This window comes from Pseudovibrio sp. FO-BEG1 (assembly GCF_000236645.1).
Taxonomy (GTDB): Bacteria; Pseudomonadota; Alphaproteobacteria; order Rhizobiales; family Stappiaceae; genus Pseudovibrio.
In genome coordinates this window covers 687,589-743,733 of sequence record NC_016642.1, presented here as the reverse complement: position 1 = coordinate 743,733, position 56,145 = coordinate 687,589, and the positions used below count along the sequence as shown (strand labels likewise).

Here is a 56,145-nt window from a genome sequence, read left to right as displayed (position 1 = left end):
CCATGCAGGCCTTCTCGCTTGCCTCCACGAGTAAAGCGATCAGCGATGGATCTTCTTGCGACTCGATAATGATGACGGTCTCGATACCTTTCGAGACACCAAGCATTTCCGAGCCCTCTTCAGCCGTCATTCCCGGAATTTTGGATTGGAACTTCATCTTCTGCTCCAGCTTGATGGAGGAGATGTTCAGCTTCCGGGACTGGGCCAGCCCATGCACATGGGTCAGCAAACAGAAGCCTATACCAGCTGCGAGATAAGATAGCGGAGCGGGAGCGGTGTCAGCTCCACCGATGGATGAGCCTTCGTCGCAGAGGAGTTCAAAAGCGCCGAAACCGGGAACGTTGGGCTGCACCACGCCACTCTTGACCAGGCCATCGCCTGTGAGCTCAGCGATGAAATCAACCTCAAGCTCCAGACCGTCTTTTGACTTTCTGACTTTGTTCAGGCTGATGTGCTGCGGCGTTGGCATGGCCTCGGCGCGAGTTACGATGGAATGTGCAACAGTGTTATTGTCAAGCATCTCTACCTCCATAAGTGTACGATACTGTATCGTACACTTATCAGATAAAAATCGCTTTCGTCAAGCTTCGCAAGTTTCGAGCTGCCTCCACGTGGGTGCAGCTAGGCCTTGTGAGCTTTCATGAAGTCGCGTACGCATTGGCGAACATGAGATGAAATTTCTTCATCACTCGGTGCTGACTGAACGCCCAATAGCAACGCAAGGTGCGTGTCTTCGCGCAGCATGCCCATGAAAATGCTTGCTGCTTTTTCGGCGTGTTCAACTGAGATAATTCCAAGCTCATTGGCGAGTTGCAGTTGCTGTGCGATGCTGGAGCTTGCGCGCTTGGGGCCCAGCTGGAAGAAGGACTTCGTGATATGCTGCGCGCGACTGCCCTCTCCAATGAGCATGCGCCAAAGTCCTAAGGTTCTGTCATCATAGATGAGAGTCAACACTGCTTTACCAAAGACAAAGAGGGTCTCTTCCAGCTCCTGAAGAGATCCGCCATCAGCATGAGAATCCAGAGGCTTGATCGAGAGGACTGGCCCTTCCGACAGGTTGCTGACAATCTCTGCCAGCATTGCTTCTTTGTTTTTGAAGTGTCTGTAGACCGTAGTTTTGGAGGCGCGGGCACGCCTGACGATCTCATCCATCGAGGTGTTGGCATAGCCAAGTTCGATAATCGTGTCAGTTGCTATTTCCAGAAGCTCATTTCTGCGCTTCTCGCCACGTGACACCTTTTTTTCCGTTTCCATGCAATGCTTCCAACTCTCAGACAAGTACGATACCGTACCTTACACTAGCTTCTGAGTGGATTGGCAAGAAGAAACGAAGTGGGCAGGTTGGGAACTCGTGAGTAGCTCAATCGATACTCTCAAGATCGGTTCCCAAAGTTCGGAGTGAACTCCAAACAAAAAAGAGAGCGTATTGCTACGCTCTCTTTTTGGAAACTGTGTCGCTCGAATTATACGGTTTCGAGGTTTACAGCGCTCTGGCGGCCGTCACGGCCTGTTTCCAGTTCAAAGGTCACTTCCTGGCCGTCTGCCAAAGTGGAAAGACCGGAGCGCTCTACAGCTGAGATGTGAACGAATACGTCTTTGCTTCCATCTTCAGGTGCGATGAAACCGAAACCTTTGGTGGTGTTGAACCATTTCACGGTGCCTTTAGCCATCGTGATATCTCCTGTTGGATATGCTGTTGCGACATGCAAGCAGCTTTAGCGTCAGGGCAAAATCGAGTGCACTGACGCCATAAGGAGACAGGGAGTCGATAGTCTTAACGTACAGAGGGCATTCCATATATTTACCCTCAAGTAAAGCCCGGCATTTCATAAAGAGCGAAGCTCACGCATTTTTCATACGCACAATGTGGGTGTGCTGAACTCTTTCCTAAGATTTTCTTTGGGGTTTTCACTAAGGTCTTGATCTTCACACACAAGGCCTGTAGGCGGTTTTTCTTCTTTGAGAGATGCAGGGATGCGCATCGGCATACTCAAATAATCCTCACTCAGTGAAAAAATTTCCAAAAACACGTTCTAAGTGCTTGCAATCGGGTTCTGTCCGAGATACTGACCGCCCCCAAGCTTTTAAAGTTCCTCTCGGATTTTGAAATCTCCAAGATACTGTTACCTGGCCGGTTTCCTTCAGTATGAAGCGAAGCGCAGGTGCTGATCACCTTCATGTTCCTGCTGGTTCTATGTGGATCAGGGAGATTGAAGATGGGTCTTGCTCATTCTGTACTGGCTGGCGCGACAGTTTATGCGTTCCGCGACTTTCAGCAGATGGCAGGATAAGGGTCTTGAGCAAGGTTGCGGCAACAGCCTTTTGCTCCCTCGTCCATCTGATTGATCATCCACCAGTTTTTTGGCTGCGTATCGCACTCAGAGATTTGAAATTCAGGAACTTGAAGCGTGGTTTGGATAGCACCGGCGCGTTGCAGGCATGTGGACTGACGGGCTTGACGCTATCTTCGTGTACTTGAACTAAGAGCGCCAGCAAAAATAAGCCAAGCGCTCCAAGAAGAATAAGAAGAGTTTGTCATGTTCCCGGAGTTGCAATCCGAGCGCTTGATCCTACGCGATTTTCGCGAGGGTGATTTTGATATTCATAACGAGTTTCTGAACGATTTCGACGTGAGCAAGATGCTGACCGTGGTTCCGCATCCTTACACCAAGGATGATGGCGACTGGTGGTTTGACCACTGCCGCACCACACCGCATAGCGAAGAAATCAACTGGGTCATCGACAACGGTGAAGGTCTGGTCGGCGTGATCGGCATTCGCAATGTTTCGACAGTGCCTCACCTCGGTTACTGGTTGGCGAAGTCTCACTGGGGCAAGGGCTATGCCAGTGAAGCAACCAATCTGGTTTGTGATTATGTGTTCAACCAGCTGAAAGCGGGTGCAATGAACACCGGTCTGTTCACCATCAACCCGAAGTCTCTGAATGTGCTTCAGAAGAACGGGTTTGAGGTTACCGGAGAGACCAAAGAAAAGAACCGCGCACGCGGCGACATCGAAATGGATTATACGACGGTCACACTGACCCGGGACAGATGGGCATCCATGCAGGCGATTGCAGCCTAAAACTCTCCCATCTCAGCTTATCTTCATTTCGAAAGGCTCGTGAATTGATGTTCGCGAGCCTTTTGGCTGTTTCAGCGCGTACTTTGAAACACCCAGCGTACAGTAACCCGGAAGCCGCGAAGCACTTTTCGGGAGTACGCTTTTTCAAGTTGCGTACTCTTGTCCGAAAACCGCAAGACACTTTTCGGGGGTACGCAGAGCAACAAAATTAGCCAGATTTGCTGTTCCACCCTTGGCGGGAGCGCAATAGGGCTTTATGACGTCCTCCAAAGAACGTCACAGGTGGACGAAAGAGAATAAAATGAAATTCCTCGATCAGGCAAAGATCTTTGTAAAGTCTGGCGATGGTGGCGCGGGTAGCGTCAGCTTCCGCCGAGAGAAATATGTTGCCGAAGGTGGACCCGACGGTGGTGATGGTGGCCGTGGTGGTGATGTGTGGGTTGAGTGCGTTGAAGGCCTCAACACGCTGATCGACTATCGCTATGCGCAGCACTACAAAGCGAAAATCGGCATGCACGGCATGGGCCGCAACAGAACCGGCGCTAAAGGCGACGATGTTGTGCTGCGCGTGCCAGTGGGCACCCAAATTCTGGAAGAAGACAACGAAACCGTTGTTGCTGATTTGACCGAGAAAGGTCAGCGCCTGCTGCTTATGCGCGGTGGTAACGGCGGTTTTGGTAACGCGCACTTCAAAACCTCTACCAACCAGGCACCGCGTCACGCGAACCCTGGTCAGGAAGGCGAAGAGAAGTGGATCTGGCTGCGCCTGAAGCTGATTGCGGATGCTGGCCTTGTTGGTCTACCGAACGCGGGTAAGTCTACCTTCCTTTCTGCTGTATCTGCGGCCCGTCCGAAGATTGCGGACTATCCGTTCACTACGCTGCATCCAAACCTTGGTGTTTGTGAGCTGGACGGTCGCGGCTTTGTGCTGGCTGACATTCCGGGTCTTATCCGTGGTGCTCATGAAGGGCATGGTCTGGGCGACCGCTTCCTTGGTCACGTGGAACGTACCCGCGTACTGCTGCATCTGGTGGACGGCTCTGGCGAGGAAGATCCGGGCGATGCATACCGCACCATTCGCGGTGAGCTGGAAGCTTATGGCCATGGCCTGGACGAGAAGCCTGAAATTGTTTGCCTTTCCAAAGCAGATGCGCTTACTGATGAGCTTCGTGAGGAGCGCTTTAAGTCACTGGAAGAGGCTTGCGGGCAGAAACCATTGATTATTTCTTCGGCCAGTGGTGAGAACATCGACACTGCGCAGCGAATGATCATTCGTGCCATTGACAAGGATAAGCAAGAAGAGGCTAATTCCGTTCCTTCTGATGGAATCGAGGAGTGGCGCCCATAATGGCCCGAAGTCTGAGCGACTATAAGCGCATCACCGTAAAAATCGGTTCTGCCCTACTGGTAGAAAATGGCCGGTTGAAGTGGGAGTGGCTGGAATCTTTGGCGGATGATCTGCAGGCTCTTTCCGAAGCTGGAAAAGAAGTTCTGGTGGTTTCCTCCGGTTCTATTGCTCTTGGTCGTGGTGTGCTTGGTTTGCCCGCTGGCCCCTTGAAGCTGGAGCAGGCGCAAGCCGCTGCTTCCGTGGGCCAGATTGCACTTGCTCAGGCTTACTCTGAAATCCTCGGTGCGCGTGGTTTGACGGCTGGTCAGATCCTGCTAACCCTTGGCGACACAGAAGAGCGCCGCCGTTATCTCAATGCACGTGAGACAATCAGCACTCTGCTCAAGATGGGTGCTGTGCCGATCATCAACGAGAACGACAGCGTCGCGACCTCTGAAATCCGGTATGGTGACAACGACCGTCTGGGCGCCCGTGTGGCGACCATGGCAAGTGCGGACCTGCTGGTGCTGCTTTCTGACGTGGACGGGCTTTACACTGCCGCTCCGCAGACTGATCCGAATGCTATTTTCCTGCCTGAGGTCCCTCAGGTGACGCAGGAGATTGAGGCGATGGCTGGTGCACCTGGCTCGGCGTTTTCATCCGGCGGCATGAAGACCAAGATCGACGCGGCCAAGATTGCGCAGAGCGCAGGCACCACGATGATCATTGCCAGCGGCAAGACGCTGAACCCGCTGGATGCGATTGAGAACGGCGCACGAGCCACATGGTTCCCTGCCCCATCTTCTCCATCCCGCGCTCGCAAGACGTGGATCAGCGGCCACCTGAAGCCGCATGGCACCATCCAACTGGATGCAGGTGCACTGAAGGCCGTGAAGGCTGGCAAGAGCTTGTTGCCAGCTGGTGTGACCAAGGTGGAAGGCACTTTCACCCGTGGTGATGCGGTGCGCATTGTTGATGCGGACGGCCATGATGTGGGGCGCGGCCTTGTTGCCTACGATTATGGTGAGGCCTCTCTCATCATTGGACGCAACAGCAAGGAAATTGAAGCCATTGTTGGCTACCCGGGACGCGCTGAGATGATCCATACGGACGACCTTGTGCTCTCTACATCTGATTTGGACAATTCATAGAAACTGTTTAGGTTGAGCAAGTTCAACCAGTGATGACTTAAGGGTTTTGCAGATGCTGAATACTTCTGAAGTGGCAAATGCGGACAACACCAATGTTCGCGACCTGATGGCAACCATTGGCAAGAAAGCGCGCGCTGCTGCACGTGTTCTTGCAATTGCCCCCACAAGCCAGAAGAACAAAGGCCTGGAAGCGATGGCTGCTGCCGTTCGCGCTGCAACCCCGGACATCCTGAAAGCGAATGCTGTTGATCTGGAGAGCATGAAGGCCAATGGCCAGCTGGCTTCGTTCATTGATCGCGGTACGCTGAATGAAGAGCGCATTGAGGCAATCGCCTGCGCGCTGGAAGACATTGTAAAGCTGGACGATCCTGTTGGCTCCACCATTGCTGAGTGGCAGCGTCCAAATGGTCTGGACATTTCCCGCGTGCGCACGCCTCTTGGTGTGATTGGCGTGATTTATGAAAGCCGCCCGAACGTGACTGCAGATGCTGGTGCTCTGTGCCTTAAAGCAGGTAATGCGGTTGTGCTGCGTGGCGGTTCTGACACCATCAACTCCAACCTCGCAATCTACAAAGCCTTGCAGGATGGCCTTGCGGATGCTGGATTGCCAGTTGATGCGATCCAGATTGTGCCGGTGAAAGACCGTGCGGCTGTTGGTGAGATGCTGAAGGGGCTGGATGGTAATCTGGACGTGATCATTCCACGTGGTGGCAAGAGCCTTGTTGCCCGCGTTCAGGATGAAGCCCGCGTGCCAGTGTTTGCGCACCTTGAGGGTCTGGTTCACATCTTCATCGACAAGAAGGCCGATCTGGATAAGGCGATCGACATTGTCGTCAATTCCAAGATGCGCCGAACAGGTATCTGCGGCGCTGCTGAGACCCTTCTCGTTGATGAAGCTGTCGCGGCAACCATTCTGCCGCCAATTCTTGCAGCCCTTCAGCAGATGGGCTGCCAGATCCGCGGTGATGAAGAAGTCATGATGCTGTGCCCGACCGCTTCTGAGGCGACAGAGGACGACTGGTCAACCGAGTATCTGGACGCAATCATCTCAGTGAAGATTGTTGGTGGTCTGGAAGAAGCGATCGAGCATATCGGTACCTATGGTTCCAACCACACCGACTGCATCATCACTGAAGATCAGATTGCAGCCCGCAAATTCTTCGCTCAGGTGGATTCAGCGATTGTTCTTCACAATGCATCCACACAGTTTGCCGATGGCGGTGAGTTTGGCATGGGTGCTGAAATTGGCATCGCAACAGGCCGCATGCATGCGCGTGGTCCGGTTGGTGTTGAGCAGCTGACCAGCTTCAAATACGTTGTTCGCGGGAACGGCCAAACACGTCCATGACGAACACCAAACCGCACGCGATAGAAAATCACGGTAAGCTTTGGGGCAAGTTGGGGAACGTGCAGCCGGACTGGATGCGCCTTCCCTATGCGGCTGATGGAAATCGCATTGGTTTGTTTGGAGGGTCGTTCAATCCCCCGCATCCCGGCCACTTGCTTGTGGCGGAAACTGCTCTGCGGCGCTTGAAGCTGCATCAGGTCTGGTGGCTGGTTACTCCGGGCAACCCGCTCAAATCTCATCGTGATTTAGCACCCTTAGAAGAGCGCGTTGCTGCGGTTAAAGACCTTGCGCGGCACCCACAGATGAAGGTGACCGCCTTTGAAAAAGTGCTGGGCACCTCCTACACTGCAAGCACTGTTCAGCAACTGCAGGTGCGGCGCCCGCATCTCAAGTTTGTCTGGCTGATGGGTGCGGACAATCTCTCCAATTTTCACCATTGGCAAAACTGGCAGAGCATTATAGAAGGGGTGCCGGTGGCAATTGTTGACCGGCCCAAAGCGACCCTTTCGTCGCTTTCCGCTCAAGTTTGCCAACGGTATGCCTTTGCTCAACTAAAAGAAAAAAGTGCAGACCAACTGCCTGAGTGCAAAGCCCCGTGCTGGACTATTTTACGCGGTCCGCTGGACGAAACCTCTTCCACTCTACTGAGGAATAGAGGACACACCCCAGGGTAACTTTGCGCTTTTTGCGGAAACTAGTGTCTTGAAAATGCCATAGGGACCTGAGTATTCTTCTTGACGGAAGGCTTGAGTTTGTGCATTTCAAGCTTTCTCTAACAGCAGACTACTGCTTTCTCTAACCATGGCGAGGGCTCTTAAGCTGACCATGACAACTCAACATGAAGGGACGGACACCATCGCTCCTCTTCAATCGCACGATCCCACCAAGGATGGGGATGTGCTTGCACTGATCCTCAACAGTCTGGAAGATTCCAAGGCTGAGGACATCGTATCACTCGATCTGGCTGGCAAGTCTGCATTGGCTGATCACATGGTTGTGGCTTCTGGCCGCTCTCACCGCCATGTGGGCGCTGTTGCTGACCACTTGCTCCGTGATCTGAAAAATGCTGGCTACGGTAACGCTCGCGTAGAGGGTATGCCGCATTGTGACTGGGTGCTCATCGATATCGGTGATGCAATCATTCACATTTTCCGCCCAGAAGTCCGCAGTTTCTACAATGTAGAAAAGATGTGGTCTGCGGATAGCTCTGCACCAACGCAGTTCATCGGATAGTATCAGTGCTTCTTTGAAGCACTGAGTATTGCAGTATCCAGTTTCTCTGCCCTTTCAGGGAATGAGGGAGTCTGGACAATTGCCGCTGATGCAGGTGTTGAACCATCTGCATGAGATCTTCTTGCGGGCAACTCTGAACTAAACCCGGAGACTTTATGAAAGTCACGATTGCCTGCGTTGGCAAAATGAAAGCTGGCGCGGAAAAGGACATGTACGAACGCTATCTGGACCGGGCTCGAAAAGCTGGCCGTTCCGTTGGCATCACCTCCGTGTCCGTGGTTGAATTTTCAGAGAGCCGGGCATCCCGCACGCAAGACAGAAAAGACGAAGAGGCGCAACTTCTGCTCAATGCGCTTCCTTCCGGCGCGATCCTTATTGCACTGGATGAGCACGGCAAGGCACTTTCCAGTGAGGCCTTTGCCAAAAAGGTTGGCGGCTGGGCTGATCAGGGCATCTCTGACGTGGTTCTCGCCATTGGCGGTGCAGACGGGCACGGACAGGCGCTGCTGCAACGCGCCGACCTGAAGCTGGCCCTCGGCTCCATGACATGGCCCCACCAGCTGGTCCGCATCATGTGCGGCGAGCAAATCTACCGCGCCATCACAATTTTAACTGGACATCCCTACCACCGCGCGTGATTGGCGTGGGGGTTGCCTTTCTTTTTCCAAGATCATCGACCAACTGTGTTTTCTGCTTGCCCATTCCGGGTGGCTGGGCTGTTTGCGCATCGTGGATATTGATGTTTTTACTGGAAGTCGCTAAGCCTGCAACGTGGTTGACACTTCCTTAACGCTGTGTGGAGCATTATCCTCGGCGTTAACTTTGAGGCCGTGTGCCTGTTTTTCTACAGGATTGGTCTGCGTCGACGTTTAGAGCAAGCTGCGTACGCGCATCATGCTCTAACACTTTGTTAAAGCGTATTCTTGCCCGAAAACCGGGACCACCTATCGGGAATACGCCATAGTATTGAAGAAAGTCAGCGTTTTGCTCAGCGCTGCACTTTGGGAGTTCAGTTGTTGCGTTTTAGGGGAAATCTGCTCCTCCAATTGCTGACAAGCTTTGCCTTGTTTTTTGTGGCTGCCTTTGCGTTGCCGCTGCAAAGTACTGCGCAAAAACTGACGAACGTCTCCTTTAAAATTGAGAAGGATGCGATTGATCCTGAAGATCCGGCTGCTGAGGCATTGCGCCAGAAGCAGGCACGAGAGAAAGAGCTTCGTGATCTGAACCAGAACATCTCGCTTTCCAAAGAGAAGCGGGAGGAAATTCAACGGTCTATTCGTGCGTTGGAGCGGGATGGTGAGAGCCTGAGCGGTGAGCTGATCCGCACCGGTGAGCGCATGAAGAAGCTGGAAAATCAGCTGGAAGCCACCGAAGCCCGGTTGGGTCGCCATAGAAAAAATGAACAATCTGTACGTGCGTCATTGAATGAACGTAAAGATGTTTTAGCTGAAGTTTTAAGTGCTTTGCAAAGGATCGGGCATCGCCCGCCGCCAGCCATGGTCGTTCGTCCTCAGGATGCTCTTGGCGCGGTGCGCAGTGCGATCCTGCTGAACTCAATCATGCCGGAAGTGCGGATTGAGGCGGAAGCACTGGCAAGTGATCTTGCTGAATTGTCTCGGCTTCGAGCAAAAATTGAAGCAGAGCGCAACAGGGTTCGAAGTGGTGCAATACAGATGGCGGAGGAGCGCCATCGTGTTGAATTGCTTTTAGAAAAGAAGAAGGCAGCACGGCAGGAAAGCCTTGCAGCGCTGGAAGCCGAGAAGGCTCGCGCCAGGGAACTTGCCGAAAAGGCAACCTCTTTGAAAGAGTTGCTTGCTAACCTTGAGCGAGAAGTGGAAAGCAGCCGCCGGGCAGCAGAAGCAGCGCGGCTTGCGGACATTGAGCGGCAGAACCGGATTGCTTCCGGAGATCCGTTTGCTGATCCGAGCCGGTTGAAACCGGCTGTTGCTTTTTCGGAGACCCTTGGGCTGTTGCCTGATCCGGTTTCCGGCACGCTCCTGCAAGACTTTGGGGTTGCAGATGGATTTGGTAACGTAACCACTGGCCAATCCATTGCGACACGCCCGAATGCCCAGGTCACCTCCCCCACTGATGGTTGGGTGGTGTATGCAGGGGATTTCCGCTCATACGGGCAGATGGTAATTGTTAATGCAGGCGGCGGATACCATGTGCTTTTGTCCGGTCTGGACAACGTCATGGTGGAGTTAGGGCAGTTTATTCTAGCTGGAGAGCCAATCGCTAAAATGGGAGAAACGCGCCTTGCGAGCGCTAATAACCTTAATTTTAGTTTGGACCAGCCGGTTTTATATGTAGAATTCAGGAAAGACGGCACTGCAATCGACCCCAACCCATGGTGGTCACGCGCCGAAAACGAAAAGGTTCGCGGATGATACGGAAAGCATCGCTTTTGCTGGTTGGCGTGGTCATGGGGGCTACGGCGGTCGTAACATACTCTCAGGCCCCATTCAGATTTACTGAACCAGCTTCAGCTGCGTCTGCTGATACGTACAATCAGCTTAATCTGTTTGGCGATGTATTTGAGCGTGTACGCTCTGATTATGTTGAGGAGCCAGCAGACTCCAAACTGATCGAAACCGCCATCAACGGCATGCTCACAAGCCTTGATCCGCATTCCAGCTATCTGCCACCAAAGAGCTTCCGCGATATGCAGGTACAGACCCGCGGTGAGTTTGGCGGGCTTGGCATTGAAGTGACCATGGAAGACGGCCTTGTGAAAGTTGTCGCTCCAATTGATGACACTCCGGCATTTAAAGCTGGCGTTCAGGCAGGTGACCTGATTACCCATCTTGATGGGGAACAGGTTATGGGCCTTACCTTGAACGAAGCTGTCGAGAAGATGCGCGGGCTGGTTAATACAGACATTACCATCACCGTTCGTCGTGAAGGCCTGAACGAGCCGACCGATATTACAATCACCCGTGATGTGATCCGCATTCGCTCTGTTCGCTGGAACAAAGAGGAAGACATCGGTTACATCCGCATCACCCAGTTCAACGAACAGACCTTTGACGGTCTGGAAACCGCTGTTGATGAGCTGACCGCTGAAATCGGCGAGGACAACCTGAAGGGCTTTGTGCTGGATCTGCGCAACAATCCGGGTGGTCTGCTGGATCAGGCAATTGCTGTTTCTGACGCGTTCCTGAACCGCGGTGAAATCGTTTCTACCCGTGGCCGTAATGCTGAGGAAACCCAGCGCTACAATGCTCGCAATGGTGACCTGACTGAAGGTGCGCCTGTGATCGTTCTGGTGAACGGCGGTTCTGCTTCAGCCTCCGAGATTGTGGCTGGTGCATTGCAGGATCATCGCCGTGCGACCATTCTTGGCACACGTTCCTTCGGTAAGGGTTCTGTTCAGACCATTATTCCACTGGGTGCGAATGGCGCTATCCGCCTGACAACTGCACGCTACTACACGCCTTCCGGCAACTCCATTCAGGCGAAGGGTATCCGCCCTGACATTGTCTCCTTGCAGGAACTGCCAGATGAGCTGAAGGGCCGTGCAGAAACCAAAGGCGAAGCTGGTCTTCGTGGCCACCTTCAGGCTGAAGAAGGCGATGAAGGTTCTGGTAGCCAGGCTTACGTGCCACAGGACAAAGACAAAGACGTGCAGCTGAATCTGGCGAAAGCCCTGCTCCGCGGTGAGAAGACTGATGCAGCCTTCCCACCAAGTGCAGATAGTGCAGCTAACACATCTAAATGATTTAGAGCCCCGGGCAGTTCATCTGAATTGCTCGGGGCCTAACTGTTTGATTTCAGGCATATGCCGCTCCGAAAACCGGTAGCTACATTTCAGGGATATGCTATAAAGTGATATTGTACGCCGCGCTGAACCTTCGTTTGGCGCGGCGGAATTTTATGACAGGGTGGGGGCACCAATGGTTAGGAGCGATTTGACAGCTCCGCTTGGAATGAACAAGCGTCGGAGCATCGGGCGATTGCCGCTCGGCCTGATTGGCGTCGCCATCATGACTGTCATTTTCACCACCGGCTTCATCTGGATTGGCATTGTTGATGACCCCAATGGCGGCGAGCCAATGGCAACCATCGAACTTTCCAGCGCACTTGACGGCGTTGCTCCCAGCGACATTGAAATTGTTGACCTTCCTGATGGTTCTCAGCTGGATCTGATTGAAGCGGAACAGTTTGACGCCAATGGTGTTGGCCCTGACGGCAGCTACCGCCCTTCCCGCCAGCTTGGATCTGCTCTGAAAGATCAGGCCAGTGGGCCGACATCGCTTGTCGACCTAGCACGCCGCGTTGATTATGAGGGGCTGGATGGCGGCTTCTCCAGCGAGTCGCTTTCTACCGAACCGATTGAACAGCTTCTTGAGCCGAACAAGTTCGGATCACTTCCTAAGATTTCTCCTGAAGGGGTGCGTCCGCTGGATGCTTATGCGCGGCGGCCTAATCCGGCGACGCTGACGCAGGCGCGGATTGCTATTCTGATCAACGGTATCGGTCTTAACTCCGATATGACGATCAAGGCCATTGAGGATCTTCCTGCTGACATCTCGCTGGGGCTCTCTCCTTATGGGGACGACGTCAACAGCTGGATGGAATCTGCACGCCTTTCCGGCCATGAAGTGCTGCTTCAGGCACCGATGGAGCCCTTTGATTACCCGGATAATGATGCCGGACCGCAGAGCCTGCTGACCAATCTGGATCAGAAGCAGAATGATGAGCGCCTTTCCTGGGTTCTTGGGCAAACCAGCAACTATGTTGGGCTTGTGAATTTCATGGGCGATCGCTTCACCTCGAATGAGACTCGCATGAACGAGTTTTTGAGCAAGGTGCGGGACCGAGGCCTCATGTATGTTGACGATGGCTCCTCCCCTCGTTCCAAAGCTGGCCAAGTGGCTGGAACGCAGAAAGTGCCGTTTGTGCAGGCTGATCTTGTGCTGGACCAAAACCTGAGCGCTGAAGCCATTGGCACTCAGCTGCTGGAGTTGGAAACCATCGCACGCCAGCGGGGCATTGCTGTTGCGACTGCGACGGCCTTTCCGGTGACATTGAATGCGTTGGAAGCGTGGTCTCAACGGCTGGAAGAGCGTGGACTGTCTCTCGTTCCAGTTAGCTCTGCCATCAATTCAACACGTTAAATCTGCAGCGTTGTTGCTCCTTCAAACACAGCTTTGAGTGAGCACAGCAAACCAAGATCACTTTTCGGGGATACATCATCGAGCAGGCCGCGCTGAGGCCTGAACGTGGTTTATGCTCATCCTTCATCAAGCAGTCTCTACTTGCGTGCACCGTCTGCACCTGGGGGCAGCCTAAAGATATTCGCACATTGGACCGGACATGACTGATTATAGTTCTCTTCCTTTTCGCCCTTGCGTTGGCATCATGCTTATCAATCGGGATGGGCTTGTCTGGGCCGGCAAACGTTATGGCGATAAGCAGCCTATTCCTGAAGAGTATGCTTGGCAGATGCCGCAGGGTGGACTGGATAAGGGTGAAGACCCATTAGAGGCTGCCAAACGCGAGCTTTTTGAAGAGACCTCCGTCAACTCCATCAGCCTGCTGGCGGAAGCGCCGGACTGGTTCTCCTATGATTTTCCCGATGAGATTCAACGCAAGGTGCGCAAGGCGAAGTATCGCGGCCAGACCCAACGCTGGTTTGCCTTCCGCTTTGATGGAGACGACAGTGAGATCAACATTCTCACTCCTCCGGATGGCCATGCGCAGGAGTTTTGTGAATGGCGCTGGGAGAAGGCAGAAAACTTGCCAGGACTGGTGATACCCTTCAAGCATCAGGTTTATGTTGATGTGGTTGAGGCGTTTTCTGAGTTTACGGCTTAACGCGGGTTTTAGCGGTTGCAGTCGTAGTCGCGATCAGGTGAAGAACCGTCTTCTGGCTTCTTGCTCAATGGCATGGCGGAGTTGCAGGTCTGCAAGCTTCGCCATTTCTTTTTTCCAGTTCGACGTACCTTCAGCTTCCTGAACCACCTTACGCTGAATGTCGATTTCCTTCTTCAGCTCAATCTCTTTCGGAACAGCGCCAGCGTCTGCCATGATCCGCATGCCGGCTGCCGTGTCATAGGCACCCGGAGCACGGGCTGGAAGTGGTTTGCCTTCCCCTTCCAGATTGCTCATCTGCCCCTCAGCTTGTGCTTTCAGGATCTGACGCTCAGCAAGACTTTTAAAACTCATTGTTCTCACCCTATTTTTCTGTCGGGCTGACTGAAAAAGTGTAGGTTAGGCCTAAATGATGACCTTTAATTTGTCAATATAATTGACAAATGTAGATATTAAGCAAGATAAATCATATGCTTAAGAAACCAGAATCAAAGACCGAGCTGCTCTATGCGGGCATTCAGATGACACGGCCGTTGCTGCGGACGATCAGTATGCGTGTAGAAGCAGATCTGGAAGGCACGGATCTTACACTCGGGCAACGCGCTGTGATGGAAGCAGCTTTGGTGCTTGAACAGGCAACAGCACCCGAATTGACCGACTTTCTGCAGTTGAAGCGGCAGTTTGTGGCCAAGATGCTCAAAGAATTGCTGGACAAGAAGATGGTGGAGCAGCTGAGCAACCCTCGGCACAAACGCTCCGTGTTTTATCGCCTGACACCTGGTGGCAAAACGCTGATCAAAAAAGTTCGCACCGCTGAGATGAACAAGGTAGAAGAGTTCGCGCAGTCATTTTCTGACGAAGAAGTTGAGACTTACTACCGTATGCAATGCGTGCTGAATGACGCATTGGCTAAACGGTCATAGGTTCGCTCTTTAGCGATTGCCGTTGTTTTTTGCATGAGATTGGATTGAGAAATGAGCAGGTTTTGGAGCCCTATTGTCCACGCGTTGGAGCCATACACACCGGGTGAGCAGCCAAAGCATCAATCCTTTATCAAGCTGAATACCAATGAGAACCCATGGGGGCCTTCTCCACGCGCGCTGGAAGCGATCAAGGATGCTTCGGGTGATGCCCTGCGGCTCTATCCGGACCCTATTGCTTCTGATCTTCGGGAAAGCATTGCCTCTACCTTCCAGCTGAGTGCGGACCACATCTTCGCAGGCAATGGCAGTGATGAAGTGCTGGCGCATGCGTTCAATGCCTTCTTCTGCGGCAAAGACCCGGTGCTGTTTCCCGAGATCACCTATGCGTTCTACCCAACCTACTGCAAGCTCTATTCTATTGAGCATCGGATGGTGGCGCTGACAGATGATTTCCGCATCAATCTTGATCAGCTTCAGGGGCCTTGCGGTGGTGTTATCATTGCCAACCCGAATGCGCCGACCGGCATCGCGCTGCCGCTTCAGGATATTGAGCGCGTTCTGAAAGCCAACCCCGATGTGGTGGTTCTGGTTGATGAGGCTTATGTCGATTTTGGTGCTGAGAGTGCCGTTGCACTGGTGCCGCAAAGTGACAACTTGCTGGTGGTGCAGACCTTTTCCAAATCCCGTAGTCTCGCAGGGATGCGTGTGGGCTTTGCTGTTGGGCAGCCGCATCTGATTGAGGGGCTGAACCGCGTCAAAGATAGTTTTAACTCCTATCCGCTTGGGCGCCTCTCTTTGGCTGGGGCTCTAGCCGCTTGGGACGATACAGCGTGGTTTGAGAAAACGCGTGAGCAGATTGTGGCTGATCGCGAGCGGCTTACTGAAAGGATGCAGGGACTTGGGTTTACGGTACTACCGTCCTCTACCAACTTCATCTTTGCCTCTCATGAGAGCGTTCCTGCAGAGCAACTGTTGGCTGGGCTTCGGGAGAAAGGCATTCTGGTTCGGCATTTCAAGAAAGAGCGTATCCGTAATTGGCTACGTATTTCCATCGGAACGACAGAAGAGTGCGATGCTTTGCTAAACACGCTAGAGGCGCTACTCTGACTGAAGTTCCGGCGTTTATCCGGTTGATTGGCTGGCCTGTCACGGCGATGTCGTGCCGGTGTCGGCTTGCTGTCGTGGTGTTTTATTTAAGAAACTTCCAGATTGCTTCCTATTGAAAAACAGGAATTTGTCCGTGATTGTCAGAAAACTACGCATTGAAAAAGGGCTTTCTCAGGAGCAGCTCGCGCATATGGCTGGGATTAGCACACGCACATTACAGCGCATTGAACGTGGTGCGAATGCAAGCCCTGAAACTCTGAAATGCATTGCCTCTGCTCTGGACACGGATTTTGGTGATCTCAGGAAGGACCAGGACATGCCATCAGGAACACACGGGATTTTGCCGCAACTCTCCCAGAAAGAGCAGGAGGCCATGGAGTACGTGCGGGACATCCGCTCGTTCTACATGCACCTGATCCAGTATGCCGTCATGATTTCAGCTTTGGCGGTACTGAACCTGTTCACCTCGCCGGGGTATCTCTGGTTTCTCTGGGTTGCCGCAGGTTGGGGTATTGGTGTCGTCGGCCATGGCCTGAGCGTGTTTGAGATATTCAATCCGTTTGGCGATGACTGGGAGAAACGTCAGATCGAAAAGCGGATGGGCAGGCGGCATTAATTGCTGCTGCTATTTCAGCTCAGGCACCCAGTTCTGCTCTTTTGCCAGAACACCCAGCAGGCAGAGCTCGATTGAGCCTGCCAGACTGTCTTCGAAGTTCACCTTCAGATGGCTGAGATCAGGATGTTCTAGAGCTGCCAGCGTGTTTTTTCTTTCCGCCTTCATCGGCCAAAGCCCAGCAACCACCGTGAATACGAACTGAACAGCTGTAAGCGCGCCAGCTTCGCTTAGCTTGGGTAACACAGCGCCCAATATCCCTGCCATTTTTCGGTGACGGCGTAAAAACTCCTGCTTGGCCTCAACAATGCGTTCGGTTGAGAGGTTATGTTCCAGAATAGGTGAGAGCTGACTGACCAAAAGGCAGAGGCGCGGATGATCGCAACAGACCTTTGCCCAGATGCCTGCAATAGTCTTCAAGTCTGTGTCGCCGTTCAGTGTGCCTAAAGCTTTCTGGAGGCTTGCGAGCATATGATCGGCATCTTCCAGCAGTAGAGCGACTAAGATTTGCTCCCGGCTTTCGTAGTATCGGTAGAGGCTGGATTTTGCGAGGCCAACTTCGCGCGCGACGGCGGAAAGACTCGTGTTTTCAATACCTTCCCTATCCATCAGTGTTCGCGTGGCGGTCAGGATCATCTTTTCGCGCTCCGCAAAATGTTCTGCGGTTCTCGCACGCTGATAAGCTTTTGTTTTTTCGCTCATATCTCTTCTCACCTTTCCGCGCATCACATAAACGACCGCTAGTCGGTTATTGACTCCCCAGAAACCTGCAAATAAACTACCGCCGTTCTGTTATTTTGACAATCTCAGGAGAGATGCTTTGCAACAGCAGCCAAATAATAAAAACAGTCAAGACCTTGCAGGAAAAACGGCTGTGGTTACAGGCGGAAACATCGGCCTTGGTTTCCAGTCTACGCTGGAACTGGCGCAGCGTGGCGCGCACGTGGTGATTGCCTGCCGAACCATCGAGAAGGGTGAAGCCGCGATGGCACGTATGCGTCAACAGGTTAACTCTGCATCGCTGGAGGTACTCCCGCTGGATCTGACTGACCGCGACAGCATTCACCGGTTTGCTCTGAGCTTTACGGCAAAGCATCAGCATCTGGATATTCTTCTCAACAATGCTGGTGTGGTGAACCTGAAGGAGCTGGCACGCACCAAAGAAGGTTGGGAAATGCATATGGCAACCAACCATCTGGGGCATTTTCTTTTGACCGGTCTCCTGTTTGAAACACTGGTGGCAACGCCAGATGCTCGAGTGGTGACAGTTTCCAGTGGCGCTTACAAAGCTGCAAAGATGAACTTTGATGACTTACATTGGGAAAAGCGCCCGTATGCCCGCGTCGGCAGCTATGCTGAGAGTAAGCTTGCAAACCTGCTGTTTATGTTCGCCTTGCAGCGCAGGTTTGATGATGCTGGCTCTTCCGCTAAGTCCATGTCAGCCCATCCCGGCCTTGCGGCGACGGAGCGGCAGCAGTCTATCGGCATTGGTGGCTGGCTGTCTCGCGCGATGGCACGACCGGTCGAGTTTGGTGCCCGCCCACAGATGATGGCAGCGACAGATACAAGCCTGCCGGCCTGCTCCTTCCTGGGGCCACGCTTTGGCATTTGGGGCAATCCAAGCCCGATCAAACTTTCCGGGTTGGCAGTTGATGAGGGCGTTCAAGAGAAGCTTTGGGCTATTTCTGAAGAGCTGACTGGCTTTCAGTATCCGCAAACAGAAAAAGCAGCCTGATTGGCGGGCACCTTAAGATGAGGTGCCCTGCTCCCATTCAGTGCGTACCACTTCGCTCTGCTCATTTTTGAACGCTGCTGATTTGTGCATTTCGAAGTCAGCTTCAGAGACGAGTTGAGCCAAGGCCCAAACAGCGGTGGCGCGGACGGTTTCGTCTTCATCTCGCAAGTGTTCGAGCACACAAGGAATGAGCTTTTCTTCTGCACTGTTGCCTGCTGCAATGAGGCAGTTGCGGATGAAGCGGTTGCGGCCAATGCGTTTTACCGGGGATCCTGAGAAGAATTTGCGGAAGGTCGGATCATCCATTTGCAACAGGTCTGCAAGGGCTGGTTCCATCAGCTCTTCTCGCGCCTGCAGCTTGGCTTCGCTGGCAGATTGGGCAAACTTGTTCCATGGGCATACAGAGAGACAGTCGTCGCAGCCATAGATGCGGTTGCCCATTGGCTTGCGGAACTCAAGCGGAATTGGGCCATGATGCTCAATGGTCAAGTAGGAGATGCAGCGATTTGCGTCCACCTGATAGGGAGCTGGAAACGCTTTGGTCGGGCAGACTGTGAGGCAACGTTTGCAGTTGCCACAATGATCTACTTCCGGCTCATCTAGCGGCAGGTCCAATGTAGAGAAGATTGCAGCAAGAAAGAACCAGGAGCCGAGTTCACGGGACACAAGATTGGAGTGTTTGCCCTGCCATCCCAGCCCAGCCGAGTAAGCCAATGGCTTTTCCATTACCGGGGCAGTGTCGACAAACACCTTTACATCACCGCCACCTTTAGACACCAGCAGACTGGCAAGTTCCTTCATCTTACCTTTCATGATGTCGTGATAATCGCGATTGCGGGCGTAGACAGAAATGTGCGCCTTGTCTGGCTTTTCACGCATCTCCATTGGGTCGATATCCGGCCCGTAGTTCATGGCCAGCATGACGACAGACCGGGCTTCCGGCCAGAGTTCCAACGGACTTGAGCGCCGGACTTCTGTTTCAGGCATCCACTCCATGGTGGCGTGGTAGCCTTGTTCGATGAAGTGGTGCAAGCGTTCTGGTGCCAGCGGGATTGCATCCGCTGTGGTGATGCGGATGTCATCAAACCCGATTGCACGCGCGCGTTTGATCAGATCTGCCTTAACGCGCGCAGCCTGTTTTTCCGTCAACTGTGTGTCAGAGTGAGGTTTTAGAAGTCGAGATCCGCGTAGGTCTTCGCCGCTGGCATGCCGAGCATCTTGTCCGTCAGAATTGGGCGGAAGCTCGGACGAGATTTCATCCGCGCGTACCAGCTCTTCACGTTTTCGTCCTCGGACCATGGAACTTCACCAAGATAGTCTGCACAGGAGAGAAGACTTGCCGCGGCCAGATCAGCGAATGTGAGCCGATCACCAGCCAGCCACTTTCGTGTGGCAGCAAGGTATCCGATGTAGCGCATGTGGTTCAGCATATTGGCACGAGCGACCCGAAGGATGCTTGAGTCTGGCTGTCCGCCACCCTGGCTATCCGGCATCTCCTGTTTGTAAATGCGTTCTTGCACGATGTAGCCAATAACCTCAGAGAGGAATTTTTGCAAAAACCAAGAGACGAGACGACGAGTTTCTGCACGTGCTTCGGGATGATCCGGTAGCAAACGGTTGTTGGGGATCGCATAGCCGCGAGTTTCGTCCAAGTATTCCATGATAACGGTGGCTCCGCACACAGCAGGGCCATCATTTTCCTTCAGAACGGGGAGTGTGCCCGCTGGGTTCATCATAAGGAAGTCATGGCGGCGTGCCCAAGGGTACTCCGTCTGGGTTTCAAACGGGGTTCCATATTCTCCGAGCGCCAAGCGAACGAAGCGCGATTCAGGAGAGAAAGGATGATGATAGAGCTTGAGCATTGTTCTGATTTATGAGCAAACCTGTAACCAAAAGGTTGCTATAGGAATGTAATTTGTCTCAAAAGAGTCTTGAGACCGTAAACCATACGAAAACACGGGGACAACCTCACCAATGACATCTGGGGAAAATTCGTGGAGACAACTGTTTAATGACAACTGATAGTATCGTCGGCGCTCTCGTGCTCGGCATCATTGAAGGCCTGACTGAATTTATTCCAGTTTCCTCAACGGGCCACCTGCTGCTAATCGGGCATTTCATCGGATTTAAGAGTGAGGGTCGCGCCTTTGAGGTGATGATCCAGCTTGGAGCTATTGCCGCGATCCTGAGTGTCTACTTCACACGGCTCACCAGAATTGCGGTCGCACTTCCCACAAGTGCAAAAGCGCGGCATTTCACGATTGGCGTTTTGCTTGCCTTCCTGCCTGCAGCAGCGATTGGCGCACTGGCCTATGATTTCATCAAGGCTGTGTTGTTTGAAACCCCAGCCCTCGTTTGTGTCACGCTCATCTTTGGCGGCATCATTATGCTGCTGGTTGACAAAATGCCTTTGCAAGCACGCTACACCAACGTGGAAGACTATCCGCTGTCGCTTTACATCAAGATTGGTTTTGCCCAGTGCATGGCCATGATCCCAGGCGTTTCCCGCAGCGGCGCAACGATCGTTGCTTCGTTGCTGATGGGAACAGACAAACGATCCGCGGCGGAGTTCTCATTCTTCCTCGCTATGCCAACCATGGTTGGGGCGTTTGTTTTTGACTTCCTGAAGAACAAAGACGCGTTGGGGCAGGATGACTGGACCCTGATCATCATCGGGTTGGTGTCTTCCTTCATTGCGGGCTTCTTTGTGGTGCGCAGCTTGCTGGATTACGTCTCCAAGCACGGCTTTGCCCTGTTCGGTTGGTGGCGCATCATTGTTGGTGGGCTCGGGCTGCTGGGCCTGATCCTGACACAGAGCTAATCAGCAAAGCGCACAGGTCATCTTTTAAGCGTCGCAGTCATGCGGCGCTTTTTTACTTTAGGTCAGAGGCTGGGGTGTGCTTGAAGCTGTACCCTTTGTTCAACCATTCCTGAAACTTGGTCTGTGTGTCGGGATCGCTGAGCTCGTAATGGGTAACAAGTCCAGATGTAGGAAGGGCCTGATCCTTACGCAGCAGGGCCATATCCAGTGTTTGACAGTTGGTGTGATAAAGCTCGACAGAGCCCTTATCTGTCTTTTGTAGATAAGCCGTATGAGAAATATGGCCAGTTTTATCATCCCAGAAATTGAGTATGCCAGATTCCTCGATCTTGGTGTGATCAAACTCTTTCTTGACCGTTTTGGAAGAGACACCCATCAACTCAGGGTAGCCTTCCGGATATCCATTGACTTTGGTTTCACCCATCAAGCTGGTGCGCATAAACTCGGGTAGGTTACCTTCGATAACACCAACTTTCATCGCTGCATTGTAGCAAACCTGCGGGCGCCAGCTTTCTTTCTTCTTCTCATAATCTGCAGTTAGGACACCTTGAAGCTTTTCATCGCCCATGCGTTTGCTTTGGGGTTTGCTGGCTTCAGATGAATCCAACCAATCCATTTCCTTGCGAAGTTTCTGAAGGCTCTTGGTGCTGGATTTTAGGGCTTTGTTCACATCATCGATATTACGTGCCTGCACGCTCGCCTCAGCCTGATTCAGTTCCTTGTCCACGTCCTCGCAGGCGGATGTGTACTTGTTGAGTTTCTTCGCGTTGGCTTTGCTGAAATACGCACGCTTCACAAACTCTGCTTTGCGGGCGGTATGCTCTTTGTACTCTTCCCGCAGTCCCCTAACGTCCTCTGAGAGCTCTGTAAGCGTTCTTTCGGCATCGTTGATGAGACCAGCATGCTCTGACGTGCACTTTTGCAAAGCGGAAACGGTTGAACCAACGGCTTGCTCATTCTTTTCATGGATCGCTGCAAGGGCTGCCTTGAGCGCTGATTGTGTCGCCTTTTCAATTTTTTTGAAGCTTGAGCTAAGAGTCTTGTAATTTCTCAGAATGTCACTTTTGGCATTGAGCTCTGAAATAGATTGCTCAAGATGCGTGAAATCCGCGGGCGTTCCAGCTGATGCAGTTCCGTTTTCAGCCCCCTCTTTCCCATCTGCACTGATGTGCAGGAGCTTGAGCATATCGTCTGCCCATTGGTGCTCTTCTTTGGTCAAGTCGGTCAGCGGCATGGTCTCATTCCAGTCTTGAAGGCTCAGCTTCCACGGGGACGCCTCATTATCGCGTATTATGCGTTACTCTGATGAAGGTAGGAGGGCTTTTAAAACTGGTGGTGAATATATGCTTATGCAAAGCAACGGAGCTTAGATCAAACTTGAACGAGCGTTTCCGACAATCCATTGCACTGGATTGCATAGGAGCTTTAGATACAAAAAACCCCGCCAGAAGCGGGGCTTTGTCTCTCAAAAACGCGAAGAGGTTATGACTTCGCTGACTTTTGAGAATCGTACTGTCCACGCGGGCGGAACTTATCGAGATAGGTCGGCAGGATCGCTTCCATTGAATGCGGCTCGATGCCCAGACCTTCGAATGTCCGCTTTTCAGCCTGAGCTTCCTTGCTCACGACGTTGTCGCTCTTGAGCAGGTTGACCTGGTCAACAGTCAGCATTGGCTTTGGCAGCATCTGCAGGAACTTAGCCTGAATACGAGCCATCAAGAATGGCAGGGAGACCAGCATGCGCCTGCGGAGAATGACATTCATCATCAGCTGCAAACATTCTTTGAAGGTCGCAACCTGAGGTCCGCCGAGCTCGTAGATTTTGCCGGTTTCAACTTTGTTTTCAGCAGCGTTTGCAATAGCAAGCGCAACATCACCGACATAAACAGGCTGGAACTTGGTGTGACCACCACCGATGAGTGGCAGAGCCGGGAAGAGCTGAGCCATGCTTCCGAAGCGGTTGAAGAAATCATCTTCAGGACCGAATACGATGGATGGGCGGAAGATCACTGCGTTTGGCATCGCGTCCAAAACAGCTTTTTCACCAGCAGCTTTGGTTTTCGCATAAACAGCCGGGCTGTTTGCATCTGCACCAATTGCAGAAACATGCACAAATGTGTCGATGCCCTTTTCTTTGCAGACTTCAGCAACAACACCGGGACCTTTTGCCTGCACACTGTCAAACTTCTGAGTGCCCGTTTCGTAAAGGATACCCACAAGGTTGATGACTGCACATGCGCCTTCTACGGCGCGCTCTACAGATTTTTTGTTTCGCACGCTTGCTGCCACGGGCATGATCTGGCCGACAGCCCCCAGCGGCTGCAAATGCTCCGCGAGTTCAGGACGACGTACAGCAGCGCGGATGCTGTATCCACGTTCTGCTAAGATCCTGATGACGTGACGACCAATAAATCCTGACCCGCCGAAAACGGTTATAAGTTTCCCGTTAAGCGCTTGCGCCATTTTCATCCACCTTTGCCAAATTTTTGCAGGTACGCGTATTAGTGCGCATAACCCTCAAAAAAGCTATAATTCATGGGACGTTAATACGCCCAAGGTTTGGGGTTGTGAAGGCGCTCTGTGGAGAAATTAAAACTCTTTGCAAATGTGTGATTGACAATCCCCGTCCAGATCACTAGAACCCCTCCTCACAGAGCAGCGCTGCCAAGCAGCAACCCTCTGAAAGAAAAAGATGAATATGTGCCCAGATGGCGGAATTGGTAGACGCGCTAGCTTCAGGTGCTAGTGCCCGCATGGGCGTGGAGGTTCGAGTCCTCTTCTGGGCACCATCTTTTCTTCACAAAGCTCTCCCTAAAAATTGCAGAGTAACTTGACCGGTTGGTGTAGACGCGACAAAACACGTCTCATATACCAAACCGCGCGTATACTTCTTCGAGAGCAACAATGACAATCAGATATCACAAAAACGATCTTCCGGACCTTTCCAACTACTCTTCTGCTGATGCAGTTGCGGTGGACACTGAAACTTTAGGTCTGAACCCACACCGTGATCGGTTGTGCGTTGTACAGCTTTCTTCCGGTGATGGTTCTGCTGATGTTGTGCAGATTGAGCGCGGCCAGCTGGCTGCACCTAACCTGCAAGCGCTGTTTGAAGACGCAAGCAAGCCAAAGATTTTTCACTTTGCCCGCTTTGATGTTGCCATATTGAAAGAGTATCTGGACATCTCCGTTTCGCCGGTCTGGTGCACTAAAATTGCGTCCAAGCTTGTGCGCACCTATACGGATCGTCACGGACTTAAAGATATTTGCCGCGAGTTGATTGGTGTTGACCTTTCCAAACAGCAGCAAAGCTCTGATTGGGCAGCTGAAAAACTGACAGATGCACAGCTTGCCTACGCTGCATCAGATGTTCTTCATCTTCATAAGCTTAAAGAGCGTCTTGAATTTATGCTTGAGCGCGAAGAGCGTACCGAGATTGCGCAGAAGTGCTTCGATTTTCTGCCTACACGTGCGCAGCTTGACCTTGCAGGATGGCCTGAAACTGACATTTTCGCACATTCTTAAGCGAAAACTCGAGTTTTCTACCAGTATTTGCGGTTTATTGTGCTTCAACATTTGTAATTTGTTGAAGCACCCCCATTTAGGCAGCTAGTGTGTGCTTACCGCTTCCTTTTCAGGTTTTACCTGAAAATTTGCGTATCAACGGAAGCGGTTTGTGCCTTTAAGATACTGGTTACTCACTGTGAGACAGACCGGAAAATGGCAACCGGATTGCGATCCCCCATGTGTATCGCTTCCAGAATGTTCCAGGACTACGAATGACAACAATGGAGAACATGCCAAAAGAGTTTGCGAGTGAAGCGCAAACACGGCTGGAGAAAGCGCGTAAAGCTGCGCGTCGACATTCCATTCTTGTTCGTTTGCTACGGTTTGCACTTCCAGCCGGCGGACTGCTGATCGCCGCCGGCGTGATTGCCATGGTTGTTTTCCAGAATATTCTTGCCGGCCTGAGCATCGGGGATATCAGCCTGACCACCGAAGGACTTGTGATGTCCAACCCGCACCTGTCGGGTAACGATGGTGATCGTTCATACAACGTTCAGGCAGACCGGGCTATTCAGCGCATTACGAACCCGCAAGTGATTGATTTGGAGAATATTGTGGCCGAAATCACAATAGCTCCCGGGGAAACTGTTAGTATCACCTCCCGAAACGGGACGTTCGATACAGAAATGGAAACCCTGAATTTGACCAACGGGATCACGGTCGCATACAGCAAAGGTTATTCCGCAGAATTTGAGTATCTCGATATCGATATGAAGACAGGTACAATCCAGACCAACGATACAGTTGATGTCACATCTGAAGGTGGCTATATCGATGCTGGATCTATGGAATTTGATCAGAAAAACAATGTTTTGAATTTTCGCCGGGGCGTAAAGATGAAGCTTCTGCCCTGGGCACTGGAGAACGGTCAATGATTAACCGGATGAGGATATTCTCTCTATCTTGTATTATGGCACTCGGGCTGGCTGGTATGGCCCATGCGCAAACGTTCTCCGATTCATTTGCAGGTTTCGGTTCTGATAATAAAGAACCTATCGAGATTGAAGCTACTAACCTTCAGGTTCGTGACAAAGACAAAAGCGCTATTTTCAGCGGCAATGTTGTCGTCACCCAGGGTGAAGCGAAGTTGGAAGCTCAGCGTTTGATCGTGTTTTACAGCGGCTCCATGGCTAATGGCAACGCAGACGGACAGCCTGTTCAGCAGTCGATCTCCCGCCTTGAAGCTAAAGGCGATGTGCTTGTTTCCTCCAAGGATCAGGTTGCCACTGGCGATGATGCCAGCTTTGACATGGAAAAGCAGGTCGTTGTGATGACCGGTAAACGCGTGACCCTGAGCCAGGGACCAAACGTGATTGTAGGTAAGCGCCTTGTGATCAACTTGGAAACCGGCAAAGCAAATCTGGATTCCAGTGGAACCGGCGGCAACACTGGTCGTGTGCGGATGCTTTTGCAGCCAAACAGCCTTGAAAATAAGAACTAAAGCAAAATAGGCCACGCCCTTGAGTGCACACCCAATTGATCCTCAGATCCCAACGCATCAACCAGAAGGCATCAAGTATGCTGATCCTTCCGAAGCGGTGCTGGAAGTTGATGGCATCGGCAAAAGTTATGGACGTCGTCAGGTTGTAAAACACGTCAGCCTGAATGTGCGTCGCGGCGAAGCTGTTGGACTGCTGGGACCAAACGGTGCTGGTAAGACCACCTGCTTTTACATGATCACGGGCCTCATCCGTCCGGATCATGGCGCTATTCGTCTCGATAACTTCGATATGACACAGCTGCCAATGTATCGCCGTGCACGTTTGGGCGTTGGCTATCTTCCTCAGGAAGCTTCCATTTTCCGCGGCCTGTCTGTTGAAGACAACATTCGTGCCGTGCTGGAGGTGGTGGAGCCAAACAAGAAGCGTCGTGAAGAGGATCTGGATTCTCTGCTGACAGAGTTTGGTGTTACGCACCTGCGCAAATCACCAAGTATCGCGCTCAGTGGTGGTGAACGTCGCCGCGTGGAGATTGCGCGTGCGCTTGCGTCTCGTCCTTCCTTTATGCTGCTCGATGAACCATTTGCGGGTATTGACCCGATTGCTGTGGGTGACATTCAGCAGCTTGTGCGTCACCTGACACAGCGTGGCATTGGTGTCCTCATCACGGACCATAACGTGCGCGAAACACTAGGCCTGATTGACCGCGCGTACATTATCGCGGCGGGTGAAGTTCTGACGGAAGGCAAACCGCATCAGATCGTTGCAGATCCGGATGTAAGGCGTTTGTATCTCGGGGAACAGTTCACTCTTTGATTTCCAACCTATGCCGAATTGCGTAGAAGAGTGTTGCAAGTTAGCTTGCGGCACTTGGAGGATGAAATAACTCTATGGCAATCGGTCCAAAATTAGAATTCAGACAAAGCCAACAGCTTGTCATGACGCCGCAACTGATGCAGGCGATCAAGCTGTTGCAGCTGTCGAATGTGGACCTCATTGCACATATCAATAGTGAGTTGGAAAGTAACCCGTTTTTGGAACGGGATGACAGCCCGGATGGAGCTGGCCCAACCGCTGAAGCCTCCACTCCTGACAACTCCTCTGATAACGAGAGTGGTTCTGCTGAGATGCAGGAAGGTGATTGGCTCAACAATGAGCTTGAGACAACACCTGAAGCCATTTCAAGCAATCTGGACTCTGAGCTCTCCAATGTCTTTCCTGATGACAATGGCGAGAGCCAGTCCGTTGACCCTGTTCAGCAGAAGGCCGACAACTGGCAAGCGCCTAGCCACAATGCGTCTTCAGGCGCTTCTGACTACAATCTGGAAGCCTTTGTTGCAGCAGAAGTTTCACTCAGCGAGCATCTGCAAGAGCAACTGGGTTTTGCTATTTCCAGCCCTACTGACATTTTGATCGCGCAACAGCTTATCGATTGCCTCGATGAGAGCGGATATCTGCGCATTGATGCAGAAGAAATGTCTGCGCGCCTGGGTGTGACTGAGCAAGATCTGGAACGGGTTATTCTCGCATTGCAAGGTCTTGATCCTGTTGGGGTATTTGCACGCGACCTTTCTGAGTGTCTGAAACTGCAGCTCAAAGAAAAAGACCGGTATGATCCTGCCATGCAGGCTCTGGTCGAGAACATCGAGTTGCTGGCACTACATGATCTGACAAAGCTGAAGCGGCTTTGTAGGGTAGATGATGAGGATCTCAAGGACATGATCCTTGAGATTAAAGAGCTCAATCCCAAACCCGGTGCAGCGTTCAACACTGAAGTTGCACAGCCAATTGTTCCTGATGCGTTTGTTCGCCCAGCTTCTGATGGCGGCTGGACTGTTGAACTTAACACCGAGAGCTTGCCGAAGGTTCTGGTAAACCAGAGCTATTACTCCGAGATCTCCCAGAGCTCCAAGAAGGATAAGGAGCTGGCATACTTCACGGATAGCCTGCAGACCGCGAACTGGCTTGTGAAGAGCCTGGATCAGCGCGCACGGACAATCCTGAAGGTCTCTTCTGAAATTGTGCGGCAGCAGGATGGTTTTCTCACTTATGGTGTACAACATCTGCGTCCGATGAATCTGCGTGTGGTCGCAGACGCCATTGGTATGCATGAATCCACTGTGAGCCGTGTGACCTCCAATAAATACATCGCCACACCGCGCGGAATTTTTGAGCTTAAGTACTTCTTTTCTGCCGCAATTGCGTCTTCTGAAGGTGGTGAATCGCACTCAGCGGAATCAGTACGCTACCGGATAAAGCAGCTGATTGATGCCGAAGATCCTAAGAAGATTCTCTCAGATGACGCTCTTGTGAAAATTCTGAAAGATGACGGTGTGGATATAGCGCGACGAACTGTAGCTAAGTATCGGGAAGCATTAAGGATTCCCAGCTCCGTGCAGCGACGCAGAGAAAAGAAAAGCCTCACCTAAACCACTGATATTTCTCATAGTTTCAAAGAGAGATAATAGGGTCCGTATCGGTTAATAACCTCTATAGGATGTTTTTCTGTTCTCATAGATTTTTCTAAGAACTCGAAAACAGTAGCACTTTAAACTTAGCTGGTCCAAACTACATGTGTTGAAGGGTTCTTTGCTCTTTAGCTGAAGAACCTGTCAGCGATTAAGTCGACACAACATAAGAGGTTCCCATGACAATTAGAATTTCGGGGAGGAACGTGGACATTGGTGATGCAACCAGAACTCACGTTGAAGACCGGATTTCCGATGCACTGGATAAATATTTCCCAGGCGCATATACGGGTCATGTGACAATCGCGCGCGAAGGCTCTGGCTTCCGTTCCGAATGCACAGTCCACCTCAGTACAGGTGTGGTGCTTCAGGTTTCGGGTGATAGCCAGGATCCACGCCAAAGTTTCGACAAAGCAGCCGAACGCATTGAGAAAAGGCTAAGGCGCTATAACAGAAAGTTAAACGACCACCACACAAATGGTCTCCCTGCAGAGTGGGAAACGTACGGTGCAACATCGTATGTTCTTGCTGATCCTGAGCAGGAAGAAGAGGTACCCGCCGACTACAGCCCACTTGTGGTTGCAGAAACCGAAGCGAAGGTGAAAACACTGACTGTTGGTATGGCAGTTATGGAGCTAGATTTAAGTGAAGCTCCCGTTGTAGTGTTCCGCAACGCTGGTAATGGTGAGGTAAATGTCGTATTCCGTCGTCACGATGGAAACGTTGGCTGGATTGATCCAAATCTTACCAACGGGGCTGCCCCTAACTAATAATCATGGTCATCGTGACCCTGTACAAAGCCGGTGTTAACCGGCTTTGTATTTTGCATGAACACGGATCAAGGAATGGATCTGAACGAACTTCTTCGTCCTGAAGCTGTCATTGCCAATCTCAAGGCAAACAGCAAGAAACAAGCCCTGCAGGAACTTGCAGAACGGGCCTCTGAGATTTGCGGAGAAACTGAGCGCGATATCTTTGATACGCTGCTGCAACGCGAACGTCTCGGCTCTACAGGTGTCGGAAACGGCATTGCAATTCCGCATGGAAAAATCGTGAACCTGGACGGGTTGCACGGTTTGTTTGCGCGACTGGACAAACCGATCGAGTTCGACAGCTTGGATGACCAGCCTGTTGATCTGATCTTTGTATTGCTGGCACCGGAAGGCGCTGGAGCAGACCATCTGAAAGCTCTGGCACGTGTTGCGCGACTTCTGAGAGATGCTGATGTTGCGAGCAAGCTGCGCGCGACAACAGATGCTGCTGCAATTTACTCTATTCTGACCCACCCACAGGCTTCGCCAAGCGCAGCTTGAGGCCGGTTGGCTCTTAAAAACAGAAAAGCCTGGATCGGACGCATTCCAATCCAGGCTTTTTCTTTGCCTAATTGACTGGTTTTGAAGAGTGTTTCTATGCGCTGCAGCAGCAGCTTCTGCGCGTATGTCTCTTCTTTTGATCTCACCCTGCGGTGAGTGCAGAAACAAGGTTAGTGGACGCTAAGAGCTTCCAGATCGTTCTCAATCGCGTTTGCAATTGCAGCGTTGCGGGTATCTGTCAGAACCAGCGGTGTTCCATCTGCAGCGAGCAGTGCCCATGCTGGCAAATCAGCATCCTGCAGCTCAGCATCCGGGAACATCTTCTTAAGATCGTTTGGAGAAACGCGCCTTACATAAGCGACTTCGCCAGCTCCAAGCTCTTCAAAATTTTCGTACGGGTCGTCGGCCAGCACAGAAGGGGCGCGTGTCATCGCCTTCTCCTTGGAAGTTATCAGAGCATGCCACGATCTTTTACAATCACGTATCAGGCTCTAAGTCTTTATTTTATCACGCATCTTTACCTGAAAGCTGAGAGGTCAGATTTCAGCGATACGCTTCAATATTCAGATCAGCGCGAAGGTTGGAATGTTCCTTTACCTCAGTCCCCCGCCGAGATTTCAATTCGGCGAACGATGCGCTCTGGCTCTGGACGAGCAAGATCAATAGACAACAGACCATCACGCAGGTCTGCCCCCAAAATCTCAATGCCCTCAGCCAAAACAAAAGCGCGTTGGAACTGACGTGCAGCTATACCCCTGTGAAGGTATTGGCGAGTTTTGTCTTCTTGTTGGCGGCCACGAATTACCAGCTGGCTTTCCTCAACAGAAACATCCAGTTGATCACGTGTGAAACCCGCTACGGCGAGCGTAATGCGGATGACTTCACCTTTTTCGTCGGTGGCAGCTAAGCGTTCGATATTGTAGGGCGGGTAGCCGTCGTTGGCTGCTTTGCTCACCCTATCCAATACACGCTCGATATCATCGAAACCCAACATAAATGGGCTCGAAAACGCAGATACTCGCGTCATAATCCAAGTCCTTCTTCAAAGCGACCCAGCTCCAGACCCTCAATAGGCATCCGGTGGGAGGGCATCTCGCCCTCGGTCTTTCCTCTGGAATATGGCGGTTAGCGGCGAAGGTTTCAAGTTAACTTAATGATACTCAATTAATTCTCTCGGGTACTGACAAGTTTTGCAGATCTCAAAACAAGCAGGGGTGGTAAACCCGCAGAATTTTCAACAGTCCGCCATTGCAGTCCAACCTATCACCACGTGATGGGAATGACAGGTTTACGGTTTCCCTCAAAAATCGTAGCGTTTGCCCTCGGGTAACTTTCAGGGAATGCGCTAGGGGGAGCGATACTATGGACATTGCTGAGGTGAATAACTCGTGGGCAACGTTGATGGTGAAAGCCTACCCCTTTGCGTTGGTCTGTTTCAGTTTGCTCATCAATCTACTCGTCTTTGGTGTTGAGCCACTTGTCATTGCGCTACCCTCTCCTGAAGTCGTTGATGCATTGATCATTGCTGCGGTGTTGCTTCTCGGAAATCACAGTTGGCTGATGACTGTGACCGAACTTACGCGGGCCAAGCATGATCTGGCAGCGACACCTGAAGAGTGGGATGAGAAAGGTGGGCGTCCTCAATCTATTGCTCAGGAAGCTCGTGATGCGTTGGAGCGGCGGCACAATGCACATCGGAACACGACCGAGAACTCCATCTACTTTATGCTTCTGGCTGCTGTTATTGCAGTGGTTTCACCAGCCGCGCTGATGGCACAGGCCTGGATTGTTGGCTTTGCAGTTTCACGCCTTGGCTACACCTACAGCTACCTTTCTGCACAAACCGGATTGCGGGGCCTGTTCATGAGCCTGAGTTTGCTGTGCTTGTATGGAATGGCGAGCTATCTGGTGGTCGCGATGTTTGTGTAATCAGAAAAGCCGGAGCGATGCCCCGGCTTCTGCTTTTCATAGGCTCACAGTGAGAGAAGTCGTGGACCTATGACTTGGATGTCTCGCAGGTTCACCAGCTCGCGAGCTCATCAAATTTTTCAAGCTGATCCTCTTTGATCTGCCCTTCCTCATCACGGCCAAGGAAGATCTTCAGGTAGCAATCGCCATCCGCATTCAGGAAGTTGATGGAAACTGCCAGCTTGGAGAAGAATGGACGCTTCAGGAACAGGATGGAATGGCACGCATCCGCTTTGATGTGACCAGAGAAACCACCCTCTGTCTGCTTTAGGTTATAGAAACCACGCGCGTAAGAACCTTCCGGGAATGGCCCTTTCACTTCGAAGATCATGTCGCCAGTGTTTGCGATGCTGGTGACGTTGCCCCATGCCGGGATCGCTTTGATCACCTCATCAAAACGCTCACCAGAATGCTCACGCCACATTTCTTCAGGCAGGCAACGGATTGTATCAGCCATTGAGAGACCATGCTCCTTGGCAATGCTCTCCAGAATGCCTGCTGGGTTTTCTGCAAGTTTCTCTTTCAGCTCTGTAATTTGTGCGGTCATGCTGTCTCTTCTTGATGGTTTCAGGATACTGGCTGCAAGCTGGCGGAATGCAGCTTAAAGGCAGCCTTGAGATAAGTGAGCAGGGTCTGGTGCCAGAAACGGCCTGCCATAGTGAGCGAGATGATCTCTTCACCCGCAATCAGGCCCGTTCTGCGCCAGTTGCTTAAAAGTGGGTCGATTGAGCTGCGGAATCCGTTTGCTTGGGGATCAGCACGCTCCAGACGCGCGAGGTCGAGGCGCATCTCCTCAATGCCGGCTGCCAGAAAATTGAGGGGAGAAGACAATGGGTCGGTTCTGTGTAACCGCGACAGAGGCTTCTCCCCATCCTCTAGGCATCTCATGTAGTCCACGATTCCTCCATGGATGCCGTAGGAATAACCATTGATGTTTCCGCCTGCCCCAGACCCAAAGGCCAGACAGTCTGCGCCGGACTTAATCAGCGTGTTGTAAAGATTACGCTCACGGGTTTGTCGGCCCCAGTGACTGGAAGAGATCTGTTTCCAGCCGTACTGACGCATGTATTCCAATCCCTCGCCATACATGCCTCCTTGTTGCGGAAGCGGCGCTGCGGGGTCGCAGGAGCCTTTTGCGATAGCTTTTGAGAGGAGACTGCCGGGAAACACGGCGAGCGTGTAAAGATCGACGCCATCGAGCTCCAGATCCACCACGGTTTTGAGATCTTGCCGCCAGACGTCTTCGCTTTGATATGGCAAGCCCAATATCAGATCACAGACAATAGCAGCGCGGTTTCTATCTCGAAGCCCTTCAAAGAAGCGAACGGCTTCTTCACCGGTTGCTTTGCGCCCCTGCCGTTTGCGGACTTTGGTGTTGAAGGACTGGACTCCGGTTGATAAGCGGTTCGCACCGACATCCAGACAGGCATCAATCTTTTCATCATCGAAATGGAAGATGCGGCCTTCGACAGTGATCTCGCAATCAGCTGAGAGCGGATATAGCTCACGGATGCGACGGATGACGCGGGCAAGGTCGTTTGCGTGAAGCGCTGTTGGAGTGCCGCCGCCGAAATAAACTGCGTTGATTGGTGCACTTTGGGAAGCAGGGGAAGATGCTTCCAGCTCCAACTCTTTGATCAGTGCATCCGCATAAGGAGCGGAATGCTCTTCTTGCCACTTGTTGCGATAGAAACCGCAGAACAGGCAATGATTGGCGCAGAATGGAACATGCAAGTACATGACCGCCATACCTGAACGATCGGATCGCTGGATTTCTTGCCAGACCTGCTGTTGAGCATCTTCAGCGACAGCTTCTCCAGCTGATCCGGGCATATGTGCGCCCCGTCGCTGAAAAGCGTAACGGAGGGGATCATCTGTTTCCTGAGCGAAGAATTGCTCCAGCGCTGCTGCTTGCATCGGTCAACCTAGTTTTGAATTCGTGGTTGGCTTGCTGTGCGCTGGCTAAATATGAGTATTTACATCAAGTTTAAATCTTGGGAAGGGTTGATTGCGTAGCTGCGATAAAATGGCACAGCTTTTGGACTGCATCCGTGCACAGTTCCAACAAAAAAGGCCCGGCAATGCCGGGCCTTCTAAAGCTTTGTCAGAGCAGGCTTTAAGCTGCTTCAAGTGCACCCTGCACTTCAATACGTTTGCCGGTTTTGGTGTCAAACGTATGCAGTTTCTCAGGCTTTGCAGTCACTTTCAGGATCTGGCCTGGTTCGAAGTGCAGCTTGCCAGGCGCGCGTACAACAACGTCTACGCTGCCTTCACCAATGGTGCCGTGAACATAACTCTCAGCACCTACAGGCTCCACGACATTTACGGTCAGAGCTGTGTGAAGGCCGGTGTCGAACTTCTCGCTGAGCTCTTCGATCACCAGATCTTCCGGACGCACGCCGAGGATCAGATCAGACAGATCGGTGTTCAGCTTCACGTCAACAGTTGCACCGTTGTCGAGTTTCCAGTCGCTGCCCTGTTTGGTCAGTGGCAGCAGGTTCATTGCAGGAGAACCGATGAAGGTTGCAACGAAGGTGGATGCTGGCTTCTCGTAGACGTCAATCGGAGAACCGATCTGCTCTACTTCACCACCGCTGAGAACGACCAGGCGGTCTGCCAGTGTCATCGCTTCCAGCTGATCGTGGGTCACATAAAGGCTGGTGGTGCCCAGTTCTTTCTGAAGCTTCTTGATCTCCATGCGCATCTGCACACGCAGTTTTGCATCGAGGTTGGACAGAGGCTCATCGAACAGGAACGCAGCAGGTTCGCGAACGATCGCACGACCCATTGCAACACGCTGACGCTGACCACCGGACAGCTGACGTGGCTTACGGTCGAGGAAGTCGCCGATCTCAAGGATCTCAGCAGCTTTGCGAACGCGCTTTTCAATCTCATCCTTAGGGATGTTGCGGTTCTTCAAGCCGTACGCGAGGTTGTTGTAAACACTCATGTGCGGGTAGAGCGCGTAGTTCTGGAACACCATTGCGATGTCACGGTCTGCTGGCTCTACGTTGTTTACAAGGCGGTCGCCGATGAACAGCTCACCGTCGGTGATGGTTTCGAGACCAGCCACCATGCGCAGCAGAGTAGACTTACCGCAACCGGAAGGGCCGACGAGAACAATGAACTCACCATCCTGAATGTCGATGGAGATGCCTTTAACCGCTTCTACGTTGCCCGCGTAGATCTTGCGAAGGGTGTTAAGTTTAATGCCTGCCATTTTTATTTCTCGCTTTCCACGAGCCCTTTTACAAACCAAGACTGGAAGATCACCACGATGAGAACCGGTGGGAGCATTGCGAGAACCGCAAGCGCCATTGCCTGGTTCGTATCCGGGATCTGAGCACCAATCCACACCTGAAGAATCTGCTTCATACCACGCACCAGCGTGAAGAGGCTTTCATCTGTGGTGATGAGTGTTGGCCAGAGGTATTGGTTCCAACCGAAAACAAACATGATGATGAAGATTGCAGCAATCATGGTTTTGGAGAGTGGAACAAGAATGTCGATGAAGAACTTCAGCGGTCCTGCACCATCGATACGCGCTGCTTCAACCAGTTCATCCGGTACGGACTTGAAGAACTGACGGAAGTAGAAAGTGCCTGTTGCAGACGCAATCAGCGGAACGATCAAACCGGTGTAGGTGTTCGCCATGCCCAGTCCCTGCACGATCTCGTAGGATGGCAGAATACGTACTTCCAGAGGAAGCAGGAGCGTGGAGAAAATGATCCAGAAGAAGAACGTTCCAAGCGGGAAGCGGAAGTACACGATTGCGTAAGCTGCCAGCATGGAAATTACGATCTTACCAATGGCGAAGCCAAGGCCGAGGATCAAGGAGTTCCACAGCATGGTCAGGCCCGTCACGGACTTGGTGAAACCACCAGCTTCAGTCAGAACCTGCTTATAGGTGTCTGTGAAGTGACCGCCCGGGGTCAACTGAAGACCATGCTTGTAAATGGACACCGCATCATGACTGGAGGTCATGAGAGCGTAAACGACTGGCACCAGCATGAAGAGAGCGCCGAGGACGAGGATCGTATGATCCCAAAACTGTGAGCGTTTCATTGATCCCTCCTTAACTGTAGTGCACACGACGTTCAATCATACGGAACTGGAAGACCGTAAGAGCGAACACGAGGATCATAAGGATCACAGACTGTGCTGAAGACCCACCAAGGTCGTTTCCGCGGAAGCCATCGAGGAACACCTTGTAAACGAGCGTTACAGGGTTGTTGCCTGGCTCACCCTTAAGCACCAGATCGATAATACCGAAGGTATCGAAGAGCGCATAAGTGATGTTGATGATCAGCAGGAAGAAGCTGGTTGGAGCCAGCAGTGGGAACGTTACAGTCCAGAAACGACGGGATGAAGATCTACAATCAACCGCAGCTGCTTCCTGAACGGATTTCGGAACACTCTGGAGACCAGAAAGGAAGAAGATGAAGTTGATTGGGATTTGCTTCCAGACCGCGATCACGGTCATAGCAAATGCAGTATCAAAGTAGTTCACACCGATCTGCATGTTCCAGCCAAGGGCATGTGCCAGATCGTTGAGTGGACCAATGTGCTGGTCAAACAGCATAACGCCTACGAGGCCTGCGACGGGAGGGGCGATCGCATAAACCCACATCAGCAAAGTGCGGTAAGTGGAGGCACCTTTGATGACGTTATCGGCTTTTACTGCCAGCAGAAGTGCGATGCTGAGAGAAAAGAAAGTAACTGCAGCGGAGAAGATGAGCGTGAACCACGCAGTTCTGCCGTATTCACTCGCAGTGACAACATCTTTGAAGTTATCCAAGCCAACAAATGTCGAGCCGAAACCAAACGGGTCTTCAAGGTAGAAAGACGCTCTGATTGCTTCTGCCGCTGGCCACAGAAAGAAGACGCCAACAATCAGCAGCTGCGGGAGCAGCAGCATGTAGGGCATCAATGGATGTGAGAATTGAACTCGTTTCATGGACTGGCCTAGTCGCTGTTTTCGTTGTGGTGGCCGGTTGCCTAGCAAGCCTGACCGCTTGTTTTAAAAATGCTGCTCGAACAATCTGCCGTTCGGGAACATTTTATTTCTAAAACAACCTGAGACCGGAGGCACTTGATAGCGTCTCCGGCCCTAGCGAAAATCTAAGTGCTAAGTCTTAGTTAGCAGTCTTAGCAAAACGAGCCAGAAGCTTGTTTGCTTCGTCTTCGATGGTCTGGAACGCGTCGTCTACAGACTTCTCACCGGAGAAGATTTTGCCGTATTCACGGTTCATTACGTCACGCACCTGAACATAGAAGCCCATGCGGTAACCTTTGGTGTTGTCGCCACCTGGCAGTGTCAGCTGCTTAATTCCAACTTCAGCTGCTGGAAGACGGTCGTAGTGGCCATCTTTCTTCGCAAGGTCGTATGCAGCGTTGGTGATTGGCACATAACCAGTTTCTTTGTGCCAGTAGTACTGCATCTCAGAGGAAGTCAGGAAGGAGTAGAAGTTTGCAACACAGTCGTTTTCGCCTTTTGGCTTGCCAGCCATTGCGAAGAGCGCTGCACCACCGATGAAGGTGTTGGTACCGGTTTCATTAACAGAAGCCCAGTAAGGCAGGTTGGTTGCGGAGAATTTGAAGTCTGTGGACTTCATCAGACCACCGAAGGAACCTGAGGAACCGAGCCACATTGCAGCGGAACCGTCCTGGAATACCTTCTGATTGTCACCCCAGCCAGTGCCGTAGTAGCCGAACAGCTCAGCATCAAGCCAGCCTTTAACCTTTGTGAAGTGCATTTTGATCGCATCGTTGTTTACGAGGATCTTAGTGCCTTTCGCGCCGTCGTAACCGTTGTTGTTGGTTGCGAATGGCAGGTTGTGGCGGGACATGAAGTTTTCGGTGAAGATCCATGGCAGGTGAGACTGTGCCAGAGGAACATAACCAGCTGCTTTCAGCTTAGGCGCGACTGCTTCGAACTCTTCCCAAGTCTTAGGAGCTTCAACGCCTGCTTTCGCCAGTGCTTCTACGTTGTAGTAGAGGATTGGAGTAGAGGAGTTGAACGGCATGCCGATCATTTTGCCAGCTGCATCTGCGTAGAAGTAGCGTACGCCAGCAATGTAGTCTTCGATGTTGAACTCAACACCTGCATCTTTCAGAAGGTCTTCAGCTGGAACAACTGCGCCCTTTGCACCGATGATGGTAGCGGAACCTGCATCAAATACCTGCAAGATGTTTGGCTGTTCGCCAGCGCGGAATGCTGCGATACCTGCGGTCAAGGTTTCTTCGTAGTTACCTTTGTAAACCGGGGTCAGGTTACAGACATCCTGAGATGCATTGTATTTGGTGGAGATTTCGTTGACAACTTCACCCAGACGGCCGCCCATTGCGTGCCACCAGTTGATTTCTGTCGCAGCGAAAGACGCTGTTGAAGACATTGCGAGTGCTGCAAAGGTTGCTACACCAGCTGCTTTACGAAGAGTCATTTTTGTTGCCCCCCAGTGGGAAAGTTGAAAAAATCTAACATGCGAAGCGGAGTGAACACCTAATCCATCGCCTTGGCGATCCATCCCCTACGCCTCATCTGCGATATCACTTAGGTGTTTCACACTAGGATGACAGTTTCTTGAAGTTTCGATGAATTGCAATTGGATCTTCGTTTTTTTTCATAATTATCATGAGATTGTCATGTTTCGGAAAAACGAAACCCGCCTAAGCAGACTGTTTTTTATGCCAAATTTTCGACCTTTCAGCATGGTTGAAGTGTCTAAAATTGGAAGTTTTGTTTCGGAAAAATTCGATACGAAATAATACGAACATTGAGAATTACAGAAAGATTTGGCGGCTAATCACTTGATATATCGGGGAAATACCTAGACGGCGAACAAATTCAAATTTTGCACCTTGCACGTTTATCCTGATGAGCTGTCTTAATGCTTGCGCGCGCAAATTTTCGAAGACAAAACAGGCCTAAACTTATCCACAGGCGCACTGTGTGCAACTCTCGAAATACAACTTCTAATGCAAAAACTTGCATTCTTGAGCAGCTGAAATGCATTCATTTCAATCAAATAGAGTCACCCGACTCCGTTTTATGACAGCTCAAAGGGCGTAGAACGGATGCTCCACGCCCTCTGGCAGAAACTCATAATGACTTATGTCGCTCCCCGTTTAGTTTGAGGGCAGCAACACTTTATCGACGACATGAATGATCCCGTTGTCAGCTGGAATGTCCGCGCTGATGACGTTTGCATTATCTACAGTCACACCAGACGTGTTTTTCGAAACGGAGAGCGTGTTATCTCCTGATCCCTTAATCGTCTTCACGTGAATGGTGCGGCCCGGCAGATCGGTGGATGCCAGTTTGCGTGGGAGCACGTGATAACTGAGTACGGCAACGAGCTGATCTTTGTTCTCTGGCTTCAGGAGCGTTTCAACAGTTCCGTCCGGAAGCTCGGCAAAGGCTTCATCGGTAGGAGCGAACACGGTGAGGTTCTCACCACTTGCCAGAGCTCCGTCCAAGCCCGCAGCCTGAGCGGCAGCGATAAGCGTGTTAAACTGCCCTGCCCCTTGAGCTACTTCTACAATAGTTCCTGCATTTGCACTTACTGAGCCAGCAAGAACGAGTGAACTTACAAGTGAAATCATAGATAAACGCATAGAAGCCTCCACTCCCCAGAGATGTAACGAGGGAATTACATAAGGATTGACTGCGACAGACTGCCGCGCACAAAGCCTTATACTGATCAGGTCTGAAGGCAGATCACCTGAGTGCGAATTTTATTTTATCTCCTCAAAGGCACGCAGCGCTTCATCTCGAGATTTCTTGAGATTCACGATTGGAAGCGGGTAGTTTTCTCCCAGCGTGACACCAGCACCTTGCAGAATGTCTTTAGGGGCTTCCCAAGGCCTGAAGAGATACTTATCCGGCAGATCCTTTAGTTCAGGCAAGAAACGGCGTGTATATTCGCCATGAGCATCAAACTTTTCGCCCTGCAGGATTGGATTGAAGATGCGAAAGTAAGGAGCTGCATCTGCACCACATCCGGCGATCCATTGCCAACTGGCGCTGTTGTTGGCGAGATCAGCATCGACCAGACAGTCCCAAAACCACTCCTCTCCCAATCGCCAGTCCAGCAGCAAGTTTTTGACGAGGAACGATCCTACGATCATGCGCAGGCGATTGTGCATGTACCCGGTTTGCCAAAGTTCTCGCATACCTGCATCGACAATCGGAATGCCTGTTTGACCTTTTTGCCATGCAGAAAGGCGCTGATCATCTGAGAGCCAAGGAAAGTTGTCGAACTTTTCGTTCAGATTACTCTTTGGAAGACTCGGGTTGTTGAATAGCAGAGAATATGAGAACTCACGCCAGCCCAGTTCACTGCGGAAATGGTCGATATCTCGTGTTTCTTCATGTGAGCCTAATGCCCACCAGATTTGGTTGGGAGAGATCTCACCAAAGTGCAGATGAGGCGACAGGCGGGAAGTATGTGTCAGAGCTGGGAAGTTTCGGCCATCTTTGTAATCGGAGAGCCCATCTTCAAAAAATGCATAGAAACGGTTTTGGGCAGCTTTTTCGCCATGCTCCCAGTGACTGCTCACTTGAGCTGACCATGGCCGATCCTCAAGCAAGTTGAGCTCATCTATTGCGAGAGCCCCTTCTGCACTAAAAGAATGAATGCGCAATTGATCAGGAACAGGCAAAGGCTTTCTGGGTTCCTGAGCTTGAAGACAGCCTTTCCGATAGAAGGGAGTGAACACCTTATACGGGCTGCCATCCCGTTTACCCACTTGCCAGGGTTCCCAGAGGAGTGAGCCATTGAAGCTCTTGGCTGCTATGCCGTTTTCTTCAAGGTCAGTTTTCAGCTGAGCATCATGCTCTACACGCCATGGCTCATAGCATCGGTTCCAGAAAACACCAGCTGCACCAGTCTCCTGAATGAGCGAGTTGATAATCACGGCGGGGTCACCGCGCATTATCAACAGTTGCCCTTTCAAGCTTTCATTGAGAGCTTTTAAAGAATAGTGCAGCCAGTTTTTGGTCGCACCGCCGAGTTTTCGAGCACCGTACTCTTTATCATTCAGAATATAGAGAGGGATAACCTCTCCTACATCGCAAGCCGCAGAGAGCGCAGGATTGTCGCTCAGGCGAAGATCCTGACGGAACCAATGGATTACGATGGATGCTGACATCGACGACCTCTGCGCAAAAGAAACAGTTGCGGCAGATGTATAGCAATTTCCTTGCGTATCAATGGCTGCAGAATTTCAATTCTCTCATAGCATGAGATACTGGAGGCGAAGCTTCCGAAATCGATAATTTTGGGAGAAGTCAGCTATTTCTAGCGAAAGGGTAATTGGTGGAGCCTAGGGGGATCGAACCCCTGACCTCTTCGCTGCCAGCGAAGCGCTCTCCCAGCTGAGCTAAGGCCCCATCTTTATCAGACAAATGGCATGTCTGATTTGGGAAGAAGATAGCCATTTCTTGCAAAAGTGGTTTTGGTGGAGCCTAGGGGGATCGAACCCCTGACCTCTTCGCTGCCAGCGAAGCGCTCTCCCAGCTGAGCTAAGGCCCCGTTATTCTTCTAAGCACCGATACTTCAATGAAGTTTTTGTGCTGATGGAGGCGGAACATAGATGGGCCGCCCCCACATTTCAAGAGAATACTCTCATAACAGCCTGCGGTTTCACAGGCTGTGGAAATTTTAGCTTTCGTCGTCGTCGCGGCTCACAACAATGCCCGGAACGGAAGAGTCTTCGTCGTCTTCATCATCCAGGAATACGTCGGAGTCATCGCCACCGATGTCATCGCTGATGCCATCTTCGTCCAGATCAGGAATATCTTCACCAGCTGCTTCTGCATCAGCTTCTTCCAGAGATACCAATTCTGCATCGTCTTTTACCAATGCGTCCTCAGCTTCTTCTTTCTGAACAGCTTTTACAGCTTTTGCAGTCTTCGCTGTCATGCCCAGATCAAACATATCGCCACACTTAGGGCAGATGATTGGGTCACGGTTCAAATCATAGTATTTAGCGCCACACGCCGCGCACAGGCGCTTGGTTCCGAGTTCCGGTCTTGCCACGGTTCTCACCTTTGTTTGTATCTCGTTGACGGCCCCCTTAGCCTCAGGTTGGCCATCATGTCAAAGATAAATCTTAGAAATCTACCCGAAGTCGTACATTCACTGCCGAAATTTCGCAATAGTTCAATGCGCCCTAGGGTGACTGTCTTTTTCTTCCGTGCTAGGAGGAACTAGTTTTTTCAGTCTCGCAACCCCGGAAATGAACATGTCCCATAATTCGTCACCGCAAATTGTGACCGCTCACAGTGGCTCTCCGCTTAACGGCCAGATCAAAGTTCCAGGTGACAAGTCTATCTCCCACCGTTCCCTCATGTTTGGTGCATTGGCACTCGGCAAAACCACCATCTCTGGTCTACTCGAATCAGAAGATGTGATTGGTACTGCAAACGCAATGAATGCAGTCGGTGCCAAGTGTGTTCGCCAGGAAGATGGCACGTGGACGGTTGATGGCGTTGGACTGGGTAGCCTGTTGGAGCCGGAAGCTCCAATCGACTTCGGAAATGCGGGTACTGGTGTACGTTTGGCAATGGGCATCTTTGCGAGCCATCCTATTGCTGTCACCATGACTGGTGATGCCTCCCTGTCAGGGCGCCCAATGGGCCGCGTCCTTAACCCACTACGCGAGATGGGTGTTCAGGTTGTGGCACGTAATGGCGATCGCCTGCCAGCGTCTATCCGCGGCAGCGACACTCCTATTCCGATCACATATCGTGTGCCAATGGCCTCTGCACAGGTTAAGTCTGCAGTACTACTGGCTGGTTTGAACACTGCTGGTACAACAACCGTTATCGAGCCTGTGGCAACTCGTGACCACACCGAGAAGATGCTTGTTGGTTTTGGTGCAGAGCTGAACGTTGAGATCAATGAAAGCGGTGAGCGCGTGATCACCCTGCAGGGTCAGCCAAAGCTGCAGCCGCAGGACATCACTGTTCCTGGCGATCCATCCTCAGCTGCCTTCCCGATTGTTGCAGCACTGATCACACCGGGTTCTGATGTGACCGTTGAAGGCGTGCTTCTGAACGAGCATCGTATTGGACTTATTACTAGTCTGCTTGAAATGGGCGCTGATATTACCATCTCGAATGAACGGGAAAGTGGTGGAGAGAAGATTGGCGACATTCGCGCCAAGTATTCGAAACTGAAGGGTATTACGGTTCCAGCGGACCGTGCACCTTCCATGATCGACGAATATCCAATTCTGTCTGTTGCCGCTGCCTTTGCTCAAGGTGAGACCGTTATGCTCGGTCTTGAAGAGCTGCGCGTGAAGGAGTCAGATCGTCTGGCTGCTGTTGCACGTGGTCTGGAAGCAAACGGTATTCCGTGCGTTGAAAAACAGGACAGTCTGACTGTTACTGGTGGTGCTAACAATATTGGCGGTGGTACTGTTGCTACACATCTGGATCACCGGATCGCAATGAGCTTCCTTATTCTGGGGCTCGCTGCTCACAAGCCGGTTCAAGTTGATGATGCAGCACCAATCGCAACAAGCTTCCCGACCTTCCTCTCCATGTTTGGCGAGCTGGGTGGCAAGCTTGAAAATAAGAATGAGGAAGCTGCATGATTATTGCTCTGGATGGACCAGCGGCATCTGGCAAGGGAACACTCGCACGCCAGCTCGCTGAGCATTTTGGACTTCGCCATCTGGATACCGGTTTGACGTATCGTGCTGTTGCCGCTGCGCTGCTTGCGCGCGGCCTGCCACTTGGTGATGAAGCTGTTGCCATCTCCGTTGCTCAGAACCTTGATCTGGGCAATCTGGACCGCAATCAGCTCTCTGCGCATGAAATTGGAGAAGCGGCGTCTCGCATTGCTGTTCTTTCTGGTCTGCGTGAGGAACTGGTGCGCCTTCAGCGTGCGTTTGCTGAGCAGGAACCAGGCGCTGTTCTGGATGGCCGTGACATCGGCACTGTTGTGTGCCCGGATGCGACTGCAAAACTGTTTGTAACAGCCTCTCCGGCAGCGCGAGCAAAGCGCCGTACGGACGAGTTGAACGGCAAGGGAATTCCAGCTGATTTTAATGAAATCCTAGTGGATCTGGAGCGCCGCGACGAGCGTGACAGCACCCGCAAAGACAGCCCATTAAAACCCGCTAAAAATGCACACTTGCTTGATACGACAGAAATGGATATAGACTCCGCATTTCGTGCGGCTGTGGATATCGTCGAACGCGCCCGGAAAACGGCTGTTTCATAACAGCCATCGGAGTTCGCGTTTGTCGTTTCTAGCGACTGTCATGATACCGAATTTGGACAAGTGCGACCGCTTTCGCCGGCCCACTTACTTGTAAGTGGTTGTTTTTCAACGCGAGTTGAGAACCGGAAGCTCTTGTCCTTTAGTGTTAACACAAACCCGCCGGCGAGCGCCATTCTTATGGCACCAGGAGATTTCATGGAAAATCAGAACTTTGCTGCTGAAGACTTTGCAGCTCTGTTGGAAGAATCTTTTGCGACTTCCGACCTTTACGAAGGCACCGTTGTAAAAGGCACCGTTGTTGCTATCGAAAAAGACCTCGCAGTTATCGACGTAGGTCTGAAGGTTGAAGGTCGCGTTCCTCTGAAGGAATTCGGCGCTAAAGGCCGTGACGGCGAAATGTCCGTTGGTGACGAAGTAGAAGTTTACCTTGAGCGCGTTGAAAACGCGATGGGTGAAGCTGTTCTGTCCCGCGACAAAGCACGCCGCGAAGAAAGCTGGGTTCGCCTGGAAGTAGCTTTCGAAGCTGGCGAAAAAGTTACTGGTCAGATCTTCAACCAGGTCAAAGGTGGTTTCACCGTCGATCTGGATGGCGCAGTAGCATTCCTGCCACGCTCTCAGGTAGACATCCGTCCAGTACGCGACGTTACTCCTCTGATGCACACTCCACAGCCTTTCCAGATCCTGAAAATGGACAAGCGCCGTGGCAACATCGTTGTATCTCGCCGTACCGTTCTGGAAGAAACACGCGCAGAACAGCGTTCTGAACTCGTTCAGAGCCTGGAAGAAGGTCAGACCGTTGAGGGTGTTGTTAAGAACATCACTGACTACGGTGCATTCGTTGACCTGGGCGGCATCGACGGCCTCCTGCACGTTACCGACATCGCATGGCGTCGTATCAACCACCCAAGCGAAGTACTGACCATCGGTCAGACCGTGAAGGTACAGATCGTTCGTGTGAACCAGGAAACACACCGCATCAGCCTCGGCATGAAGCAGCTGGAAACCGATCCATGGGATGGCATCGAAGCCAAGTACCCACTGGACGCGAAGTTCTCCGGTCGTGTTACCAACATCACCGACTACGGTGCATTCGTAGAACTGGAGCCAGGTATCGAAGGCCTGATCCACGTCTCCGAAATGTCCTGGACCAAGAAGAACGTACACCCAGGCAAGATCGTTTCTACTTCTCAGGAAGTTGAAGTGGTTATCCTGGAAGTTGACGCTTCTAAGCGCCGTATCTCCCTGGGCCTCAAGCAGACTCTGCAGAACCCATGGGAAGCATTCGCTCAGCAGTACCCAATTAACGCAACCGTTGAAGGTGAAGTTAAGAACAAGACCGAATTCGGTCTGTTCATCGGTCTCGAAGGCGATGTTGACGGCATGGTTCACCTGTCCGATCTGGACTGGAACCGTCCGGGCGAGCAGGTCATCGAAGAGTACAAGAAGGGCGACGTTGTTAAAGCAGTCGTTCTTGACGTTGACGTTGAGAAAGAGCGCATCTCTCTCGGCATCAAACAGCTCGACGCTGATCCGTTTGAATCCGCTGGCGACGTTCGCAAGGGCGCAATCGTTAAGTGTGAAGTGACTGAAATCAAAGACGGTGGTCTCGACGTTAAACTCGTAGACGGCGACCTCTCTGCATTCATCCGTCGCGCTGACCTGTCCCGTGAACGCGGTGAGCAGGATCCAACACGCTTTAACGTTGGCGACGTAATCGAAGCTCGCGTTACTCAGTTCGACAAGAAGACCCGCCGCGTTGGTGTATCCATCAAGGCACTGGAAATTGCTGAAGAAAAAGAAGCAGTTGCACAGTACGGCTCTTCCGACGCTTCCTCTTCTCTCGGCGACATCCTCGCTGCAGCTATGAAGAAGCAGTCCGACGACGAATAAGATCTAGCAATAGATTTTGCGAAGAAGCCCGCTCATTTGAGCGGGCTTTTTTGTTGCGCTTATGAATGCGTTCGTTTGCGTTACTTCGTGTTTTTTTGCGCGCTTATGTCAGGGAAGCGCCCTAAACCTGCTCAGATTACGGGAGTGGTGCATATTTCGGCTTCGCTGCCTGTTTGGCGCGAATGGCGTCCACCTTGGTCCAGATTTCTTCCAGCTCCACTTCACCGCAATCGTGCATGTCGATGTGATGGGCGAGGCAGAGGGCGGCGAGTGTTACCATGACACCACCGGCTTCCTGTTTGAGCTCTCCAGCTTCCCGATTGAAGACGAAGTCGACAAGCTGATGCGCTTCGCTGGCGCTGCAGCCTGCGGACTGGACCAGTTCGAGAGCCTCTTCCAAAAAGCGATGGTTGCGTTCTGTCTTATCCGTGGCAATTTCCTTGCCGAAGCACTCCAATAGCCATGGGGCTACGCGTTCCTGAAAGCTCTCTATCTTGCTCACGTTCAAATCTCCAGCCTGCGAGGATAATCCGGCTTTGCATTATCACAGCTCTTGGGAAATTGAGAGTGGCGGCCAACAACCGATCCAGCGGCAGCGTTAGCCGATGATTTTCTTGACGGTGCTCATCAGGAGGGCTCGTGGGCCTTTTGGCAAGGCGAGGACGATGCGTTTTGCCAGAGGGCGTAGGTTCTTGAGCCAGAGGCTGGCGTAGAGTTGGCCTTTGAAGGAGAGCGGGCTGACGGCATCGAAGACGCTGGCGACTTCTGAGGTCCATGTCATCTTGTAGCGGGAGGCTGGCTTGAGGAAGTCGATTTTATCAATCCCAAGCGCAAAGCAGGCTTCGATGACATCCATCTGGTGAAGTTTACCGGGGCTGGATTGTTCGTAGTCCGGATTCCAGTCTGCCATGTAAGCGGAGTAGCAGCCTTCGAACAGGAAGCCCCATTCGGTTGAGATTGGGAGATCACCGTGTTTCAGCTCGAAAGCGATGAGTTCGCAGCCTTTTGCTGGGCCATTGCTCAATGACAGCAGGAGTTGCTGCAGGCCGTCACCTTCCAGAGCGCGGGAGGCGTACCCCATGGCTTCGACCCAGTTCTCACGACCTTTCAGAGTGCGCAGAACCATAGTTTCCAGTTCAGGGTCTCCCTGACGGATCACTCGGTGCGTCAGGCCTGCTGATTTGTGCAGGCGGTTGCGCTGGTTGCGGATGGTTTTGCGGGACCGGGCGGAGATGGACTTGAGATACTCCTCGAAGCTGTCCCAATGGTTCAGCTCCAGCCATGGCGCGCCGTCTGTTTCTCCAACTTCCGTAAACTGTGCGCTGGCGTAGTCATAGAGAGCGCCGCTTTCTCTGATCTGGCGCAGGTGGATAATATCCGCTCCGGCCTTTTGCAGATGTGGCTTCAAGAGGTTGAGCACCTCGGCTGGTTTGTAGCCGGGTTCCAGCAGCATCTCGGAGTACTGTTGGAAGGGTTCTCCCAGGCCTGTCAGCGCTTTCAGGGATTTTTGCTTTTCAATGCGCAGCGGCAATACCGCGATCAGGCTTTGTTGATCATAGACCACGAAGATCTTGGCGGATTGAACTGCTGATGGATTTTCAAGCGTCGCCATGGTCCAGGCATAGCTTTGGAAGACCGGATTGCCCTTGGCGGATTGCTCCAGCTTGCGCCAGTGCTGCTGGATGTCAGCGACTTCTACAGGAGACTGCAGCACGCGCACCGATGGGTTCTGGAGTGCTTTTGTTGCTGAGCTTTGCTTTACAGCAGCAAGCTCTTCCGATGTGACAACATCTGCCTGCAACAAATTTCTCCCTTACCGATGCTTTAAACGACTTAATTTAAGCAGTTTGCGTAGCTTCATCCGAAAACCCGTGTCCAGTTTTCGGCGATAGGCTCTAAATCACTGAATCTCACGGCACGTGCCTGTACTCGCGATTTTTATACATAGTTATTTTCAACCAGTTAAAAGTAGAAGTATTTTATTGAAATCAGAGCAATTGAGTTCCTCACGTTTCCGTTAGGAACGCAAATGACAGAATTACTATACCCTTCGCCCGGTTTCTCTCAGGGTGATGACAAATCGTCACTTGATTTCTTGCCCCGCAGAAAATGGAATGGTCCTGAATGAATTCAGGAGGGTTTCATGAGTGATTTGAAAGTCGCGCTTGTTGTTGCTGGTGGCAGTGGCATGGGTGCTGCGGCTGCACGCAAGCTGGCAGAGGACGGATACAAGGTTGCTATCCTCTCGTCCTCAGGCAAAGGCGAGAAGCTGGCTGAAGAGCTGGGCGGCGTTGGCGTAACCGGCTCCAATCTTGAAACAGCTGACCTGCAGCGCCTTGTTGATGCGGCCATGGAAAAATGGGGCCGCATCGATACTGTTGTGAGCAGTGCTGGCCATGGCCCTAAAGGACCGATCCTTGAGCTGACAGATGAAGACTGGGCCAGAGGCATGGACTTCTATCTGATGAACGTTGTCCGCATCACCCGCCTTGTGACGCCAATCATGGAAGCGCAGGGCAAAGGCAGCTTTGTCAACATTTCCACCTATGCGCTGTTTGAGCCTGAAGAACTGTTCCCAACCTCTGGCGTGTTCAGAGCGGGCCTTGCTGCCTTCACGAAGCTGTTTGCAGACAAGTATGCGGCTTCAAACATCCGCATGAACAACGTGCTGCCGGGCTTCATTGATAGTTTGCCAGAGAAAGAAGAGCGCCGGAATCGCATTCCAATGGGCCGCTATGGCACCTCTCAGGAAGTGGCAGATCTGATTTCTTTCCTTGCCGGAGACACCTCCAGCTACATGACAGGACAAAATATCCGCATTGATGGCGGAATTACGCGTTCAATCTAGGTTGGATAATTTTGTCAGGGCTGGCTTCGCATTTTGCGGAGGCTGACTTTGCGATGATTAAGCAGGAAGGTCTTAAATCAGCGAGACCAGAGAGGGGCGGAAACGCCCCTTTTTTAATGAGACAACGCATTCCCCTAAGGTAAGAATAAAGCAAATTCTGTGATCTACAGCATTTACATGCCTTCAATTTTAATTAATGTAAATATGAATTCACTTTAATCAAAATAAATATAATAGATAAGCAATAGTAAATTGATGGGTATTTTTAGTATCAACTTTTAATTTGCTATATACCACCTAAGATCGAGTCATATTTCGAAATTTTCTATTTCTGATTTCTATTTATCTTCAAGTAACGTCTGTATATTACTTTACACAGCGAGCAAGAGAGTATCCCATTCTCTCAAACTCTACTGTGCTGTTTGTCTTGGAACACGAGCGAGACCAATAACAATAATAAGGTCCGTTCTGGTTCAGGACTTCGGAATGCCCTCGCGGTCCGCCCGAAACCGCAGGGCTAACTGGAAACCCGTTTTACGCCGTCCTTGCAGCAATCGGCTTTGGGTTTCCAACAGCGCGCGATGAACTATGCCCCTAGTTCTCGCGTCAAGAATTAAGATCACTGAACCTGTCGGTTTTCAGAGCAACCGATGAAACAGTGGCCCAAAAAAGACGAAAAGTCCAACTGGCCCCATGGCCGATAAGATCCCGTTCCGTTCTCAGCTCCCCCCCACCTCCTGATGAACGGAACGGATTTTTTATGCGATAATCATATGCCGGTTGCGACCCGGCAATTGTTTCGGGTATGACATTTCAAAAGGTGGCATCTCCCAGCCGCTTCATTCAATTCGATAGGCAGCAAAAAACTAATGAAAACCTCTGCTCGTGAATGTCAGAACATGGCTCAGATCCGCGCTGAAATTGATCGCCTGGATTCAGAGCTTATCACCCTGTTTGCAGAGCGCTGGACGTACATTACCCGCGCTGCGGAAATCAAAAAACCGATTGGCCTTGCTGCCCGCATTGAAAGCCGCGTTGAAGAGGTGGCCAGCAATGTGAAGGCGCATGCCCGCGAAGCCGGACTGAACGAGAAAACCTACGAGACGATGTGGCGACACCTGATGGAAAGTGCGATTGCGCACGAAGAAGACCTGATGGAAGCAGAGGAAAACGTAAAATAACATAGTATCGCCATTTTCTCTGGCATCTTAGTCGATTAGCATTGCAACCAGAAATTTCGGAGATTTGACAGGCTGTGTCCCCCAAATTAACCGTTTGGCAGTGACAAAGCCTAATTTATGGTCGTGTTTTTACCGCCTGCAGAGAAAGAACACTTGGCTTATTCAAAAGCTTAGGTATTGTTTCCCTATAGTCGCTTAATTGAGTTTGACCGGGAAGACCCCATGAGTCTAGACAGTGACGTTCTTATTGATCGTAGGCGCCTGAGACGTAAAGTTTCATTCTGGCGTGTCGTTAGTTTTTTAGCACTGGCAGCATTGCTGTTGTGGGGTGGCGCCGAGGCAACCGGCCTTGGAGAGCTCGCCCGATCCGAAAAACATATTGCTCGCATCGAAATCAGCGGACCGATCACCTATGATCGCCGCCAGCTGGAAATGCTTGAAGCAATTGCCAAGGATGACACCGTGCAGGGCGTCATCGTTTCCATTAATTCCCCAGGTGGCACTACATCCGGCGGTGAAGCGCTGTACAACGCGCTGCGCAAGATTGCCGAGAAGAAGCCTGTGACAGCGTCCATCACGACGCTTGGCGCATCTGCTGCTTATCTTTCTGCTATCGCCAGTGACCACCTTGTTGCTCAATACACCTCTTTGACCGGCTCAATTGGTGTTCTCTTCCAATACGGTAATGCGAAGGGCCTGCTCGACAAGATTGGTGTTGAGATGGACGCGATCAAAAGTGCACCATTGAAAGCTGAACCAAACTTTTATGAGCCAGCCACGCCAGAAGTGAAGGCAGCCTTGCAAGACATCATCGACGATACCTATATGTGGTTCGTTGGGCTTGTTGCAGAACGCAGAGGCCTTTCCCAGGAGCGTGCGCTTCAGCTTGCCAATGGTCAGGTTTACACCGGACATCAGGCAAAAGGGCTGGAGCTGATCGACGAGATTGGTGGCGAACAGGCTGCGCATCAGTGGCTTATTGAGAAAAAAGGGCTTTCCAGTGATTTGAAAATTATCGACTGGAAACCAGAATCAGACGAACGGACACTCCCGTTCCCTGCAAATTTATTAGGCTTTTTGGGTAGTGAGAACCAGAATTTGATACACTCACTTCTCAAAACAGCAAAAAGTGTCGTAGATTCAAGCCTACCGCTTGACGGTCTCGTGTCTGTTTGGCAGGCTCCGGATGCGGCAACAGTCTCAGCACTTGGGGGGGCAAAGCATGATTAAATCGGAATTAGTTCAGACTATCGCGGAGCGTAATCCGCATCTCTATCAGCGTGATGTAGAGAATATCGTAAACGCCATTCTTGATGAAGTTACCGAAGCGCTGATGCGCGGTGACCGCGTTGAGCTGCGTGGCTTTGGTGCGTTCTCCGTGAAGAACCGCCCTGCGCGCGTGGGACGCAATCCAAGAACTGGCCAGAAAGTTGAAGTTGGCGAAAAGTTCGTTCCGTTCTTCAAAACCGGCAAAGAAATGCGCGAACGGCTGAACGACGGCACGGATCACGGCGAAGACTGATCCTGGAGTAATAAATTGGCTCGTTTCCTTCGGAACCTGCTGCTTATCCCTATAGCAGCTCTACTTGTTGTACTCGCGGTTGCGAACCGGCATTCCACGCTGATTTCGCTTAACCCCTTTAATCCAGAGGATCCGATGTTGACCTTCAACATCCCGGTGTTCTGGTTACTGTTTGGCGCTGTTGGACTGGGCGTGGTGCTCGGCGGTGTGGCGACCTGGATGCGACAAGGCCGTTTCCGCAAGGAAGCTCGCGTACAGCGGCGGGAAGCGAACCAGCTTAAACATGAAGCGGATTCACTGCGTAAGGTGGCACAGGGTGACATTGCACCTGGCCTGCCATCACCAGACCATAAAAAGGCAGCCTAACCGCTTTATTACTCTGCCCTGAACGCTGAAAACGGGGATTGCGAATGCGGATCATCACTGCTCAGGAAATTGAGGAGGTGATGAACTTTCGTGATCTTCTTGAAACGCTGAGACGTGCTTTTCGTGTTGGTGCGGTGGCCCCTTCCCCGCTCACACAAAGAATTGCACGTCCTACCGGCCTCGGCGACGGCTCTCTCACCATTTCTTCCGCATGGCATGACTTTGCAGCTCAAGACACCATTGAGCGCGGGTTTATTGGGACGCGGATCGAAAGCTCGCTTCCGGGCTCTCAGGAACATCAATCCCCCAGTGTGGCAGGTGTTTACCTCTTGCAGTCCGGCAAGACCGGGACACCGCTTGCGTTGCTCGATGGCAAAGCGCTGGTGAACTGGCGCACGGCGGCCACATCGGCGCTGGCTTCCTCCTACCTTTCTCGCGAAGATTCCTCCCGCCTACTGATGGTGGGGGCTGGCAGTCTTGCGCCGTATTTGATTGAAGCGCATGCCTCTGTGCGGCCTATCAAGGAGATTCTGGTGTGGAACCGGAGCCCAGCCGGGGCTCAGCAATTGGTAGAGGCCATGCAGGGCCAAGCCTTTACGATTTCAGCCACAACAGATCTGGGTGGGGCTGTTCGCGGGGCTGATATTGTTTGCTGCGCCACGAGTACGCATAGGCCGCTCATCAAAGGCGAATGGCTTCAGGAAGGCACGCATCTGGATCTGGTGGGTTCAACTCATGCGGATCAGCGGGAGTGCGATAATGAGGTGATCTCGCAGGCGCGGCTGTTCCTCGACAGCTATGACACGACACCGACGACTGCCGGAGAGCTGAAGGAGCCGCTGGCGGATGGGGTGTTGAGCCTGCAAGACATTGCGTCTGATCTGGCGGAGCTGTGTCAGGGAGACCGGGCGGGTCGTCGCTTTTACGAACAGATCACGCTGTTCAAATCCACGGGCACCGCACTGGCTGATCTTGCCGCTGCGGGGCACGTTTATCTTCGCGTTTAATCCGGATTTAGCTGCTGGAGCTTAGTCGAGATCCTCAAGATCTTTCTTTCTTGGCGGTGCGTAGCTCGGCAGGTGCCAGTCTCTCGCGATAGCACCACCACGCAATATCATCGCAACGGCAAAGCCAAGAGCAGCTGCAAGATTGCTGCCTCCTGTTACCATGAGCACAGCCGTGTACGTGGTCGCGCCTGCCAGGGCAGCTGCGAGATAGATCTCTCTTTGCAGGAGAGCTGAGGGCTGGCCGGCGATGATATCTCGCAGAATTCCGCCGAATGTCGCGCTCGCGACCCCCATGAGAACAGCGATCGCAGCCGTATCACCCAGTGAGATTGCCTTCGCAGCGCCCATCACAGAGTAGGCGGCAACACCAACCGCATCAAGCCAACGCAAAGGACGGCCCCATGCTTCAACTCTATGCGCAAAAAACCACATGCCGATCGAGACGATAAGGCAGACATAGAGGTAGCTCTCGTCTTCGATCCAGAAAACTGGCACATCCAGAAGCGTATCGCGCAGGGTTCCACCACCGATGCCCGTTAGGGAGCAGAAGAACAGAAACGCGATAAAATCCTGACGCAGACGTGCAGCGACCAGTCCGCCCGTCACAGCGAATACGGCCACGCCCAAAAAGTCCAGATACTGCCAGATCTCAGAATGCATCTACGTCTTGTCCGCAAATTCGTTGGTTTCAAGATTGGTGGTTTTAGTCAGCCATCTTAAAAAAGCAACCGGAGAACTACACTACTTCATTTGTTGGATTTAAATAGCCCGAGATCCTGTGAAGGTTTTGGGGACAGCGCCGAGAACTTCAGATCAGCCCTGCGTTTCTTGCAGAGCTTCCGGCAGCATCAGGCCTTCCAGCGTCTCCTTGATCAGCTTCTCCATAGCCTGCTTTTCATCCTTCTCTTCAGGAGAGAGGTGCATTACGCGCATCATGGCATCAAGGCCGAACAGGAAAGCGATGACGAGGATTGAGCGAAGTTTCGCGTCGTCACCTTTGATGCTGTCGCTAAGTTCATCGACCACCTTATCGCCCAGAGCTTCGCGTATCATGGGGGCCACGGTCTCGTTGCCCATGGACCGCAGGATCGCCTGTGTCGGGTCCAGCGTCATCGGGCCATCGAGGTTCTTGGTGGTCATGTAGTGGGCGATACGGGCGGGGATGTTTTCCATATCGCCGATCATCAGCGGCGCCATGGTCATGCCTGGCAGCACGGCTTCGCGGAACAGGTTTTCCTTGGAGCCAAAGTAGCGCGTCACCAAAGCGATGTTGGCTTCTGCAAGGTCCGCGATCTCTCTTGTTCCAGCACCATCATAGCCCTTTTGCGAGAACTTAGCGCCCGCTGCTTGCAGGATGCGGTCTTTGGTTTGTGCAGCATCTCTTTGTTTATTCTGGGACATTCAGATCGCTCCGGCCATTGTAAGCCACCGCTTACATTTATTCTTGACTCTAAAGTAATCCATCGCTTACTTTTCTGTCAACGATGTAAGCACATGATTACTAAATCTAAGTACGTCCCGACAGGCCGTTATGAACCACGAAAGAATGGAGAGACCAGATGATCACGATTGACCAGAGCGCGTTTAAGCCCGGTAAGAACTCAATCAGCTTCACAACAAAGGGCTACCGGATTGCTGCAGATCTTTACCTGCCAGAGGGTTTTGAGACTGCCCCTTGCCCAGCCATCATCTTTGCCCGTCCGGCAACGCAGGTGAAGGAACAGGCCAGCGTTGTCTACGGTGAGAAGATGTCTGCCCGTGGCTATGCTCTGTTGGCCGTGGATCACATTGGCTTTGGTGAGAGTGAAGGTGAAATCCGCAATTACGAGAACACCGAGAACATCATTGCTGTGCTGACGGACGGCATCACCGTACTGCGTCATCTGGATTGCATTGATGAAAACCGGATTTACGGCATGGGGCTTTGCATGGGTGGTGCCTACATCACTCGCCTTGCCTTCCTTGATAAGCGCCTGAAAGCCATCGCCACCATGTCCGCATACTTTGATTGTGCAACAGCCTTTGAGCAGATGATGGATGAGGAAACGCGCGGTCAAGCAATCCTTGGCGCAAATCTGGCGATGGAGAAATACCTGCAGACTGGAGAGGTGGATCGATATCCCGTCCTTGGCGCCATGAAACCGGGTGAGATTCCAGAGGGTACACCGCGCTATTACGCCGATGCCGTTGATTATTACATGACATCCCGCGGCGCACTGGAGCATGCACCAAACTACTCCAACATGCTGCCAGCCTTCCAGCTGCCAATCGACCCGGCGCTGAACCACTCCCCTTATGGAGACCAGCTGACCTTGCCAAAGCTGTTCATCCGCGGATCAGACGCAGCCATCACCGGCCCGCTGACTGATCTGTTCTACCCAAATGCAGCTGAGCCTAAAGAGCTGATGGTGGTAGAAGGTGCCGAGCACTTCGACCTTTATGACATCGACCAGTACGTCGATCCGGTCATCGACCGCGTTGATACCTTCTTCAAGGCCAACTGAGCTGTCATTGACGCAACAAAAAACGGAGGCCGTTCGATGGCCTCCGTTCGGTATCCCTCTCGGAAGCACTCCTTGAAGGAGTATCCGAACTGAACTTTTCAGCCAGGCCAATATTGACCTAGACAGTCACAAAAGCAGTTACTCCTGTGAGGTCGAAACTTGAAAACTATCAAGCAGCTCTTCCGCAGAAGTCATCAAATTACCGAGATCATCCGGGAATAGATCTTTATGACCAGTTGCACTGTATACGACATCCCCACGTAACCACTGACACTGTAGCTTTCCAAAGAAGGGTTTACACAGTTCGGCGGGCCCGGGGAGGTTATAACTAGTCTGAAAATAAGAAGCTTTTCCGATAGCAAGTGTTTTTTGATTGCTCTCGTATTGTGGTGTCATATCAGGAATAGAGACACGCACTTCGAAGAACCCTCCTCCCGGACGGATACTTCCTTTGGATGGCGCGTATTGCCATGGGATTTCATATCTAGCCTGACCTATCCAATAAATCTGCCGAAAGTCCGTTTCAACTCGAGGAAGGAATGGAGAAAGAGCCACTAAGGCAAATACCAATAGCCCGCTCTTGTAGATAAGAGGTGCAAGTGGTCGCCGCCATAGCCAGACGGCAAACATTACAACACCTGCAAGGATTGGTACGATCACTGCCGTTTGGCGCAGATA

59 protein-coding genes and 3 tRNA genes (2 of these 62 cut by a window edge) are annotated in these 56,145 nt (G+C 51.9%); 35 read left to right on the top strand and 27 right to left on the bottom strand.

Features of this window, described 5'->3' with window-relative positions; genetic code table 11:
* The 3 genes from PSE_RS03500 to PSE_RS03490 form a co-directional block, all read right to left on the bottom strand.
* On the bottom strand, positions 1-520 hold the 5' portion of the coding sequence (locus PSE_RS03500) for an OsmC family protein (RefSeq protein ID WP_051125870.1). It extends 68 nt beyond the left edge of the window; the window shows 520 of its 588 coding nt (coding positions 1-520); it begins with the start codon at positions 518-520; the stop codon falls past the left edge of the window.
* Between the two features lie 101 nt (positions 521-621).
* On the bottom strand, positions 622-1,254 hold the full coding sequence (locus PSE_RS03495; protein WP_014283584.1) for a TetR/AcrR family transcriptional regulator: 633 nt from the start codon (positions 1,252-1,254) through the stop codon (positions 622-624).
* A gap of 209 nt (positions 1,255-1,463) precedes the next feature.
* Positions 1,464-1,670, bottom strand: a complete 207-nt coding sequence (locus PSE_RS03490) for a cold-shock protein (RefSeq protein ID WP_008548532.1) — start codon at positions 1,668-1,670, stop codon at positions 1,464-1,466.
* 867 nt (positions 1,671-2,537) lie between these two features.
* Between PSE_RS03490 and PSE_RS03485 the strand changes: the two genes are divergently transcribed.
* The 11 genes from PSE_RS03485 (at position 2,538) to PSE_RS03435 (ending at position 13,962) form a co-directional block, all read left to right on the top strand.
* Positions 2,538-3,083, top strand: coding sequence for a GNAT family N-acetyltransferase (locus tag PSE_RS03485; protein WP_008548525.1), 546 nt, complete (start codon positions 2,538-2,540; stop codon positions 3,081-3,083).
* Positions 3,084-3,384: 301 nt separating this feature from the next.
* On the top strand, positions 3,385-4,431 hold the full coding sequence (gene obgE, locus PSE_RS03480; RefSeq protein WP_008548573.1) for a GTPase ObgE: 1,047 nt from the start codon (positions 3,385-3,387) through the stop codon (positions 4,429-4,431).
* Positions 4,431-5,561 carry a glutamate 5-kinase gene (gene proB / locus PSE_RS03475; protein ID WP_014283582.1) on the top strand — a complete coding sequence of 377 codons (1,131 nt, stop codon included), beginning with the start codon at positions 4,431-4,433 and terminating at the stop codon, positions 5,559-5,561. The genes obgE and proB overlap by 1 nt, the downstream gene beginning before the upstream one ends.
* Before the next feature lie 46 nt (positions 5,562-5,607).
* On the top strand, positions 5,608-6,909 hold the full coding sequence (locus PSE_RS03470; RefSeq protein ID WP_371260836.1) for a glutamate-5-semialdehyde dehydrogenase: 1,302 nt from the start codon (positions 5,608-5,610) through the stop codon (positions 6,907-6,909).
* On the top strand, positions 6,906-7,583 hold the full coding sequence (locus PSE_RS03465) for a nicotinate-nucleotide adenylyltransferase (RefSeq protein WP_014283580.1): 678 nt from the start codon (positions 6,906-6,908) through the stop codon (positions 7,581-7,583). Before PSE_RS03470 ends, PSE_RS03465 begins: the two co-directional genes overlap by 4 nt.
* 151 nt (positions 7,584-7,734) lie before the next feature.
* Positions 7,735-8,142 (top strand): ribosome silencing factor, encoded by a 408-nt coding sequence (gene rsfS / locus PSE_RS03460; protein ID WP_014283579.1) that lies wholly within the window; start codon positions 7,735-7,737, stop codon positions 8,140-8,142.
* Positions 8,143-8,297: 155 nt separating this feature from the next.
* Entirely contained in the window at positions 8,298-8,780 is a 483-nt protein-coding gene (gene rlmH / locus PSE_RS03455) for a 23S rRNA (pseudouridine(1915)-N(3))-methyltransferase RlmH (RefSeq protein ID WP_008548248.1), read from the top strand.
* Between the two features lie 375 nt (positions 8,781-9,155).
* Positions 9,156-10,532, top strand: a complete 1,377-nt coding sequence (locus PSE_RS03450) for a murein hydrolase activator EnvC (RefSeq protein WP_208608928.1) — start codon at positions 9,156-9,158, stop codon at positions 10,530-10,532.
* Positions 10,529-11,863 (top strand): S41 family peptidase, encoded by a 1,335-nt coding sequence (locus tag PSE_RS03445; RefSeq protein WP_041767905.1) that lies wholly within the window; start codon positions 10,529-10,531, stop codon positions 11,861-11,863. The genes PSE_RS03450 and PSE_RS03445 overlap by 4 nt, the downstream gene beginning before the upstream one ends.
* Before the next feature lie 175 nt (positions 11,864-12,038).
* Positions 12,039-13,262, top strand: coding sequence for a divergent polysaccharide deacetylase family protein (locus tag PSE_RS03440; RefSeq protein WP_208998076.1), 1,224 nt, complete (start codon positions 12,039-12,041; stop codon positions 13,260-13,262).
* Between the two features lie 199 nt (positions 13,263-13,461).
* Positions 13,462-13,962, top strand: a complete 501-nt coding sequence (locus tag PSE_RS03435) for an RNA pyrophosphohydrolase (RefSeq protein ID WP_041767902.1) — start codon at positions 13,462-13,464, stop codon at positions 13,960-13,962.
* A 33-nt stretch (positions 13,963-13,995) separates the two neighbouring features.
* On the opposite strand, the gene PSE_RS03430 is transcribed toward PSE_RS03435, so the two are convergent.
* On the bottom strand, positions 13,996-14,313 hold the full coding sequence (locus tag PSE_RS03430; protein WP_014283573.1) for a DUF1992 domain-containing protein: 318 nt from the start codon (positions 14,311-14,313) through the stop codon (positions 13,996-13,998).
* 116 nt (positions 14,314-14,429) lie between these two features.
* Between PSE_RS03430 and PSE_RS03425 the strand changes: the two genes are divergently transcribed.
* From PSE_RS03425 to PSE_RS03415, 3 genes are all read left to right on the top strand, one after another.
* Positions 14,430-14,882: a MarR family winged helix-turn-helix transcriptional regulator gene (locus tag PSE_RS03425; protein ID WP_014283572.1), complete on the top strand. Its 453-nt coding sequence runs from the start codon at positions 14,430-14,432 to the stop codon at positions 14,880-14,882.
* Positions 14,883-14,933: 51 nt separating this feature from the next.
* The gene (gene hisC, locus PSE_RS03420) at positions 14,934-15,989 is read left to right on the top strand and encodes a histidinol-phosphate transaminase (RefSeq protein ID WP_041767900.1); all 1,056 of its coding nucleotides are present in this window, start codon (positions 14,934-14,936) and stop codon (positions 15,987-15,989) included.
* A gap of 133 nt (positions 15,990-16,122) precedes the next feature.
* Positions 16,123-16,605 carry a helix-turn-helix domain-containing protein gene (locus tag PSE_RS03415; RefSeq protein ID WP_014283570.1) on the top strand — a complete coding sequence of 161 codons (483 nt, stop codon included), beginning with the start codon at positions 16,123-16,125 and terminating at the stop codon, positions 16,603-16,605.
* Between the two features lie 9 nt (positions 16,606-16,614).
* On the opposite strand, the gene PSE_RS03410 is transcribed toward PSE_RS03415, so the two are convergent.
* Entirely contained in the window at positions 16,615-17,304 is a 690-nt protein-coding gene (locus PSE_RS03410) for a TetR/AcrR family transcriptional regulator (RefSeq protein WP_014283569.1), read from the bottom strand.
* A 118-nt stretch (positions 17,305-17,422) separates the two neighbouring features.
* Between PSE_RS03410 and PSE_RS03405 the strand changes: the two genes are divergently transcribed.
* Entirely contained in the window at positions 17,423-18,337 is a 915-nt protein-coding gene (locus tag PSE_RS03405; protein WP_014283568.1) for an oxidoreductase, read from the top strand.
* A 12-nt stretch (positions 18,338-18,349) separates the two neighbouring features.
* On the opposite strand, the gene queG is transcribed toward PSE_RS03405, so the two are convergent.
* Together queG and PSE_RS03395 are read right to left on the bottom strand one after the other, a co-directional pair.
* Positions 18,350-19,486 (bottom strand): tRNA epoxyqueuosine(34) reductase QueG, encoded by a 1,137-nt coding sequence (gene queG, locus PSE_RS03400; protein WP_014283567.1) that lies wholly within the window; start codon positions 19,484-19,486, stop codon positions 18,350-18,352.
* A gap of 20 nt (positions 19,487-19,506) precedes the next feature.
* Positions 19,507-20,199 carry a glutathione S-transferase family protein gene (locus PSE_RS03395; protein ID WP_037036498.1) on the bottom strand — a complete coding sequence of 231 codons (693 nt, stop codon included), beginning with the start codon at positions 20,197-20,199 and terminating at the stop codon, positions 19,507-19,509.
* Positions 20,200-20,348: 149 nt separating this feature from the next.
* On the opposite strand from PSE_RS03395, the gene PSE_RS03390 reads away from it, so the two are divergent.
* Positions 20,349-21,158: an undecaprenyl-diphosphate phosphatase gene (locus tag PSE_RS03390; protein WP_008548371.1), complete on the top strand. Its 810-nt coding sequence runs from the start codon at positions 20,349-20,351 to the stop codon at positions 21,156-21,158.
* A gap of 52 nt (positions 21,159-21,210) precedes the next feature.
* On the opposite strand, the gene PSE_RS03385 is transcribed toward PSE_RS03390, so the two are convergent.
* Together PSE_RS03385 and PSE_RS03380 are read right to left on the bottom strand one after the other, a co-directional pair.
* A complete protein-coding gene (locus PSE_RS03385) occupies positions 21,211-22,392 on the bottom strand; it encodes a hypothetical protein (RefSeq protein WP_014283566.1) in 1,182 nt (393 codons plus the stop codon).
* 248 nt (positions 22,393-22,640) lie between these two features.
* Positions 22,641-23,627, bottom strand: a complete 987-nt coding sequence (locus tag PSE_RS03380) for a complex I NDUFA9 subunit family protein (protein WP_014283565.1) — start codon at positions 23,625-23,627, stop codon at positions 22,641-22,643.
* A 233-nt stretch (positions 23,628-23,860) separates the two neighbouring features.
* Here PSE_RS03380 and PSE_RS03375 point away from each other — a divergent pair.
* The 8 genes from PSE_RS03375 (at position 23,861) to ptsN (ending at position 29,945) form a co-directional block, all read left to right on the top strand.
* Positions 23,861-23,947, top strand: a tRNA-Leu gene (locus PSE_RS03375).
* Positions 23,948-24,062: 115 nt separating this feature from the next.
* The gene (locus PSE_RS03370; RefSeq protein WP_008548393.1) at positions 24,063-24,683 is read left to right on the top strand and encodes a ribonuclease D; all 621 of its coding nucleotides are present in this window, start codon (positions 24,063-24,065) and stop codon (positions 24,681-24,683) included.
* Positions 24,684-24,955: 272 nt separating this feature from the next.
* Positions 24,956-25,600 (top strand): LPS export ABC transporter periplasmic protein LptC, encoded by a 645-nt coding sequence (lptC, locus tag PSE_RS03365; RefSeq protein ID WP_158309175.1) that lies wholly within the window; start codon positions 24,956-24,958, stop codon positions 25,598-25,600.
* A complete protein-coding gene (gene lptA, locus PSE_RS03360) occupies positions 25,597-26,166 on the top strand; it encodes a lipopolysaccharide transport periplasmic protein LptA (RefSeq protein ID WP_051125869.1) in 570 nt (189 codons plus the stop codon). Before lptC ends, lptA begins: the two co-directional genes overlap by 4 nt.
* A 70-nt stretch (positions 26,167-26,236) precedes the next feature.
* The gene (gene lptB, locus PSE_RS03355; protein WP_235861774.1) at positions 26,237-26,980 is read left to right on the top strand and encodes an LPS export ABC transporter ATP-binding protein; all 744 of its coding nucleotides are present in this window, start codon (positions 26,237-26,239) and stop codon (positions 26,978-26,980) included.
* 74 nt (positions 26,981-27,054) lie between these two features.
* Complete coding sequence (gene rpoN, locus PSE_RS03350) at positions 27,055-28,593, top strand: RNA polymerase factor sigma-54 (protein ID WP_014283562.1); 1,539 nt, start codon at positions 27,055-27,057, stop codon at positions 28,591-28,593.
* A gap of 218 nt (positions 28,594-28,811) precedes the next feature.
* Positions 28,812-29,402, top strand: coding sequence for a ribosome hibernation-promoting factor, HPF/YfiA family (hpf, locus tag PSE_RS03345; RefSeq protein WP_075700877.1), 591 nt, complete (start codon positions 28,812-28,814; stop codon positions 29,400-29,402).
* A gap of 75 nt (positions 29,403-29,477) precedes the next feature.
* Positions 29,478-29,945 carry a PTS IIA-like nitrogen regulatory protein PtsN gene (gene ptsN, locus PSE_RS03340; RefSeq protein WP_008548629.1) on the top strand — a complete coding sequence of 156 codons (468 nt, stop codon included), beginning with the start codon at positions 29,478-29,480 and terminating at the stop codon, positions 29,943-29,945.
* 170 nt (positions 29,946-30,115) lie between these two features.
* On the opposite strand, the gene PSE_RS03335 is transcribed toward ptsN, so the two are convergent.
* Positions 30,116-30,376, bottom strand: coding sequence for a DUF1150 domain-containing protein (locus PSE_RS03335; RefSeq protein WP_008548441.1), 261 nt, complete (start codon positions 30,374-30,376; stop codon positions 30,116-30,118).
* 167 nt (positions 30,377-30,543) lie between these two features.
* Positions 30,544-30,972 (bottom strand): Hsp20 family protein, encoded by a 429-nt coding sequence (locus PSE_RS03330; protein WP_008548831.1) that lies wholly within the window; start codon positions 30,970-30,972, stop codon positions 30,544-30,546.
* Between the two features lie 335 nt (positions 30,973-31,307).
* Here PSE_RS03330 and PSE_RS03325 point away from each other — a divergent pair, with 335 nt between their 5' ends.
* Positions 31,308-31,874 carry an MAPEG family protein gene (locus PSE_RS03325; RefSeq protein WP_014283559.1) on the top strand — a complete coding sequence of 189 codons (567 nt, stop codon included), beginning with the start codon at positions 31,308-31,310 and terminating at the stop codon, positions 31,872-31,874.
* 91 nt (positions 31,875-31,965) lie between these two features.
* Here the strand turns inward: PSE_RS03325 and hutX are convergent, their stop codons facing one another.
* The 11 genes from hutX to PSE_RS03270 all read right to left on the bottom strand — a co-directional run bounded on the left by hutX (position 31,966) and on the right by PSE_RS03270 (position 41,956).
* Entirely contained in the window at positions 31,966-32,460 is a 495-nt protein-coding gene (gene hutX / locus PSE_RS03320) for a heme utilization cystosolic carrier protein HutX (RefSeq protein ID WP_014283558.1), read from the bottom strand.
* A 20-nt stretch (positions 32,461-32,480) separates the two neighbouring features.
* Positions 32,481-33,830: a heme anaerobic degradation radical SAM methyltransferase ChuW/HutW gene (hutW, locus tag PSE_RS03315; RefSeq protein WP_014283557.1), complete on the bottom strand. Its 1,350-nt coding sequence runs from the start codon at positions 33,828-33,830 to the stop codon at positions 32,481-32,483.
* Positions 33,831-34,029: 199 nt separating this feature from the next.
* On the bottom strand, positions 34,030-35,133 hold the full coding sequence (locus PSE_RS03310) for a sn-glycerol-3-phosphate import ATP-binding protein UgpC (RefSeq protein ID WP_014283556.1): 1,104 nt from the start codon (positions 35,131-35,133) through the stop codon (positions 34,030-34,032).
* A gap of 2 nt (positions 35,134-35,135) precedes the next feature.
* Positions 35,136-35,978, bottom strand: coding sequence for a sn-glycerol-3-phosphate ABC transporter permease UgpE (ugpE, locus tag PSE_RS03305; RefSeq protein WP_008548277.1), 843 nt, complete (start codon positions 35,976-35,978; stop codon positions 35,136-35,138).
* A 10-nt stretch (positions 35,979-35,988) separates the two neighbouring features.
* The gene (locus tag PSE_RS03300) at positions 35,989-36,870 is read right to left on the bottom strand and encodes an ABC transporter permease subunit (RefSeq protein WP_041767896.1); all 882 of its coding nucleotides are present in this window, start codon (positions 36,868-36,870) and stop codon (positions 35,989-35,991) included.
* A 178-nt stretch (positions 36,871-37,048) separates the two neighbouring features.
* Entirely contained in the window at positions 37,049-38,356 is a 1,308-nt protein-coding gene (locus PSE_RS03295; RefSeq protein ID WP_014283554.1) for an extracellular solute-binding protein, read from the bottom strand.
* Positions 38,357-39,041: 685 nt separating this feature from the next.
* On the bottom strand, positions 39,042-39,530 hold the full coding sequence (locus tag PSE_RS03290; protein ID WP_041767895.1) for a fasciclin domain-containing protein: 489 nt from the start codon (positions 39,528-39,530) through the stop codon (positions 39,042-39,044).
* A gap of 120 nt (positions 39,531-39,650) precedes the next feature.
* Positions 39,651-41,066, bottom strand: a complete 1,416-nt coding sequence (locus PSE_RS03285; RefSeq protein WP_014283552.1) for a deoxyribodipyrimidine photo-lyase — start codon at positions 41,064-41,066, stop codon at positions 39,651-39,653.
* A 165-nt stretch (positions 41,067-41,231) separates the two neighbouring features.
* Positions 41,232-41,307, bottom strand: a tRNA-Ala gene (locus PSE_RS03280).
* A 66-nt stretch (positions 41,308-41,373) separates the two neighbouring features.
* Positions 41,374-41,449: transfer RNA gene (locus PSE_RS03275), tRNA-Ala, on the bottom strand.
* Between the two features lie 129 nt (positions 41,450-41,578).
* A complete protein-coding gene (locus tag PSE_RS03270) occupies positions 41,579-41,956 on the bottom strand; it encodes a TIGR02300 family protein (RefSeq protein ID WP_014283551.1) in 378 nt (125 codons plus the stop codon).
* 205 nt (positions 41,957-42,161) lie between these two features.
* Between PSE_RS03270 and aroA the strand changes: the two genes are divergently transcribed.
* The 3 genes from aroA (at position 42,162) to rpsA (ending at position 46,039) form a co-directional block, all read left to right on the top strand.
* Entirely contained in the window at positions 42,162-43,517 is a 1,356-nt protein-coding gene (gene aroA / locus PSE_RS03265; RefSeq protein WP_041768853.1) for a 3-phosphoshikimate 1-carboxyvinyltransferase, read from the top strand.
* Entirely contained in the window at positions 43,514-44,149 is a 636-nt protein-coding gene (cmk, locus tag PSE_RS03260) for a (d)CMP kinase (RefSeq protein WP_014283549.1), read from the top strand. The genes aroA and cmk overlap by 4 nt, the downstream gene beginning before the upstream one ends.
* A 195-nt stretch (positions 44,150-44,344) precedes the next feature.
* Positions 44,345-46,039, top strand: a complete 1,695-nt coding sequence (rpsA, locus tag PSE_RS03255) for a 30S ribosomal protein S1 (protein ID WP_008548461.1) — start codon at positions 44,345-44,347, stop codon at positions 46,037-46,039.
* Between the two features lie 136 nt (positions 46,040-46,175).
* On the opposite strand, the gene PSE_RS03250 is transcribed toward rpsA, so the two are convergent.
* A complete protein-coding gene (locus PSE_RS03250) occupies positions 46,176-46,541 on the bottom strand; it encodes a hypothetical protein (protein ID WP_014283547.1) in 366 nt (121 codons plus the stop codon).
* Positions 46,542-46,637: 96 nt separating this feature from the next.
* Complete coding sequence (locus PSE_RS03245; protein ID WP_208998074.1) at positions 46,638-47,840, bottom strand: GNAT family N-acetyltransferase; 1,203 nt, start codon at positions 47,838-47,840, stop codon at positions 46,638-46,640.
* A gap of 342 nt (positions 47,841-48,182) precedes the next feature.
* On the opposite strand from PSE_RS03245, the gene PSE_RS03240 reads away from it, so the two are divergent.
* The 6 genes from PSE_RS03240 to PSE_RS03215 all read left to right on the top strand — a co-directional run bounded on the left by PSE_RS03240 (position 48,183) and on the right by PSE_RS03215 (position 52,963).
* Complete coding sequence (locus PSE_RS03240; RefSeq protein ID WP_014283545.1) at positions 48,183-48,887, top strand: SDR family oxidoreductase; 705 nt, start codon at positions 48,183-48,185, stop codon at positions 48,885-48,887.
* Between the two features lie 869 nt (positions 48,888-49,756).
* Positions 49,757-50,068 carry a chorismate mutase family protein gene (locus tag PSE_RS03235; protein WP_008548209.1) on the top strand — a complete coding sequence of 104 codons (312 nt, stop codon included), beginning with the start codon at positions 49,757-49,759 and terminating at the stop codon, positions 50,066-50,068.
* A gap of 222 nt (positions 50,069-50,290) precedes the next feature.
* Positions 50,291-51,298, top strand: a complete 1,008-nt coding sequence (gene sppA / locus PSE_RS03230) for a signal peptide peptidase SppA (protein ID WP_041767893.1) — start codon at positions 50,291-50,293, stop codon at positions 51,296-51,298.
* A complete protein-coding gene (locus PSE_RS03225; RefSeq protein WP_008548293.1) occupies positions 51,291-51,590 on the top strand; it encodes an integration host factor subunit beta in 300 nt (99 codons plus the stop codon). Before sppA ends, PSE_RS03225 begins: the two co-directional genes overlap by 8 nt.
* A 15-nt stretch (positions 51,591-51,605) precedes the next feature.
* Positions 51,606-51,956, top strand: coding sequence for a lipopolysaccharide assembly protein LapA domain-containing protein (locus tag PSE_RS03220; RefSeq protein ID WP_208608922.1), 351 nt, complete (start codon positions 51,606-51,608; stop codon positions 51,954-51,956).
* 44 nt (positions 51,957-52,000) lie between these two features.
* Positions 52,001-52,963, top strand: a complete 963-nt coding sequence (locus PSE_RS03215; protein ID WP_014283543.1) for an ornithine cyclodeaminase family protein — start codon at positions 52,001-52,003, stop codon at positions 52,961-52,963.
* A 21-nt stretch (positions 52,964-52,984) separates the two neighbouring features.
* Here the strand turns inward: PSE_RS03215 and PSE_RS03210 are convergent, their stop codons facing one another.
* Together PSE_RS03210 and PSE_RS03205 are read right to left on the bottom strand one after the other, a co-directional pair.
* On the bottom strand, positions 52,985-53,623 hold the full coding sequence (locus PSE_RS03210; protein WP_008548234.1) for a trimeric intracellular cation channel family protein: 639 nt from the start codon (positions 53,621-53,623) through the stop codon (positions 52,985-52,987).
* Positions 53,624-53,776: 153 nt separating this feature from the next.
* Positions 53,777-54,364, bottom strand: coding sequence for a TetR/AcrR family transcriptional regulator (locus PSE_RS03205; protein ID WP_008548808.1), 588 nt, complete (start codon positions 54,362-54,364; stop codon positions 53,777-53,779).
* A gap of 158 nt (positions 54,365-54,522) precedes the next feature.
* Here PSE_RS03205 and PSE_RS03200 point away from each other — a divergent pair, with 158 nt between their 5' ends.
* On the top strand, positions 54,523-55,467 hold the full coding sequence (locus PSE_RS03200; protein WP_014283542.1) for an alpha/beta hydrolase: 945 nt from the start codon (positions 54,523-54,525) through the stop codon (positions 55,465-55,467).
* A gap of 138 nt (positions 55,468-55,605) precedes the next feature.
* Here PSE_RS03200 and PSE_RS03195 read toward each other — a convergent pair whose 3' ends face one another.
* Positions 55,606-56,145, bottom strand: the 3' portion of a protein-coding gene (locus tag PSE_RS03195) for a hypothetical protein (protein ID WP_014283541.1). The gene runs 129 nt beyond the window's last position; 540 of the gene's 669 nt are visible here — the last part of the coding sequence; its start codon lies off the right edge, out of view; its stop codon occupies positions 55,606-55,608.

Bases quoted from the DNA above. Each gene is read 5' to 3' on its own strand.
- PSE_RS03410 (WP_014283569.1), bottom strand. From the start codon at position 17,304: ATGAGCGAAAAAACAAAAGCTTATCAGCGTGCGAGAACCGCAGAACAT.
- PSE_RS03205 (WP_008548808.1), bottom strand. From the start codon at position 54,364: ATGTCCCAGAATAAACAAAGAGATGCTGCACAAACCAAAGACCGCATC.
- PSE_RS03435 (WP_041767902.1), top strand. From the start codon at position 13,462: ATGACTGATTATAGTTCTCTTCCTTTTCGCCCTTGCGTTGGCATCATG.
- lptC (WP_158309175.1), top strand. From the start codon at position 24,956: ATGCCAAAAGAGTTTGCGAGTGAAGCGCAAACACGGCTGGAGAAAGCG.
- ptsN (WP_008548629.1), top strand. From the start codon at position 29,478: ATGGATCTGAACGAACTTCTTCGTCCTGAAGCTGTCATTGCCAATCTC.
- aroA (WP_041768853.1), top strand. From the start codon at position 42,162: ATGTCCCATAATTCGTCACCGCAAATTGTGACCGCTCACAGTGGCTCT.
- PSE_RS03235 (WP_008548209.1), top strand. From the start codon at position 49,757: ATGAAAACCTCTGCTCGTGAATGTCAGAACATGGCTCAGATCCGCGCT.
- PSE_RS03335 (WP_008548441.1), bottom strand. From the start codon at position 30,376: ATGACACGCGCCCCTTCTGTGCTGGCCGACGACCCGTACGAAAATTTT.
- sppA (WP_041767893.1), top strand. From the start codon at position 50,291: ATGAGTCTAGACAGTGACGTTCTTATTGATCGTAGGCGCCTGAGACGT.
- rlmH (WP_008548248.1), top strand. From the start codon at position 8,298: ATGAAAGTCACGATTGCCTGCGTTGGCAAAATGAAAGCTGGCGCGGAA.
- PSE_RS03225 (WP_008548293.1), top strand. From the start codon at position 51,291: ATGATTAAATCGGAATTAGTTCAGACTATCGCGGAGCGTAATCCGCAT.
- PSE_RS03285 (WP_014283552.1), bottom strand. From the start codon at position 41,066: ATGTCAGCATCCATCGTAATCCATTGGTTCCGTCAGGATCTTCGCCTG.
- obgE (WP_008548573.1), top strand. From the start codon at position 3,385: ATGAAATTCCTCGATCAGGCAAAGATCTTTGTAAAGTCTGGCGATGGT.
- PSE_RS03390 (WP_008548371.1), top strand. From the start codon at position 20,349: ATGACAACTGATAGTATCGTCGGCGCTCTCGTGCTCGGCATCATTGAA.
- hutW (WP_014283557.1), bottom strand. From the start codon at position 33,830: ATGCAAGCAGCAGCGCTGGAGCAATTCTTCGCTCAGGAAACAGATGAT.
- hpf (WP_075700877.1), top strand. From the start codon at position 28,812: ATGACAATTAGAATTTCGGGGAGGAACGTGGACATTGGTGATGCAACC.
- rpsA (WP_008548461.1), top strand. From the start codon at position 44,345: ATGGAAAATCAGAACTTTGCTGCTGAAGACTTTGCAGCTCTGTTGGAA.
- PSE_RS03425 (WP_014283572.1), top strand. From the start codon at position 14,430: ATGCTTAAGAAACCAGAATCAAAGACCGAGCTGCTCTATGCGGGCATT.
- PSE_RS03215 (WP_014283543.1), top strand. From the start codon at position 52,001: ATGCGGATCATCACTGCTCAGGAAATTGAGGAGGTGATGAACTTTCGT.
- ugpE (WP_008548277.1), bottom strand. From the start codon at position 35,978: ATGAAACGCTCACAGTTTTGGGATCATACGATCCTCGTCCTCGGCGCT.
- rsfS (WP_014283579.1), top strand. From the start codon at position 7,735: ATGACAACTCAACATGAAGGGACGGACACCATCGCTCCTCTTCAATCG.
- lptA (WP_051125869.1), top strand. From the start codon at position 25,597: ATGATTAACCGGATGAGGATATTCTCTCTATCTTGTATTATGGCACTC.
- PSE_RS03485 (WP_008548525.1), top strand. From the start codon at position 2,538: ATGTTCCCGGAGTTGCAATCCGAGCGCTTGATCCTACGCGATTTTCGC.
- hutX (WP_014283558.1), bottom strand. From the start codon at position 32,460: ATGACCGCACAAATTACAGAGCTGAAAGAGAAACTTGCAGAAAACCCA.
- PSE_RS03380 (WP_014283565.1), bottom strand. From the start codon at position 23,627: ATGAAAATGGCGCAAGCGCTTAACGGGAAACTTATAACCGTTTTCGGC.
- PSE_RS03385 (WP_014283566.1), bottom strand. From the start codon at position 22,392: ATGCCGCTGACCGACTTGACCAAAGAAGAGCACCAATGGGCAGACGAT.
- PSE_RS03200 (WP_014283542.1), top strand. From the start codon at position 54,523: ATGATCACGATTGACCAGAGCGCGTTTAAGCCCGGTAAGAACTCAATC.
- cmk (WP_014283549.1), top strand. From the start codon at position 43,514: ATGATTATTGCTCTGGATGGACCAGCGGCATCTGGCAAGGGAACACTC.
- PSE_RS03490 (WP_008548532.1), bottom strand. From the start codon at position 1,670: ATGGCTAAAGGCACCGTGAAATGGTTCAACACCACCAAAGGTTTCGGT.
- PSE_RS03290 (WP_041767895.1), bottom strand. From the start codon at position 39,530: ATGCGTTTATCTATGATTTCACTTGTAAGTTCACTCGTTCTTGCTGGC.
- PSE_RS03325 (WP_014283559.1), top strand. From the start codon at position 31,308: ATGGACATTGCTGAGGTGAATAACTCGTGGGCAACGTTGATGGTGAAA.
- proB (WP_014283582.1), top strand. From the start codon at position 4,431: ATGGCCCGAAGTCTGAGCGACTATAAGCGCATCACCGTAAAAATCGGT.
- PSE_RS03370 (WP_008548393.1), top strand. From the start codon at position 24,063: ATGACAATCAGATATCACAAAAACGATCTTCCGGACCTTTCCAACTAC.
- rpoN (WP_014283562.1), top strand. From the start codon at position 27,055: ATGGCAATCGGTCCAAAATTAGAATTCAGACAAAGCCAACAGCTTGTC.
- PSE_RS03440 (WP_208998076.1), top strand. From the start codon at position 12,039: ATGGTTAGGAGCGATTTGACAGCTCCGCTTGGAATGAACAAGCGTCGG.
- PSE_RS03465 (WP_014283580.1), top strand. From the start codon at position 6,906: ATGACGAACACCAAACCGCACGCGATAGAAAATCACGGTAAGCTTTGG.
- PSE_RS03310 (WP_014283556.1), bottom strand. From the start codon at position 35,133: ATGGCAGGCATTAAACTTAACACCCTTCGCAAGATCTACGCGGGCAAC.
- PSE_RS03445 (WP_041767905.1), top strand. From the start codon at position 10,529: ATGATACGGAAAGCATCGCTTTTGCTGGTTGGCGTGGTCATGGGGGCT.
- PSE_RS03240 (WP_014283545.1), top strand. From the start codon at position 48,183: ATGAGTGATTTGAAAGTCGCGCTTGTTGTTGCTGGTGGCAGTGGCATG.
- PSE_RS03495 (WP_014283584.1), bottom strand. From the start codon at position 1,254: ATGGAAACGGAAAAAAAGGTGTCACGTGGCGAGAAGCGCAGAAATGAG.
- PSE_RS03295 (WP_014283554.1), bottom strand. From the start codon at position 38,356: ATGACTCTTCGTAAAGCAGCTGGTGTAGCAACCTTTGCAGCACTCGCA.
- hisC (WP_041767900.1), top strand. From the start codon at position 14,934: ATGAGCAGGTTTTGGAGCCCTATTGTCCACGCGTTGGAGCCATACACA.
- PSE_RS03300 (WP_041767896.1), bottom strand. From the start codon at position 36,870: ATGAAACGAGTTCAATTCTCACATCCATTGATGCCCTACATGCTGCTG.
- PSE_RS03330 (WP_008548831.1), bottom strand. From the start codon at position 30,972: ATGACGCGAGTATCTGCGTTTTCGAGCCCATTTATGTTGGGTTTCGAT.
- PSE_RS03395 (WP_037036498.1), bottom strand. From the start codon at position 20,199: ATGCTCAAGCTCTATCATCATCCTTTCTCTCCTGAATCGCGCTTCGTT.
- PSE_RS03430 (WP_014283573.1), bottom strand. From the start codon at position 14,313: ATGAGTTTTAAAAGTCTTGCTGAGCGTCAGATCCTGAAAGCACAAGCT.
- PSE_RS03210 (WP_008548234.1), bottom strand. From the start codon at position 53,623: ATGCATTCTGAGATCTGGCAGTATCTGGACTTTTTGGGCGTGGCCGTA.